61 protein-coding genes (2 of these 61 only partly in view) are annotated in these 56,653 nt (G+C 39.9%); 17 read left to right on the forward strand and 44 right to left on the reverse strand.

Annotated features, from left to right (window positions below):
- From G6W41_RS02785 to G6W41_RS02795, 3 genes are all read right to left on the reverse strand, one after another.
- Nucleotides 1-1,006: the 5' portion of a type II asparaginase gene (locus tag G6W41_RS02785; RefSeq protein WP_035142308.1), read on the reverse strand. It extends 41 nt beyond the left edge of the window; only the first 1,006 of its 1,047 coding nucleotides appear in the window; it begins with the start codon at nt 1,004-1,006; its stop codon lies off the left edge, out of view.
- An 85-nt stretch (nt 1,007-1,091) separates the two neighbouring features.
- Complete coding sequence (locus G6W41_RS02790) at nt 1,092-1,427, reverse strand: branched-chain amino acid transporter permease (protein WP_103558556.1); 336 nt, start codon at nt 1,425-1,427, stop codon at nt 1,092-1,094.
- Entirely contained in the window at nt 1,424-2,086 is a 663-nt protein-coding gene (locus G6W41_RS02795) for an AzlC family ABC transporter permease (protein WP_194170552.1), read from the reverse strand. Before G6W41_RS02795 ends, G6W41_RS02790 begins: the two co-directional genes overlap by 4 nt.
- A gap of 149 nt (nt 2,087-2,235) precedes the next feature.
- Between G6W41_RS02795 and G6W41_RS02800 the strand changes: the two genes are divergently transcribed.
- From G6W41_RS02800 to G6W41_RS02810, 3 genes are all read left to right on the forward strand, one after another.
- Nucleotides 2,236-3,195: a tetratricopeptide repeat protein gene (locus tag G6W41_RS02800; RefSeq protein WP_194170553.1), complete on the forward strand. Its 960-nt coding sequence runs from the start codon at nt 2,236-2,238 to the stop codon at nt 3,193-3,195.
- 9 nt (nt 3,196-3,204) lie between these two features.
- A complete protein-coding gene (locus G6W41_RS02805; protein ID WP_194170554.1) occupies nt 3,205-3,645 on the forward strand; it encodes a sel1 repeat family protein in 441 nt (146 codons plus the stop codon).
- A 67-nt stretch (nt 3,646-3,712) separates the two neighbouring features.
- A complete protein-coding gene (locus G6W41_RS02810) occupies nt 3,713-4,510 on the forward strand; it encodes a tetratricopeptide repeat protein (RefSeq protein WP_194170555.1) in 798 nt (265 codons plus the stop codon).
- Between the two features lie 71 nt (nt 4,511-4,581).
- Here G6W41_RS02810 and flgG read toward each other — a convergent pair whose 3' ends face one another.
- Complete coding sequence (gene flgG, locus G6W41_RS02815; protein WP_103587128.1) at nt 4,582-5,370, reverse strand: flagellar basal-body rod protein FlgG; 789 nt, start codon at nt 5,368-5,370, stop codon at nt 4,582-4,584.
- Between the two features lie 15 nt (nt 5,371-5,385).
- A complete protein-coding gene (locus tag G6W41_RS02820) occupies nt 5,386-6,195 on the reverse strand; it encodes a flagellar hook-basal body protein (protein ID WP_194170556.1) in 810 nt (269 codons plus the stop codon).
- A gap of 149 nt (nt 6,196-6,344) precedes the next feature.
- Between G6W41_RS02820 and rpoD the strand changes: the two genes are divergently transcribed.
- Nucleotides 6,345-8,198, forward strand: coding sequence for an RNA polymerase sigma factor RpoD (gene rpoD / locus G6W41_RS02825; RefSeq protein WP_103620488.1), 1,854 nt, complete (start codon nt 6,345-6,347; stop codon nt 8,196-8,198).
- A gap of 498 nt (nt 8,199-8,696) precedes the next feature.
- Here rpoD and G6W41_RS02830 read toward each other — a convergent pair whose 3' ends face one another.
- The 7 genes from G6W41_RS02830 to G6W41_RS02860 form a co-directional block, all read right to left on the reverse strand.
- Nucleotides 8,697-9,452 carry a flagellin gene (locus tag G6W41_RS02830; protein ID WP_194170557.1) on the reverse strand — a complete coding sequence of 252 codons (756 nt, stop codon included), beginning with the start codon at nt 9,450-9,452 and terminating at the stop codon, nt 8,697-8,699.
- A 138-nt stretch (nt 9,453-9,590) separates the two neighbouring features.
- Nucleotides 9,591-10,883, reverse strand: coding sequence for a histidinol dehydrogenase (gene hisD, locus G6W41_RS02835; protein WP_194170558.1), 1,293 nt, complete (start codon nt 10,881-10,883; stop codon nt 9,591-9,593).
- On the reverse strand, nt 10,880-11,731 hold the full coding sequence (locus G6W41_RS02840) for a pyridoxal-phosphate dependent enzyme (RefSeq protein ID WP_194170559.1): 852 nt from the start codon (nt 11,729-11,731) through the stop codon (nt 10,880-10,882). Before G6W41_RS02840 ends, hisD begins: the two co-directional genes overlap by 4 nt.
- Entirely contained in the window at nt 11,724-12,815 is a 1,092-nt protein-coding gene (locus tag G6W41_RS02845; RefSeq protein ID WP_194168892.1) for an OmpA family protein, read from the reverse strand. The genes G6W41_RS02840 and G6W41_RS02845 overlap by 8 nt, the downstream gene beginning before the upstream one ends.
- Nucleotides 12,812-14,125, reverse strand: coding sequence for a MotA/TolQ/ExbB proton channel family protein (locus G6W41_RS02850; protein WP_194170560.1), 1,314 nt, complete (start codon nt 14,123-14,125; stop codon nt 12,812-12,814). The genes G6W41_RS02845 and G6W41_RS02850 overlap by 4 nt, the downstream gene beginning before the upstream one ends.
- 4 nt (nt 14,126-14,129) lie before the next feature.
- Nucleotides 14,130-15,194: a class II fructose-bisphosphate aldolase gene (gene fbaA / locus G6W41_RS02855; protein ID WP_009294115.1), complete on the reverse strand. Its 1,065-nt coding sequence runs from the start codon at nt 15,192-15,194 to the stop codon at nt 14,130-14,132.
- 15 nt (nt 15,195-15,209) lie between these two features.
- Nucleotides 15,210-16,028, reverse strand: a complete 819-nt coding sequence (locus G6W41_RS02860) for a peptidylprolyl isomerase (protein ID WP_009294116.1) — start codon at nt 16,026-16,028, stop codon at nt 15,210-15,212.
- A 93-nt stretch (nt 16,029-16,121) separates the two neighbouring features.
- On the opposite strand from G6W41_RS02860, the gene nth reads away from it, so the two are divergent.
- On the forward strand, nt 16,122-16,754 hold the full coding sequence (gene nth / locus G6W41_RS02865; RefSeq protein ID WP_196779795.1) for an endonuclease III: 633 nt from the start codon (nt 16,122-16,124) through the stop codon (nt 16,752-16,754).
- A gap of 37 nt (nt 16,755-16,791) precedes the next feature.
- Here nth and G6W41_RS02870 read toward each other — a convergent pair whose 3' ends face one another.
- From G6W41_RS02870 to G6W41_RS02885, 4 genes are read right to left on the reverse strand one after another with little or no spacing between them, the layout of a single operon-like run.
- The gene (locus G6W41_RS02870) at nt 16,792-18,081 is read right to left on the reverse strand and encodes a M28 family peptidase (protein ID WP_194170561.1); all 1,290 of its coding nucleotides are present in this window, start codon (nt 18,079-18,081) and stop codon (nt 16,792-16,794) included.
- A 17-nt stretch (nt 18,082-18,098) separates the two neighbouring features.
- Complete coding sequence (locus G6W41_RS02875) at nt 18,099-18,356, reverse strand: heavy-metal-associated domain-containing protein (protein WP_194170562.1); 258 nt, start codon at nt 18,354-18,356, stop codon at nt 18,099-18,101.
- Nucleotides 18,349-18,672, reverse strand: a complete 324-nt coding sequence (locus G6W41_RS02880; protein ID WP_021090140.1) for a hypothetical protein — start codon at nt 18,670-18,672, stop codon at nt 18,349-18,351. The genes G6W41_RS02875 and G6W41_RS02880 overlap by 8 nt, the downstream gene beginning before the upstream one ends.
- Nucleotides 18,669-19,748: a transglutaminase-like domain-containing protein gene (locus tag G6W41_RS02885; RefSeq protein ID WP_103638221.1), complete on the reverse strand. Its 1,080-nt coding sequence runs from the start codon at nt 19,746-19,748 to the stop codon at nt 18,669-18,671. Before G6W41_RS02885 ends, G6W41_RS02880 begins: the two co-directional genes overlap by 4 nt.
- A gap of 92 nt (nt 19,749-19,840) precedes the next feature.
- Here G6W41_RS02885 and G6W41_RS10100 point away from each other — a divergent pair, with 92 nt between their 5' ends.
- The 5 genes from G6W41_RS10100 (at nt 19,841) to G6W41_RS02905 (ending at nt 23,458) form a co-directional block, all read left to right on the forward strand.
- Nucleotides 19,841-20,008, forward strand: a complete 168-nt coding sequence (locus G6W41_RS10100; protein WP_002942642.1) for a hypothetical protein — start codon at nt 19,841-19,843, stop codon at nt 20,006-20,008.
- A gap of 1 nt (nt 20,009) precedes the next feature.
- Complete coding sequence (gene cmoB, locus G6W41_RS02890) at nt 20,010-20,879, forward strand: tRNA 5-methoxyuridine(34)/uridine 5-oxyacetic acid(34) synthase CmoB (protein ID WP_194170600.1); 870 nt, start codon at nt 20,010-20,012, stop codon at nt 20,877-20,879.
- An 8-nt stretch (nt 20,880-20,887) separates the two neighbouring features.
- Nucleotides 20,888-21,427 carry a thioesterase gene (locus G6W41_RS02895; RefSeq protein WP_087580924.1) on the forward strand — a complete coding sequence of 180 codons (540 nt, stop codon included), beginning with the start codon at nt 20,888-20,890 and terminating at the stop codon, nt 21,425-21,427.
- Nucleotides 21,428-21,623: 196 nt separating this feature from the next.
- Nucleotides 21,624-22,913, forward strand: a complete 1,290-nt coding sequence (locus tag G6W41_RS02900; RefSeq protein ID WP_194170563.1) for a major outer membrane protein — start codon at nt 21,624-21,626, stop codon at nt 22,911-22,913.
- 113 nt (nt 22,914-23,026) lie between these two features.
- Nucleotides 23,027-23,458: a trehalose-6-phosphate synthase gene (locus G6W41_RS02905; RefSeq protein ID WP_194170564.1), complete on the forward strand. Its 432-nt coding sequence runs from the start codon at nt 23,027-23,029 to the stop codon at nt 23,456-23,458.
- A gap of 53 nt (nt 23,459-23,511) precedes the next feature.
- On the opposite strand, the gene ppk2 is transcribed toward G6W41_RS02905, so the two are convergent.
- A complete protein-coding gene (gene ppk2, locus G6W41_RS02910) occupies nt 23,512-24,321 on the reverse strand; it encodes a polyphosphate kinase 2 (RefSeq protein WP_103557913.1) in 810 nt (269 codons plus the stop codon).
- A 107-nt stretch (nt 24,322-24,428) separates the two neighbouring features.
- Between ppk2 and dsbD the strand changes: the two genes are divergently transcribed.
- Nucleotides 24,429-26,156 (forward strand): protein-disulfide reductase DsbD, encoded by a 1,728-nt coding sequence (gene dsbD, locus G6W41_RS02915; RefSeq protein ID WP_194170565.1) that lies wholly within the window; start codon nt 24,429-24,431, stop codon nt 26,154-26,156.
- A gap of 527 nt (nt 26,157-26,683) precedes the next feature.
- Here dsbD and kdsB read toward each other — a convergent pair.
- Genes kdsB through G6W41_RS02945 form a run of 6 tightly spaced genes read right to left on the reverse strand, consistent with a single transcriptional unit; the run spans nt 26,684 to nt 32,007 of the window.
- Complete coding sequence (gene kdsB, locus G6W41_RS02920; RefSeq protein WP_194170566.1) at nt 26,684-27,394, reverse strand: 3-deoxy-manno-octulosonate cytidylyltransferase; 711 nt, start codon at nt 27,392-27,394, stop codon at nt 26,684-26,686.
- Nucleotides 27,391-28,854, reverse strand: coding sequence for a threonine synthase (gene thrC / locus G6W41_RS02925; protein ID WP_194170567.1), 1,464 nt, complete (start codon nt 28,852-28,854; stop codon nt 27,391-27,393). The genes kdsB and thrC overlap by 4 nt, the downstream gene beginning before the upstream one ends.
- A complete protein-coding gene (gene cutA, locus G6W41_RS10435) occupies nt 28,851-29,165 on the reverse strand; it encodes a divalent cation tolerance protein CutA (protein WP_194170568.1) in 315 nt (104 codons plus the stop codon). The genes thrC and cutA overlap by 4 nt, the downstream gene beginning before the upstream one ends.
- Nucleotides 29,166-29,215: 50 nt before the next feature.
- On the reverse strand, nt 29,216-30,136 hold the full coding sequence (locus G6W41_RS02935) for a tetraacyldisaccharide 4'-kinase (RefSeq protein WP_194170569.1): 921 nt from the start codon (nt 30,134-30,136) through the stop codon (nt 29,216-29,218).
- On the reverse strand, nt 30,129-31,259 hold the full coding sequence (locus G6W41_RS02940) for a DegT/DnrJ/EryC1/StrS family aminotransferase (protein WP_009294131.1): 1,131 nt from the start codon (nt 31,257-31,259) through the stop codon (nt 30,129-30,131). The genes G6W41_RS02935 and G6W41_RS02940 overlap by 8 nt, the downstream gene beginning before the upstream one ends.
- Nucleotides 31,260-31,269: 10 nt before the next feature.
- Nucleotides 31,270-32,007 carry an NAD+ synthase gene (locus tag G6W41_RS02945; protein ID WP_009294132.1) on the reverse strand — a complete coding sequence of 246 codons (738 nt, stop codon included), beginning with the start codon at nt 32,005-32,007 and terminating at the stop codon, nt 31,270-31,272.
- A 120-nt stretch (nt 32,008-32,127) separates the two neighbouring features.
- On the opposite strand from G6W41_RS02945, the gene G6W41_RS02950 reads away from it, so the two are divergent.
- A complete protein-coding gene (locus G6W41_RS02950) occupies nt 32,128-32,730 on the forward strand; it encodes an MBL fold metallo-hydrolase (RefSeq protein WP_194170570.1) in 603 nt (200 codons plus the stop codon).
- A gap of 150 nt (nt 32,731-32,880) precedes the next feature.
- Here G6W41_RS02950 and dnaK read toward each other — a convergent pair whose 3' ends face one another.
- The 3 genes from dnaK to G6W41_RS02965 are packed head-to-tail and all read right to left on the reverse strand — an operon-like array spanning nt 32,881 to nt 36,120.
- Entirely contained in the window at nt 32,881-34,755 is a 1,875-nt protein-coding gene (dnaK, locus tag G6W41_RS02955; RefSeq protein WP_002942660.1) for a molecular chaperone DnaK, read from the reverse strand.
- Between the two features lie 31 nt (nt 34,756-34,786).
- Complete coding sequence (gene grpE / locus G6W41_RS02960; RefSeq protein WP_194170571.1) at nt 34,787-35,329, reverse strand: nucleotide exchange factor GrpE; 543 nt, start codon at nt 35,327-35,329, stop codon at nt 34,787-34,789.
- Nucleotides 35,326-36,120 (reverse strand): HrcA family transcriptional regulator, encoded by a 795-nt coding sequence (locus tag G6W41_RS02965; protein WP_087581009.1) that lies wholly within the window; start codon nt 36,118-36,120, stop codon nt 35,326-35,328. Before G6W41_RS02965 ends, grpE begins: the two co-directional genes overlap by 4 nt.
- Before the next feature lie 367 nt (nt 36,121-36,487).
- On the opposite strand from G6W41_RS02965, the gene G6W41_RS02970 reads away from it, so the two are divergent.
- The 3 genes from G6W41_RS02970 to G6W41_RS02980 all read left to right on the forward strand — a co-directional run bounded on the left by G6W41_RS02970 (nt 36,488) and on the right by G6W41_RS02980 (nt 37,523).
- A complete protein-coding gene (locus tag G6W41_RS02970) occupies nt 36,488-36,733 on the forward strand; it encodes a DNA-binding protein (RefSeq protein ID WP_009294123.1) in 246 nt (81 codons plus the stop codon).
- Nucleotides 36,734-36,913 (forward strand): hypothetical protein, encoded by a 180-nt coding sequence (locus G6W41_RS02975; protein ID WP_194170572.1) that lies wholly within the window; start codon nt 36,734-36,736, stop codon nt 36,911-36,913. It abuts the gene before it with no gap.
- Between the two features lie 130 nt (nt 36,914-37,043).
- Nucleotides 37,044-37,523 (forward strand): hypothetical protein, encoded by a 480-nt coding sequence (locus tag G6W41_RS02980; protein ID WP_242039890.1) that lies wholly within the window; start codon nt 37,044-37,046, stop codon nt 37,521-37,523.
- Between the two features lie 88 nt (nt 37,524-37,611).
- On the opposite strand, the gene G6W41_RS02985 is transcribed toward G6W41_RS02980, so the two are convergent.
- From G6W41_RS02985 to G6W41_RS03015, 7 genes are read right to left on the reverse strand one after another with little or no spacing between them, the layout of a single operon-like run.
- Nucleotides 37,612-38,889 (reverse strand): dihydroorotase, encoded by a 1,278-nt coding sequence (locus tag G6W41_RS02985; protein ID WP_194170573.1) that lies wholly within the window; start codon nt 38,887-38,889, stop codon nt 37,612-37,614.
- A gap of 2 nt (nt 38,890-38,891) precedes the next feature.
- Entirely contained in the window at nt 38,892-39,821 is a 930-nt protein-coding gene (locus tag G6W41_RS02990) for an aspartate carbamoyltransferase catalytic subunit (protein ID WP_002942659.1), read from the reverse strand.
- Between the two features lie 17 nt (nt 39,822-39,838).
- On the reverse strand, nt 39,839-40,249 hold the full coding sequence (locus G6W41_RS02995) for a tetratricopeptide repeat protein (RefSeq protein ID WP_021085857.1): 411 nt from the start codon (nt 40,247-40,249) through the stop codon (nt 39,839-39,841).
- Nucleotides 40,250-40,258: 9 nt separating this feature from the next.
- A complete protein-coding gene (locus G6W41_RS03000) occupies nt 40,259-40,486 on the reverse strand; it encodes a hypothetical protein (RefSeq protein WP_002942640.1) in 228 nt (75 codons plus the stop codon).
- A complete protein-coding gene (locus G6W41_RS03005) occupies nt 40,483-41,508 on the reverse strand; it encodes a DHH family phosphoesterase (RefSeq protein WP_194170574.1) in 1,026 nt (341 codons plus the stop codon). Before G6W41_RS03005 ends, G6W41_RS03000 begins: the two co-directional genes overlap by 4 nt.
- A gap of 9 nt (nt 41,509-41,517) precedes the next feature.
- A complete protein-coding gene (gene flhA / locus G6W41_RS03010) occupies nt 41,518-43,713 on the reverse strand; it encodes a flagellar biosynthesis protein FlhA (protein WP_194170575.1) in 2,196 nt (731 codons plus the stop codon).
- A gap of 2 nt (nt 43,714-43,715) precedes the next feature.
- Entirely contained in the window at nt 43,716-44,120 is a 405-nt protein-coding gene (locus tag G6W41_RS03015; protein ID WP_004317794.1) for an Rrf2 family transcriptional regulator, read from the reverse strand.
- 146 nt (nt 44,121-44,266) lie between these two features.
- Here G6W41_RS03015 and rpsO point away from each other — a divergent pair, with 146 nt between their 5' ends.
- On the forward strand, nt 44,267-44,539 hold the full coding sequence (gene rpsO, locus G6W41_RS03020) for a 30S ribosomal protein S15 (protein WP_004317763.1): 273 nt from the start codon (nt 44,267-44,269) through the stop codon (nt 44,537-44,539).
- A gap of 360 nt (nt 44,540-44,899) precedes the next feature.
- Entirely contained in the window at nt 44,900-47,176 is a 2,277-nt protein-coding gene (fdhF, locus tag G6W41_RS10350) for a formate dehydrogenase subunit alpha (RefSeq protein WP_346010875.1), read from the forward strand.
- 30 nt (nt 47,177-47,206) lie between these two features.
- Here fdhF and G6W41_RS03035 read toward each other — a convergent pair whose 3' ends face one another.
- The 11 genes from G6W41_RS03035 to G6W41_RS03085 form a co-directional block, all read right to left on the reverse strand.
- Complete coding sequence (locus G6W41_RS03035) at nt 47,207-47,770, reverse strand: hypothetical protein (RefSeq protein WP_194170577.1); 564 nt, start codon at nt 47,768-47,770, stop codon at nt 47,207-47,209.
- Nucleotides 47,770-48,417: a hypothetical protein gene (locus G6W41_RS03040; RefSeq protein ID WP_194170578.1), complete on the reverse strand. Its 648-nt coding sequence runs from the start codon at nt 48,415-48,417 to the stop codon at nt 47,770-47,772. Before G6W41_RS03040 ends, G6W41_RS03035 begins: the two co-directional genes overlap by 1 nt.
- A 55-nt stretch (nt 48,418-48,472) precedes the next feature.
- The gene (locus tag G6W41_RS03045; RefSeq protein ID WP_194170579.1) at nt 48,473-49,117 is read right to left on the reverse strand and encodes a hypothetical protein; all 645 of its coding nucleotides are present in this window, start codon (nt 49,115-49,117) and stop codon (nt 48,473-48,475) included.
- Nucleotides 49,118-49,294: 177 nt separating this feature from the next.
- Nucleotides 49,295-49,768, reverse strand: a complete 474-nt coding sequence (locus tag G6W41_RS03050) for a hypothetical protein (protein ID WP_194170580.1) — start codon at nt 49,766-49,768, stop codon at nt 49,295-49,297.
- Between the two features lie 90 nt (nt 49,769-49,858).
- On the reverse strand, nt 49,859-50,563 hold the full coding sequence (gene cmoA / locus G6W41_RS03055) for a carboxy-S-adenosyl-L-methionine synthase CmoA (protein ID WP_103633694.1): 705 nt from the start codon (nt 50,561-50,563) through the stop codon (nt 49,859-49,861).
- Nucleotides 50,560-51,453 (reverse strand): bifunctional riboflavin kinase/FAD synthetase, encoded by an 894-nt coding sequence (locus G6W41_RS03060; RefSeq protein ID WP_021084382.1) that lies wholly within the window; start codon nt 51,451-51,453, stop codon nt 50,560-50,562. The genes cmoA and G6W41_RS03060 overlap by 4 nt, the downstream gene beginning before the upstream one ends.
- Nucleotides 51,419-52,132: a 23S rRNA (cytidine-2'-O)-methyltransferase TlyA gene (gene tlyA / locus G6W41_RS03065; RefSeq protein WP_194170581.1), complete on the reverse strand. Its 714-nt coding sequence runs from the start codon at nt 52,130-52,132 to the stop codon at nt 51,419-51,421. Before tlyA ends, G6W41_RS03060 begins: the two co-directional genes overlap by 35 nt.
- Entirely contained in the window at nt 52,122-54,065 is a 1,944-nt protein-coding gene (ligA, locus tag G6W41_RS03070) for an NAD-dependent DNA ligase LigA (protein WP_194170582.1), read from the reverse strand. Before ligA ends, tlyA begins: the two co-directional genes overlap by 11 nt.
- Nucleotides 54,066-54,106: 41 nt before the next feature.
- On the reverse strand, nt 54,107-54,967 hold the full coding sequence (locus tag G6W41_RS03075) for an NADAR family protein (RefSeq protein ID WP_194170583.1): 861 nt from the start codon (nt 54,965-54,967) through the stop codon (nt 54,107-54,109).
- Nucleotides 54,968-54,991: 24 nt separating this feature from the next.
- Entirely contained in the window at nt 54,992-56,131 is a 1,140-nt protein-coding gene (gene folP, locus G6W41_RS03080) for a dihydropteroate synthase (RefSeq protein ID WP_194170584.1), read from the reverse strand.
- Nucleotides 56,128-56,653, reverse strand: the 3' portion of a protein-coding gene (locus G6W41_RS03085) for a DNA polymerase III subunit delta' (RefSeq protein WP_194170585.1). It continues 95 nt past the right edge of the window; only the last 526 of its 621 coding nucleotides appear in the window; its start codon lies beyond the right edge, outside the window; it ends in the stop codon at nt 56,128-56,130. Before G6W41_RS03085 ends, folP begins: the two co-directional genes overlap by 4 nt.

The following is a 56,653-nucleotide window of genomic DNA, read 5'->3' on the forward strand; positions in this document are numbered from 1 at the left end:
TTGTTTTTGTAAGAGCAAGCATCAAAAGCACTCTAGCTTTTTGAGCGTTTAGGTTGTCGCTTGTTAAAAAGCCGTATTTTGCGTCATCAACTTCGCCGTTCATAGTTGTCTCGCCGCTTCCCACACGTGAGTCGCGAACTACCACTACGCCAGCTTTTGAAGCCTCACCAAGTGCCTCTAGCACGCTAAAGTAAGGGTTGCCGTTGCCAAGACCAGCACTAACGATACCTTTTGCGCCGTTTTTTACAGCTACATTTACAAAGTCAGGGTTGTCATTTGCGTGAGAGTAGATGATATCGACTCTTGGAAGCTCTTTTACGCCAGTTAGGTCAAAAGCTGAACTTGCTGTGTGTTTTCTGATCGGATTCATATAGTATTTTACGTTGCCGTAAAAAACTGTGCCGATTTTGCCGCTATTTGGTGATTTAAATGTATCAACGCCTGTAGTGTTAGTCTTTGTCACCTCACGAGCCGCGTGAATTTCATCATTCATAACAACTACAACGCCCTTGCCTACGCTATCTTTGCTGATAGCTACATTTACAGCGTTAAATAAATTTAGTGGGCCATCTGCACTTAGTGAGCCACTATTTCTCATCGCACCTACAAGTACAACTGGCTTGTCGCTTTTAACGACTAAATTTAAGAAGTAAGCAGTCTCTTCCATAGTGTCTGTGCCGTGAGTAACGACGATACCATCAGCTTTGCCGCTGTTTAAAAGTTCGTTTATTCTATTTGCAAGCTTAAGCCAAACTTCGTTGTTCATATCTTGTGAGCCGATATTTGAAATTTGCTCGCCTTTTATGGTAGCGATCTTGTTGATATCTGGTACGGCTGCGATTAGTTTATCGACCGTAACAGTTCCAGAAGTATAGCTTGAATCAAGCGAGCCTGAGCCGCTTCCAGCTATCGTTCCACCAGTAGCTAGGATGTAGATGGTTGGCTTAGCAACCGCTAAAGTAGCACCTAAAATCATGAGTAACACCGCCTTAAAGATTAAACGCATTTTAGCTCCTTTGCATTAAAATTTGCTAGAGCATTATAACGTCATATATTTAAAAAATTTATTAATTTTCAAAATTTATATTTATTTAAAAAATTCTTATCAAAAGCATATAAATTCCAGTTGAAACGACTATGCTAAGAAGGGCATTTTTGAATTTCAAATGCACCAAAACAGCCGTAAAAACCGCCACTATCTCGCTTAAGCCGTATGGAAATTCGCTAAATTTCGTATCTTTTAGCCCGTAGCAGACCAAAACGACCATTATCATCATACCCATGTGCTTCTCGATAGCGTCCAAATAAGGGTTTGACTTATAGTTTCTTAACGCATAAAACGGCGTCGCCCTCGTTATAAAAGTAGCCAAGGCGCTTAAAAGCACCGCCACAAAAAGCACCATCTCGCTTGAACTTACACTTATCAAATTTTATCCTTAAACAAAAGCAAAAATACAAAACAAAGCGCCATCGAGCCAACAAGCACAAATTTAGCTGGAAAGAGGCTCACTCCAAGCACGCCAAAAAAGACCGCCGCAAAGAGCACGCGGTAGTTTTTATCATTTTTAAACATCTCGATGACGACCACTGTAAAAAGCGCTGTTAAGCTAAACTCAAGTCCCCTTGTATCGGCCTTTATAAAGTCACCAAGTATCGCTCCAAGCAGCGTTCCAGCCGCCCAGTATGACCAAGATAAAAGATTTAGCCAGGTAAAGACAAAACTTCGATCACTTGCATCTTTTAGCCCTAAATTTTTAAATATCGCAAAGGTCTCATCTGTTAGCAAAGCGATGTTTAAGAGCTTAAATTTGATCCCGCTATACTCTTTTAAAAGTGAAATTCCATAAAAAGTGTGACGCAAATTTACAAGATAGCTCACGATAAAGACCTCAACGTAGCTCGTGCCCACACTAAAGAGCGAGAGCATCATAAACTGCGCTGCTCCGCCGTATCCAAGCATGCTAAGCGCCATGGCGATAAATGCGCTCACTCCCATACTCTTTGCCAGCACGCCAAAGGCGACACCAAGCGGAAAAAAGCCCATAAAGATAGGAATGGATAGTTTAAAAACGTAGTTAAATGTCAAATTTTACCTTCATAAAAAGCCGAAATATTAGCAAAAATTTAAAAATTTAAATTTAAAGAGGCATTTTTGCTTTTACAAATTTAACTGCTTGCTCGCATTTTAAAACTAAATTTTATAAAATAGCAACAAAATTTATAAAGAAAATTTCTATGAAAAAGATAGTTTTACTAATATTTTTAACACTAAATTTAATAGCCTTAACAACAAATCCAAAGATCAAAATCCCTCAAGCAAATAGCTGCAATATCGAGGATAACTGCATTGATTTTAGCCGCAGATACAGCGATGATGAGTATAAAAGGCTATTTGGAATTTATAAAAGTGAGTGCGAGCTTAAAAATTTAGACGCATGCATCTATCTGGCTGAGTTTTACAAAAGCGGACTTGGCGTAAAAAAAGACGCGATGAAATCACTAGAAATTCTTAACAAAACTTGCGATGAGGGCAATAAATTTGCCTGCCACAACCTTGGTGTCGAGTATCAAGAGATGAAAGATCACAAAAAGGCTTTAGATGCTTTTAAAAAAGGTTGCGATCTAGCTTTTATACAAAGCTGTTTTAACATCGCAGTTTTATATAATAACGGCGGCGGCGTAAAAAGAGACTACAAAAAGGCTGCTAAAATTTACAAAGAAGTTTGCGAGCAAAATTTCTATGAAGGATGCTACAACCTAGCCGTTTTATACCACAACACCCCTGGCGTAAAGCGCAACTACAAAGAAGCGATAAAGCTTTACAAAAAGGCTTGTGATAGCGACTTTAGCATATCTTGCTACAACCTAGCGAGCTTATATCAAGAGAAAAAAGAGTATGAAAAGGCTAACAAGCTATATTTTAAAGCTTGCAAGCTTGACTTTGCCGATGCTTGTAATAACCTAGCCAGCCTTTACGACGACGCACTTGGTGTAGAAAAAGATGATGAAGTGGCGTTTAGATACTACAACAAAGCGTGCAGGCTAGATAGCGCAAGTGGGTGCAAACATCTTGCATACTTTTACTATCATGGCATAGGCACAAAAAAGGATAAAAAGCTGGCAGAAAAAGAGCTTAAAAAAGCTTGCAAGCTAGGCCTTAAAGAGGCTTGCGAGATAGTTAGAGTTTTTCACTAAAGAGCATTTATGAAAAATTTGATTTTGTTTTTATCTCTCATTATGCTTTTAAATGCAGAAAATTTAGACGAGATGTGCCAAAGTGAGGGCGATATAAGAGCAAATTTAACGAGCTGTTACAAGGCTGCTACAAAAATTTATAACTCATCAAGTGATGATAAAGAGTTTAAAAAGCTAAAAGAGATATTTTTACTAGCTTGCGAAAATGATATAAAAGAGGGTTGTTACAGCACTGCGCTCATCTATCTAAATGGCTACAACGACGTGGGTAGCGAGCTTAATCAAACTATCATATTAAATAGATATGCAAGATTTTTAAACTACGCACTTTTGGATAACGGCAAAAAAGAGGACAAAACGACTGCCAAAAGCTACTTTCAAAGATCATGCGAGCTAGGCTTTAAAAAGGGCTGCGATATGAGAAATTTACTAGATAAGCTTGGGTATTAAATTTGATATTTACTATAAATTTAAAGCTTTTTATCTAAACTTATTTAAATTTTTTAAAAGGCAAGCAATGAAAAAGGTTGTTTTATTTTTAGCCTCTGCGGTGCTTTTGTGGGGCGCAAATTTAGAGCCAAAAACGCTTGAGTCTAGGTGCCAAAACAACGACGCTAAAAGCTGCTTTGAGCTTGGTAATAAATTTGAGGAGAGCAAAAACTACCAAAAAGCGGGCGAATTTTATAAAAAAGCTTGCGAGCTAAAACACGCAGGCGCTTGCAGCAGCGTGGGCGTGCTATACGACATGGACTACATAAAGGATGTGAATAACAAAAATGCAGCCAAATTTTACCAAAAGGGCTGCGAGCTAAACGACGGCTTTGGCTGCGCAAGGCTTGGCTTTGTCTATACGTTAGATAAAAACTATCAAAAGTCAAAAGAGCTATTTTTAAGAGCTTGCGAGCTAAAAGATGGCGACGGATACTACGGACTTGGGCTTTTATACTATGACGGAAATGGCGTAGAGCAAGATGCCAAAAAGGCAAAAGAGCTCTTTGAAAAAAGCTGCGATCTGGGTCATGCTGCTGGCTGCAATAGCCTTGGCATGATGCTTCATAGCGGAAAATACGTAGAAAAAGATCAAAAAAGAGCTAGCAAACTCTTCACAAAAGCTTGCGAAATGGACTTTGGGGATGGTTGCCACAACCTTGGGGTTATTTATTTTGAAGCAAAAGGCGATAAAAATTTAGCCAAAAAGTACTTTGGCAAGTCCTGCGAGCTGGGCAACGACGAAGACTGCCAAATTAATTTACAATGGCCTATAAATTTAATGCACCTGCCCTTTTGGACCCTTGCCCTTTGGGGTCCTATCTGAAAAGTAAAAAACATCAAGCGTAAAAGCAACGAGTATAAGTCCAACAATAGCCAAAGTCGCGTCCATATTACCTACCTTTTAAGTCCATTTACTATCTCTAACATCGAATCGCTCGTAGTTATCGCCTTTGAGTTTGCCTCGTATGCACGCTGACCAGTGATAAGATCAGTCATCTCTTCAACTAGCTGCACGTTACTCATCTCGACAAAGCCCTGTCTAATGGTGCCAAGTCCGTCAAGGCCTGCTACACCTACCACTACGTCGCCACTAGCGCTTGTTTGAAGGTAGTTGTTATCACCCATCGAGTGAAGACCAGCTGGGTTTATGAAATTTGCTAGCTCGATCTGACCTATCTGAGCCATGTTGGTTTCGCCAGCTTGAAGCACTGAGACGGTGCCATCTGTGCCTATTGAAATTTGCGTCGCATTTGCAGGGACTGTGATCTGCGGTATGAGCTGGTAGCCGTCACTATTTACGATCGTGCCGTTTGCATCAAGCTTAAATGCGCCGTTTCTGGTGTAGGCCGTCGTGCCATCAGGGAGTTGAATTTGAAAAAAGCCGTTGCCAGCTATGACCATATCTAGGTTGTTGCTAGTCTCTTTAAAATAGCCCTGAGAGAAAATTTTATTTATCGCTGTTGGGCGCACGCCAAGACCTACTTCGATGCCTGTTGGGCTTGTGGTAGTCTGGCTTGTCGCCGTGCCTGCGTACTCCATGACTTGATACATAAGATCGGCAAATTCAGCCCTATTTTTCTTATATCCATAGGTATTTACGTTTGCAATGTTGTGTGAGGTTACGTCTATCTGCGTCTGCTCGGCGATCATGCCAGTGGCCGCAGTGTAAAGTGATCTCATCATAGTTTTATCCTTTTATTAAGCTTTTAGGGCTAGTTTTTGAACAGCATCTTGGTTAAGGTCAGTCATGTGGCTTGTCATAACCTTTTGATACATATCAACTAAGCGTTGGGTTTCTATTAGACCCACCATTTCTAAGACTGGATTTACATTTGACATCTGAGCGTAGCCTTGCATCACGCTATCAGCCTCGTCAAGCTCGGTTATGTCATCAAAATTTCTCGTTTCAAAGAGATTGTCGCCGACCTTTTTTAGATCTCTTATCTCTCTTGGCTGAGCGATGTAAAATTTAGAAAATTGATTGTTATTTGAGTATAAATTTCCATTTTTATCAGAGGTTAAGACTTCGCCTTGTGGCACTTGGATGCCTCTTTGACCAGGATTTTGCGCCTCATAGCCACTTGGTAACACCCTATAACCCTCTTTTGTGACGATATATCCGTCGCCGTCAAGGCTAAAAGAGCCATTTTTGCTTAGTTTTACGCCATTTGGAGTATCAACTAAGAAAAAAGCATCGTCTCTTTTTATTGCAAAGTCAAGCGTGTTTGAGCTGTATTTAAAGCCACCAGCGCTAAAGTCGGTGTATTCTTCGCTCACTTGTGGCACACGATCAAGCGTTCTGTTTAGAAATTTAGCTCCATCTTTTGTGTGATTTTTAAGTGGGAGCTCATCTTGCGTCTCTTTAAAAATTCTCGCAAAGTCGCCGATGACTACGTCGTTTCGCTTGTAGCCGATCGTATTTACATTTGCAAGGTTGTTTGAAATGACATTTAGTCTGTTAAACTGCGTTACCATGCCAGCAGTGGCTTGATAATAACCATTTTGCATAAATTTTCCTAATCAAAATTTGATTTTTATAGCTACTAAGCAATCATCGTTCCAACTTTCTTTTTATAGACATTTAAAAAATTTTGGGTATAATCCACTTTCTTTTAACCAATACTTAAATCACGATGATACGATTTGAAAGGAATTTTATGAGCGCCGCAAAAGACTCTTTTTCTCAGATAGAAGAGCTTTTTGTTGAAAATGCAAAAGGCTTTTTGACATACGAAAAATTAGTAAAATTATTAGACAAAGCTCCGACGGCTACGATAGTAAAGAAGATAGAACAACTAGCAAAAACAAACAAAGTTCAGCTCATCACATCTGCTGAAGCTGCAAAGCTTAGAAATTTAGCTGACGCCAAAAAACGTCAAGAAAATGCTCAAAAAAGTGATCAAGATATCGACGAGGACCTCGATCTTTCAAGTGAGAGCGACCTTTTAGAGTGGTCAAGATCAGATAGTCCAGTAAGGATGTATCTAAGAGAGATGGGTCAGATCGCACTTCTTACAAAAGAAGAGGAGGTGGAAATCAGCAAGAGGATCGAGCTTGGCGAAGATATCATCATCGACGCATTTTGTTCGGTGCCGTTTTTGATCGATTTCATACTTGATTACAAAGAGCCGCTCATCAATAGAGAACGCCGTGTAAAAGAGCTTTTTAAAAGCTTTGAAGATGAGAGCGAAAATGAAAACGAAGATGGCGAAGAGGATATAGATGAAGAGGATGAGGATAACGAAGAGAACGAAGCTCCTAAAAAATCAGCCAAAAACGACAAGCGCGCAGAAAAAGTTATAGAGAGCTTTAAAGCCCTTGAAAAGGCTAAAAAAGAGTGGCTAAAGACCGCGAACAAGCAAGATAAAGTAGAAAGCGACGACACAGCTTCAAAGATGACGCTTGCGTTTAAAAAGAAAATTTTAAAAGAGAAGCTGATGGACCTTGGCCCAACAAGTAAGCTAATTAGCGAGATCGTAAAATCAATGGAGACAGCACTAAAAAGCGACGATGAATTTGACAGAGAGCTAAAACGCTTGGAGTATCGCTTACCGATGTTTAGTGACGAGCTTAAGAAAAATCACAAAAGCATATTAAAAGATATCATCAAGCTTAGCAAAGAAGAGATCGCAGCTCGCGTGCCAGAGGCTACGATGGTCTCAACATACGTCGAGATCAAAAAACTTTTTACGACAAAAGAGGCGAGCAAACAAGGCTTTGACCTTGAGCCAGCAAGACTAAAAGAAATTTTAGAGCAGATCAAACGTGGAAAGAAAATTTCAGACGAAGCAAAAGCTAGAATGGCCAAGTCAAACCTCCGTCTAGTCGTAAGTATCGCGAAACGCTATACAAACAGGGGCTTGCCGTTTTTAGATCTCATCCAAGAGGGCAACATCGGCCTTATGAAGGCGGTTGATAAATTTGAATATAGAAAAGGCTATAAATTTTCAACCTACGCCACATGGTGGATCCGCCAGGCTATCTCGCGTGCGATCGCCGATCAGGCAAGGACGATTAGGATACCTATCCACATGATAGAGACGATCAATCGTATCAACAAAATCAACCGAAAATACCTCCAAGAAGAGGGAAAAGAGCCTGACGTAAGCGTCATCGCAAAAGAGGTCGGACTAAGCGTTGATAAGGTAAAACAGGTGATTAAGATAACAAAAGAGCCTATCAGCCTTGAAGCTCCTATCGCAAACGAAGAGGACGGTAAATTTGGAGATTTTGTTGAAGACAAAACTTCTCTATCACCGATAGATCAAATTTTAAAAAGTGACCTTAGAGAGCAGATCGACGATGTGCTCTCGCAGCTAAATGAGCGCGAAAAGGCGGTTATTTCCATGAGATTTGGCTTGCTTGAAGATGAGAGCGACCGCACACTTGAAGAGATCGGTAAGGCATTAAACGTCACTCGTGAGCGCGTCCGCCAGATAGAAAGCTCGGCTATTAAAAAACTAAAACACCCAAAAGTTGGTAGAAAACTCAAAAACTACATCGAGGGCTAACAAGCCCTGCCCTTTTGGGCGTCCGCATCTAAATTCTTTAAATTTCTAAAATCAAATTTATATACTAGTCTATAATTATGTTATTTTTACATTCAAAGCACCAAAAAAGATTAGTAAGAAATTTAATGTTTTTGTATGGCATTTTTGTCCTATTTTTGTGTATATACTATTGTTTAGACAGCTTTTCTTTTGGTAAATTATTAGCGTCTATACCCTTTAAAGGACTTTCTCTTTGAAGAATTTATAGCATCTATACACAAAAATTGTTTTAAACATTGCATATGGCTATCATCTTAAAGCATAATTAATTTAACCTTCGTTTTGAGGGTACACTTGCTATAAAAATAGATAAAAAATGGTGCACTTGCTACAAAATTTCAATCAAATTCTAAAAACAATAACTAAAAAGTATAAAATTTTAATTTATAAATATGTTTTATAAGTTAAAAAAATAGAAATAAAAAAAGAGAGTTTTACCGGCACAAGACCGGTAAAAATTTATTCGCCTAGAAGTTTATCTAGTTTTGCAGCCAAGCTCGTAGTATCGTGAGCTTTAGCTAAAGATGCAGCATGTAGCTTTAAATTTGCTTGTAAATTTTCTTCCAAGCTCTTTGCGATGTCGCTACTATCAAGGTTTTCTACGCTATTAGCGTTTGCTACGCTTCTAGCAGCTAGAGCGTTCATACCTCTAAATACAGCGTTTTGTGTCGAGCCGATCTCAGAGCGAAGTGAATTTATATTTTTCAAAATATCGCCCGAATTTGAACCATCCTCTCTTACATCCAAAAGAGCATTTGTGCTTAAATTTATATTTTTTGTACCCTCGCCTGTGAAAAATCCAAGCTCAGCGTCAAAAACGTTTTTACCGTTAAATTTAGCCTCTTTTACGCTGTCGCTCATCGCATTTTTTAGCGCATTTATCTCGCCTCTTATGCCCTTTTGCTCGTTAGCTGAAAGAGCTGGGTTTGAAAGCTTGCTTGATAACTCACCGATCTTATCCGCACTCTCGCTTAAATTTAAAAGCGTTGAGTCAGCGATCTGGAGCATGCCGATCATATCGTTTGCATTTGCCATGCCCTCGTTTAGGACATTTGTTTGCGAAAGTAAGCTCTCTGCGATTTGCAAATTTGCACCTGATGCTTTGATCTCGCTATTTGCAGAGATGGCGTTTAGCGCCTTTTTCTCGCTATTTTTAGCTTGATCTAAATAATAGTTTCCTGAAGCCTGGTTTGCAGTATAAGTTCCTAACTTCATATCAACTCCTTTTTTAGTAGTTTCGTGATGGATTTTACTATAAATTTCATAAAAAGTTGCAAAAATATTTCTTAAAGCAAAAAATATTATAAAAAGAATTTAGAAAAAAAGCCATTTTTCCTAAATTCTTCGCCTTTTTTAGTCTTCTAGTCTCACAGCAATTGATCTTTTATGGGCCGTTAGTCCTTCGGCTTCGGCTAGCTGCATGCATGGTTTGCCAAGGTGCATGATGCCTTTTCTGCTAACTGAGATGATAGAGCTTCGCTTCATGAAATTTTCAACTCCAAGCGGTGAGTAAAATCTCGCACTTCCGCCAGTTGGCAAGGTATGGTTTGGTCCAGCTAAATAGTCGCCCATCGCTTCAGGCGTGAAGTGTCCAAAAAATATCGCTCCAGCGTGTTTTACCTCGTCCATATAGCTCAAAGCATCGTTTGTAGCGATCTCTAGATGCTCCACAGCAAGCTCGTTCATCAGTTTAAAGCACTCCTGCAAGTCTTTTGCGACGATGATAGCAGCTTTGTTTCTCATGCTAGCACTCGCGATTGGCTCTCGTTTTAGAGTTTTTAGCTCGTCCTCTATATGCCTTTGCACTGCCCTTGCAAAGGCCTCCACTGGCGTTATCAAAAAGGCACTTGCGATCTCGTCGTGCTCGGCTTGTGAGAGTAGATCGATCGCTATGTGGCGAGGGTCCGCACTATCATCAGCTATCACGCCTATCTCGCTTGGACCTGCGATCATATCGATATTTACGTCGCCATAAACTAGCTTTTTAGCTGTCGCTACGTAGATGTTGCCAGGTCCTGTGATGACATCGACCTTTGGCACGGTTGCTGTGCCGTACGCCATCGCTGCGATCGCGCTTGCGCCGCCTATTTTAAAGGCTGTTTTAATGCCACATAGATGCATCGCAGCAAGAAGTAGAGGATTTACCTTGCCATTTGGCGCTGGAGTGCAAACTACGATCTCTTTTACGCCTGCTACGATTGCTGGGATAGCGTTCATAAGAAGTGAGCTAGGATATGCCGCCTTGCCGCCTGGGATATAAAGGCCAGCGCGATCAACTGGGGTGTATTTTGCGCCAAGCAAGATGTCGTGCTCGTCCTTATATGTCCAGTCGCTTGGCTTTGTGCGCTCGTGATAGCTTTTTATCCTGTCGTGGGCTAAATTTAGAGCCACTCTTAGGGCGTTATCTAGCGAGTTATAGGCTGCTTCCATCTCTTTTACGTCGATTATTATGTCGTTTTTGCTTGTGACATTAAATTTATCAAATTTGCTTATTTGTGCAAAAAGCGCGCTATCGCCATCTTTTCTTATCTCATCTATGATGCCTGCAACCACTGGCATCACGGCACTCATATCGTTGTCGCTTCGCCTAACAAGCTGCGAAAATCTACTCTCAAAGTCAGCGTCGCTGCTGTGTAAAAATTTCATTTATGATCCTTTATTTTTAGTTTTCTCTCATATCTTTGTTTTTGTGTAATGTTACCCAAAATTCCGCCCTGGTGGATATATAAAATTTCGCTCCCAAGCTTGTCTAAATTTGCAAAAAGCGTCATAAAGCCCACTGGGTCGTAGATAAGCTCAAATTCCACGCCACTTTTACAAACCTCAAGCCAAATTTCATAAAGCTCTTTGTATAAATTTCCAAAATGATACTTCTTTGGGGGATTTAAAATTTGCACTTTGCTGTTTTTATCTAGCTCGTAAATTTGCTTTTTTAGATAGTCGCTATCCCCTACGCAAGGGGTTGTAAAGACATTAAGATCAGTGTGCTTTGCTAGATAACATGCGCTTGTACCTGTGCCTGAGGGTAAGAAGATATCAGGCCTTATGCCACTTTTTTTACTCCACTCATTTATCTCATTTGCTTGCGTGGTAAAGCCAAGCTCAGCCTCACTCTGCGCCATGCCCTCGTTTATAAAGAGCGCATTTTTGCTATTTGCTAGCTCTTTAGCAAATTTCTCGCGCTCCTCTTTCACAAAAATTTCCATGCCATTTTCAAGTGCAAATTTGAAATTTCCAACTGGATCTTGCTCTAAATTTGAGCTTAGATGAGAGACAACGTAGTAAAATTTAAGCCCTTTTAGCTTGGCAAAAAGACTTAGGCTATACATGGCATTTGACTGGCTTGAGCCGTGAGATACGATGGCTTTGATGCCGCCAAGATCAGCCTTTAGAAAATACTCTAGTTTTCTTGCTTTGTTACCGTTAAACTCGCCTAGCAGATCGTCCCTTAAAAGCCAAAATTCTCGCCCTCTTAAGCGAATTTTATCAATCACCCTTAAACTCCAAAAATTTCTCTATCTCGTTGATAGCCTCTTTGTTTGAGAGTGAAAATTTGATCTCGATGCGTCTTGAAGCGTCCTTGTCCTCGGCTCCATCTTTAAAAACTAGCTCGTTGTAGCTTCTGCCACTTGCGACAAGCAGCTTTCTAAGGCGTGCATCGTCACTAAATGAATTTATAAACTCCATCACCGCGTAGGCTCTTTTTTGCGAAAGCTCTAGGTTATAAATGTAGCTTCCGTCGCTATCTGTAAAGCCCTCTATGACGATCTGATCGATGTTTGAGGCGATCTCTTTATCATTTAAAAGCACGTCAAAATACTTACTAAGCGTGGCTTTTAGCTCCTCTTTGACCTCTTCTTTTAAGACCGCACTGCCCTTGTCAAAAAGTACTGATGAGCTAAGCTTTAGCGCGCCTGAGTTTGGGTCGATCTCGATGCTAGATCCTAGCCTGTCTTTTAAAGCCGAGATCACTTTTACTCTTATGCCAGTTAGGTTTTTGACCCTGTCACGAGTGACGTTTAGATCCCTTAAAAGCTCGTCATATCTAGCCTCTTTTTTGCTTACTTGCTCGAGCAAAAAGGCGATCTTGGCTAAATTTTTCTCGCTGCTTACATTTGCGTCGCTTAGCGCTCTATCTTTTGATGAAATTTCATCATTTAGCACGATCATTTTTTGGTTTAGATCAAAAATGCTAGCATTTAGCTCTTTTATGCTCGCATTTGCGTCCTTGTTTTCCTCTATGAGCTGGGCTAGCTTTTCTTTTAGGGCGTCTATTTGGATGACAAAAATTTCATTTGATTTTTTTAAATTTATGTTTTCGTCGCTTATCTTTGAAAGCTCGCTTTTTAGGGCATCATTTAGCTCTTCGAGGGTAAAATTCTTGCCCTGAGCGTCTTTTAAATTTGCTAGTGCTGCGATGATAGCTTGCTCTTTATTTTCAAGGGTGTTTTGAGTTAGGACGTATTTTACAACGACAGCGCCGATTAGCAGCATAAAAACAAAGAGCAGACCCGCCATCAAGTCTGCGTACGAAACCCAAAAGCTCGATTGATCTTCGTTATTTTTGTCTATTTTCATTGCACTAGATTTTCGATTTTTTCTATTACAGAATTTGCTTCTTTATCGATCTCGTCTATGTTCTTCTTAAGCTCAGCAATGAGGCTCTCGCGCTCTTTTTCACGCTCCAAGCTCCTGCCCTCTTGCTCATAAGCCGCCTTAAATATCGTAGCACTCTCCACGAGCGAGGTTCTAAACGCCTTTAATGCCTCGTTTTGCTCTTTCATCAAAGAGAGAGAAAATTCTTTTAAAATGGCATCAAAACTCTTGATAGTCTGCTCAAATTTAAGCTGGCTCTCTTTCGTGGCGTTTAAATTTCTACTAAAAATTTCGCCAAGTTTTGCATGCTCGGTTAAAATTTTAACCTCCATATCTTTAAAAGCATTAGAAAACGCGCCAACTGCCTTTAATATATCGGAGTGGATCTTTGCAAACTCATCTTGTTTTAGGCTAGCTTCATTTAGCATTTTTAAACTTGCGCTAAGCTCTGCCTTGCTTTGATTGATAATATTTTTTTCAACCTCGCAAATCTCTTTTAGGCTGTTAAATTTCTCATTTACTTGCTCGTTTAAATTTCTTACAAATTTATCGTCAAGTACCATTTTAAAGGCGTCGTGACTATCTTTAAAGTAGCCTATACTTGCTTTCATGAAATTTGCATTTAGCTCATTTTCCTGCCAGAAAAACTCACGGCTTAACTCTTTTTGCTCGCTGTAAAATCTCTCAAATTTACTAATGCCGATCTTTTCAAAAAACATCCACCAAAGCGCTAAAAATATGCCGTATATCGATACATAAAATGCCGTAGCCACGCCATTTAGCAGTATAGCGATCTCTTTTTCAAGTCCATTTGCTGTGCTTGAGCTAAAGCTTGGCATAGAGATAGCGATACTGATAAATGTGCCCAAAATTCCAAGCATAGGAAAGACTGCTTGGCCGATGTTTGCTAGGTTGTCATTTCTAAAATTTCTTGTATAGCTCTCAAAAAAATCTTCAAATTTAGCGTTTGCCTTTTTGACGCTTGAAATTTCAAAGAGATGAGCGATGATAAATTCTTTTAGCCTTATCTTGTAGTCTTTGGCATTTGCTAAGAAATTTGAGTAAGCGACCAAGGCGCTGTGGCGTGAAAATATAAAAGCAACAAAGAGTATAATGCCCATCATCACGATGGTGTGAAGCTTCATCTGAAAATTTATAACGCCAAGATAGGCTAGTATCGCCAAGATATAGATAGCTAAAGGGATAAAGATAACTTTAAAAAAGACAAAGAAAGAGTGAGCTTGGCGCTCTTTTGGCACGCTTAGCTCACTAAAATCATTTTGATTTTGCATAGGATTAGTTCCTATTTAGGCAGTTTAAGTCACTAAAAGCAGTCTGAAGACGCTTAACCATGCTCTCCTCGCCACTTCTTAGCCATTTCCTTGGATCGTAGTATTTTTTATTTGGCTTATCATCGCCCTCTGGGTTGCCGATCTGACCTTGCAAGTATGCTCTATTTTTGGCCTCATACTCACGCACGCCGTCCCAGAAAGCCCACTGCGTATCGGTGTCAATGTTCATCTTGATAACGCCATAACTTACAGCATTTTTGATATCTTTTAGCTCGCTGCCACTTCCGCCGTGAAATACAAAATTTACTGGCTTGTCGCTTTTTGTGTTAAATTTCTTAGCGACATAGGCTTGTGAGTTTTTAAGAATTTCTGGTCTTAGCACGACATTGCCTGGTTTATAAACGCCGTGAACGTTACCAAAACTAGCTGCGATGCTAAATTTATCGCTTATTTTGCTTAGTCTTTCATAAGCAAGCGCGACATCTTCTGGCTGAGTGTAAAGAAGTGCGTTATCAACGCTTGTGTTATCTACGCCATCTTCTTCGCCACCAGTGACGCCTAGCTCGATCTCTAGGCTGATGCCAAGCTCGCTAAGCTCTTTTAGATACTTCTCGCATGTGCTTAAATTTTCGTTGATATTCTCTTCGCTAAGATCAAGCATGTGAGAGCTAAAAAGTGGCACACCGTGAGTTTTTTTATACTCATGGCTTGCTTTTACTAGCTCATCTATCCAAGGCAAAAGCTTTCTAGCGGCATGGTCAGTGTGTAAAATGACTGGCACGCCATAAGCCTTGGCAAGTAGATGAACGTGCTTTGCTCCAGCGATCGCACCAAGAACGGCTGCATTTTCGCAGGCTTTACCAGCGTAAAAACCTGCACCGCCATTACTAAACTGAACGATAACAGGCGAGTTAGCAACCTTTGCCGCTTCTAAAACAGCATTTACCGAGTCGCTGCCTACGACATTTACAGCAGGTATTGCAAAACCTTGCTCTTTGGCATAAGCATAAAGTTTTGTTACATCATCTCCGCTTAAAACACCAGGTTTTACGATATCTAAAACGCCCATTTTATCCTCCAAATTTTATTTGTATTCTATCTTTGCTTTTTGGCGTAGAGCTTCACTTTTTTGTCTAACAGCAGCTTGGAATTTCTCCATTTTTACAGCTTGCTCGATCTCTGGTTTTGCTTGCTCAAAGCTTACAGTGCCAGCTGCTTTGCCATCTTCTTTTAAGATAACATGGTAGCCAAACTGAGTTTTAACTGGCTTAGTTGAAACTGTGCCATTAGCCATTGAAAATGCTGCGTCTGCAAAAGGTTTTACCATTTGGCTTTGACCAAACCAGCCAAGCTCGCCACCGTGTGCTGCTGAGCCTTTGTCGATTGATTTTTGGCTTGCTAGCTCTGCAAATTTCTTAGTTAGAGCCTCACCTTTTAAATTTTTAAGTTGAGCGATGATGTCGTTTGCTGTTTTTTCATCTTCAACTAAGATATGTCTTGCTCTTGCTTGAGCTGGTTGGTTCATGCTAGCTTTGTTTTTGTTATAAAAATCTCTTAAATCGCTATCGCTTACTTTTATACCGTCAAATAGTTTTCTCATATAAAGCTCAACTGCGATGCCCTCTTGTGCAGCTTTTACAGCCTTGATGTAATCAACATCTTTTTCAATGCCTGTCGCTTTTGCATCTTTTAAAAGAAGTTTTCTGTTGATTAGATCGTCGATTATACGTTTTTTCTCATTTGGTTGAAGCTTGCTAGCGTCAAATCCTGGCATAGCTGCTGATAAAAGTGCTGAGATATCGCTATCGTTTATAGCATCGCCATCAACTGTTGCAACTACTGCTGCGTTTAGAGTGACAGCTGCAGCTAAACTTAAAACTGCTGGAAACAAAAATTTTTTCATATAAATCCTTTAAAAAATTGATTTTCAGGCACGATTATATCAAATAATGCGGTAACTTTTCGTTTAACTTGTAATTTTAGGTAAAATAACCAAATGAGAACAAAAAAAGATATTTTAGAGATAAAAAGAAGACTTTTGGACGAATTTAAAGATGCTAAAAGCGAGCTAAAATTTAGAAATTTATATGAACTTCTTGTTTGTGTCATGCTCTCAGCTCAGTGCACCGACAAAAGGGTAAATTTGATCACTCCTGCCCTATTTGAGGCATATAAAGATGTTTTTGAGCTAGCAAGTGCAAATTTGGCCAGTCTAAAACTCATGATAAACTCATGCAGCTTTTTTAACAACAAAGCCGTAAATTTAATCAAGATGGCAAACAGCGTGGTTGAGCTTTATGACGGAGAAATTCCACTTGATGAAGAGAAGCTAAAAGCGCTTGCTGGAGTTGGACAAAAGACCGCTCACGTCGTGCTTTTAGAGGCTATAAACGCAAATGTAATGGCCGTTGATACGCATGTTTTTAGAGTATCACATAGACTTGGCTTAAGCAGCGCAAAGACGCCAGAAGCGACTGAAGAGGATCTAAGTCTTGCCTTTAAAACCGACCTTGGTAAGCTTCATCAAGGCATGGTTCTTTTTGGGCGCTACACCTGCAAGGCTAAAAAACCGCTTTGTTTTGAGTGTATATTAAGTGATCTTTGTAAAAGCAAAGATAAGGTGATATAGAAAAATTTGCTAGAAATTTCTAGCAAATTTTAGTTTTTTAAGAGTTGTACTTTTTAACGATACCGCGAACGACTTTTTCGATAAAAAGTGCAGAGGCAACTTCGCAGTGCTCTCTAGTAGAGTGAGGTGAGTAGATGTTTGGTCCTATTGAACATGCACTAAGACCTACTTTTTTCTCCAAAAGCACTCCACACTCAAGGCCTGCATGCACGGCTGTTATCCTAGCTTCTGGCTTATAAATTTTTAGCTCTTCTAAAATATCGTTTGCAAATTTATCATTAACTGGCTTCCAAGCAGGGTTTCTATCTTTTGAAATAACATGAAAGCCAACTGCTTTTGCAAGCTCAGAAATTTCAAACTCCATTCTATTTAGCCCGTCTTTACTCATTGACCTTGCAAAAAACTCCACTTCAAGCGTGCCGTCGTCTTTGATCTTTGCCAAAGAGAGATTGACACTATCTTGCGGTATGCCTAGCTCGCAGTTGTAGGCTCTTACACCTTGTGAAAATGAGTTGATTAAAGCTAAAATTTTCTCACCATTTTCTAAAATTTCATCTCCCACGCCAAGCTTTTTCACGCTTAAATTCTCACACTCGCTCTTTAGCTCTTTATAGCTTAAAACCAGTGCAGTTGCACCACTTGGGATAGAGTTGCTTCGCTCGCCACCTTCAAATTTAACAAGCCTGCAGCCATTTTTAGTGACAAATGCCGCCAAAACCTTGATCGCATTTGGGATATTTTTATGTATCTCATTGCCAGAGTGTCCGCCAGGTAGGCCGCTTACTTTTACTTCATAAAGCGTGCTCTCTTTTGTTTTTTTGCTTTCTAGCGCGATAGTAGCAAATAAATTTATACCACCAGCGCAGCCGATAGTGACGCGGTCGTCCTCTTCGCTGTCTAAATTTAAAAGCTTATCGGCTAAAAGATTGCCACTAAAACCAGCAGCACCGACCATGCCAACTTCTTCGTTGTTTGTAAAAAGGCACTCAATGTCATCAAATTCGCTTATCATCTGCATCATGATAGCCACGCCTATGCCGTTATCAGCGCCCAAAGATGAGTTTTTAGCTCTCATATAGCCATCATCGCCATAAACTATCTCGATCTTTGGCGCATCGCCCATGCAGACCATATCGTAGTGGCTTTGCAAGCAAATTTTTGGCTTGCCTTTGAATGCATGAACGTTGCCAAAGCTATCGACCACAACTTCACAGCCCTTATCTCTTGCAAAATCAGCTAAAAAATCACGCATCTTATCAGTCTCGTAACTGCAGTGCGGTATCGACGCAAGTGTCTCAAATTTCGTTAAAACTTCGCTCTTTGACATATTTGCCTCCTTTAAATTTATTTTATCTCACCCTTATAGCCAGTCGCATCGACCGCCTTTAAAAGCTCTTTTTCATCGACCTTATCATCTGCTACAACGACAGCTTTTCGCTCCTTTAGCGACACGTCTGCCTTTTTTACGCCCTCAACGCTAAGTGCGGCCTTTCTTACTATCGCCGTGCAAAGCGGACAGTGCATACTAGGCACTGAAATTTCTATCGTTTTCTCAGCGTAGCAACTAAGTGCAACAAGGGCTAAAACTAAAATTTTACGCATAAATTTCTCCTAAAAGCTCCGGATATGTAAGGAGTAAAAGCAAAATCACTCCAAAAAGTATATATATAAGTATCCATTTTTTCTTTTTATAGCTTAGGTTGCAGCTTTTTGGCTTGTAAAACAGAGCGATACCTGAGATCACAAAGCAAATGACTGCCACGACGCTTAAAGGGACGCGGTACTCGTATAAATTTTGTGTCCAAGATAGAAATGAAAAAGAAGTGCCAAAAAGCAGAAAAAGAAGTGCCGGCAAGCAGCACAAGGTAGCGCCGATAGCACTACCTATGGATGTTAGTATCAGCCAAAAGGCTCTCATTTTAGCTCTGTTGAGACGTAGTCGTAGCTAAATTCTTTTGGCGAATAGTAGTTTTGTGTGTTGCCATCAACCTCAGCATATGGATAGCCAAAGTTATTTAGCGGAGTTTGTTCTGGAGTTGGCTTTAAGATAAAGTCGCGTCCGTAGTTAAAGCCTATCCAGCACATCTCCCAGTTACCAAAGCAATAATCCCTAACAGCTACGATCTTAGCGTCATCGTTTGTTAATTTCTCGCCCAGTCTTACCTTTGTGACATCCGCTGGATCAACCGGTATCCAACCATAGCCTTTTAAGTAAAACTCAGCCCTGCAGTGCTGTCCGCCTGAAATTTTAGCCACGCCATCTTTTGCGCTACCCATCTGATCTGAAAATCTAGACTGACCAACCCTGATACCAAAAATTTCTCTTGCAGGGATGCCAACTGATCTGCAAAGTCCCACGAAAACTGAGTTTATGTCGGTGCATTTGCCAACTAGTTTGCCACTTTCAAGTATGGCTTTAACATCGCCTGTGCCACATCCAAGGATGCTGTTATCGCGCTGCATAGTGTTTGCAACCCACGTATAGATCGCTTTTGCGCGCTCCAAATCGCCTTTAGTATTGCCGATAATCTCTAGCGCTTTTGCTCTTACGACACCGTCAGTTGGGATGTGTGAAGTTGGTTTTAAAAACTCCAAAATCGCAGGATCGACCTTCTCGTTTGGATCGAAATTTACCTTGCTAAAGTCGGTATTGCGCTCTGTTGTTTGAATTTTAAACTGGATATTTAAAATAGGTCTTTGCTCATTTTCTTCAAATTCGCCATACATTGTTGGTATTAGCGTGTCTGAGATATAGACGTTTTTAGCGGTTGTGTTTATGACGTAGTCTTGGGTTAGTTGCTGATAAGTGGTGCTTAGTGGAAGGGGCAACCAAATTCTTGAGCTTTTGCCCTTTTCAAGAAGCTGGTGTTTGAAATTTACGTCGAAATTTCTAACCACTGGGTTTGCTGGCTCGTCGCTAGCTAGAGTGACACTTGGAAGCAGACTTGCTGCACCTAAAAAACTACTGAATTTAAAAAAATCTCTTCTTTGCATAAAATGCCTTTTTGCTTAATCTTAGCCAAACTTGGCTCTAAAACTGCCTGCTATTCTAGCATAAAATTTTTATTTATGATAAAATCCGCCACATGAAAAAGATTATATTTTTAGGCTTTATAGCGCTATTTTGCAACGGTTGTCTTTATATGAATGAGCGTGGAGTTTCGACTCAATATTATAATGATTGTAAAGAGTATTATGACGCGACTGGCACCTACCAAAAAGAGTGTCCGCATAACATCGTCGACTGGAAATAGCGTGGATCTTAGCAAATTTAACGAGCAGCAAAAGCAAATTTTAAATAAAATAGAAAATTTATCAAATTTTGACTGCGAATTTAGCCTCTCTGATAGCGTAAATGTCAAATTTAAAAATTTAGACCAAGCTAAAAAAGATGAAATTTACAACCTCGCCATTAGTCTAAAGCCTTGGCGAAAAGGGCCATTTTTGCTTGATGATATATATATAGATAGCGAGTGGCAAAGTTTTATTAAATTTAACATCCTAGCGCCCCACCTAAATTTAGCTAACAAAAGTGTGGCTGACGTGGGTTGTAACAATGGATATTATATGTTTAAGATGCTTGGGTACGGCCCAAAAAGCATAACTGGCTTTGACCCTAGCGTGCATACATTTTTACAGTTTAAGTTTTTAAATAAATTTATCCGCTCAAATATCACCTACGAGCTTCTTGGAGTAGAGAGCTTGCCAGAATACGCAGCGAAATTTGACACCATTTTTTGCCTTGGTGTCATCTATCACAGAAGTGATCCTATAAAGATGCTAAAAGAGCTAAAAACCGCGCTAAATCCTGGTGGCGAGCTATTTTTAGATACGATGTATATAGATATGGATGGCGACTTTGCACTAAGTCCAAAAGATAGGTACTCAAAAATTCCAAATATCTACTTTGTGCCAACGCTTAGCGCGCTTTGTAACTGGTGCGAGAGGGCTAAATTTAAGGACTTTACCCTGCTTGATACAAAGGCGACTGATCTAAACGAACAGCGAAAAACGCAGTGGATAGACGGAGAGAGTCTTGGAAATTTCCTAGACCCAGACGACAACACAAAGACCATCGAGGGCTATCCAGCACCAAAAAGAGCCTATGTAAGAGTTAAAATTTAAGGATAAATATGGCAGATGAAAATATTTTTGAAGCAAAAGACGAGTCGCAAATAATCCTCCCAGAGGACGAAAACCCGCTAAGAAACGAGATAAAAACAGCTCCTTTAACAAAGCTAAATTTTAGCGGAACGGCATTTTTACTTGAGAAAAATCACGCAAAAACTAGATTTTTTACCACGGCTGACATGGTAAGTGACGCTGAGGGGCTCATACATAGCGGTTTTGTCTTCATGGGGGCAAACTACGCAGCACTTTTAGCTATAAATGAAGAGTTTTGCGTTAGCATCGGTGCTAGGATAAATTTCTTTGGACCGCTTAAACTTGGCGATGTGGTCGAATTTGATGCACAAGCAAGGTTTGAAGAGAGCAGAAAAAGAGAGGTAAAAGTGATAGGTTATGTAAAAGAGATCAAGATCTTTGAGGGCGTCTTTCAGCTAGTCACACTTGAAGAGCATATTTTTGTCACTCAGCAAAAAAATATCCAAAAAGAAGCCGCCATAAGACAAAAGAAAGAGCGCGAAGAGGCGCAGGCCAAAAACAACGGCTAAATTTAACTGATGAGATATAAATTCTCATCTTTTAACTTCAAATAAACTCAAAATTTTAAAGACAAATCTTATCTCATTATCTTATTTTGGTAAACAATCGGTAATAATTTTTGAAATTTTTAACGAAATTTAAGCTATAAAATTAATTTTCTATGATAATATCCTTTCAAAACATTTTTATCAAAAGGAGATTTAGATGAAACTTACAAAAGTTAGCTTAGCTGCTTTGGTTGCTTTAGGTGCATTTTCAAGCGTTGCAAGTGCAACTCCACTTGAAGAAGCTATAAAAAACGTAGATCTTTCAGGATATGCAAGATATCGCTATACAAACGATCACTTTAAAGATAGCGCTGCCTCTGATACTAAAAAATCAAGCATAGCTGGTCATGTTTTCAGAATGCAAACAGCATTTAAAGCTGCTATAGACGATAACTTCTTTGGTGTTTTAAATTTAAGATATGAAGCAAAAGATGGCTCAGGTGATAATCAAGGTCTAGGAAAATTTGCTGATAGATACAATTATGTTAGTGGCAATGGCACAGACAAAACAGATACAACTGGTTCGTTTGGCGTTTATGAGATGTATCTAGGCTACAAAGTAGGCAACACTACTATTACAGCTGGTAAACAACTACTAGGCACTTTCTATGATGCAAAAGACCTAGTAGGCACAGGTCTTAAAGTAGTAAATACTGATGTTACAGGCCTTACTCTAGCAGCAGCTGCATTTGATGCTATAGAGTCAGAGAGTGCAGATACAAGTGGTCCATTAGTAAGCACTTTAGTAGATAAAAATACATTTAGCGATTCATCTGCAAATATCTATTATTTAGCAGCTCTTGGAAACTATGATCCACTTTCTTTTAAAATAGCTATTGCAAATGTTTCTGAAGTTGCTGCGCTCTATGGTGCAGATGCTGGCCTAGACTTTAATGTAAATGATGATGTAAGCATCAATGGTAAAGCTCAATATGTTCATAATGAATCAGATAATAAAAATGTGGCTGATGCAAATTTCTGGGCAGTTCAAGCTGGTCTAAAAGCATATGGTGCTAAATTTAACGCTGGTTACCTAGACTTTGATGCTAAAAACAAAGATAGTGATGCAAAAAATAAAGGCAAGGCATCATTTGTAACACTTGATGGAAATGGCGATCTAATCAATCCGGCAAAAATCCTAAATGGTGGAATGGCTGGAAGCCAACAATTTTACAACAACATCAAAGGCAACAACGACTACTGGTTTGTTAATGGTGGATACAGCATAGATAAATTTGGCTTTGGCGCTGGATATACTAAAGGTAAAGGTCACAGCTGGGCTCTTGGTAAAGATAGAGCAAAAAGAGACGAGTGGTATCTTGACGCTAGCTACAAATACAGCAAAAAACTTACATTCCTTTCTTGGTATGCAGTTGCTAAAGACAAAAAAGATGGCGAAAGCTTCAAGCAAGATCGTATCAGATTTGAAGCAAAATATAGCTTCTAAAAACCTTTATCCGAGCGAGCCTTCGCTCGGATCTTCTAAACTTCTCAATACTTAATCAAAATCAGCAAATATAACTAATAAAATTTATATAATGCCAAATAAAAAGGCAAAAAATGTATCTTTTCTCTCTCATTACGCATTTAGTTTGTGCCATTATCTTTATAGGATATGTATTTTTTGATGTTTGCATATATCCATTTGCCAAAAAAACGATAAATCCACAAACTCTTGAAGCTGTCAAAAAAGCCTATACAAAAGGTAGTGCAAAGGTTTTTGGCACAGCGTTTTTGCTGCTTTTGATAAGTGGAGCTTTTATGGCAAAGGACTATCTTGGAGGCGAGCATGGTTGGTGGCAAAGCGACTTTCAAAAGCTCTTGCTAGCAAAGATCGCAGTTTTGCTTCTTATGTGTCTTATCACTTTTATCTCAGTTCTTAATGTCACTTTCTTAAAAAAGCCAGATCCATTTGGTAAATTTTCACACCTCATAGCTCTTGTGCTTTGTCTGATAATGGTCATTCTGGCTAAACTTATGTGGTGGCTTTAGCAAAACTTGGCTGTAAATTTAAAGCACAAATTTACAACCAAGCCCAAATAAATTTAGTCAATACTCTTTAGCTTATCTTTATTTAGCCCCTCTTCTATGCGCTTGATCTCCTCACTCCCGTCTCTTACGACGCTTTTGTCGTATTTTAGATACTCATCTATCTTTTTTGGATACTCGACGTGAGTTAGGATAAATTTAAAGACATTTAGCCTCGCCTCTTTTTTATTGTCACTTGAGACGATCACCCACGGCGAGATGCTATTGTGAGAGGCTAGCAGCATCGAGTATTTGGCGATGGAGTACTGATCCCAAAGTTCTTGCGCTTTTTGATCTACTGGAGAGATCTTAAATTGCTTTAACGGGTCGTTTAGACGCTCTTTAAAGCGCTTTTTTTGCTCCTCTTTCGTGATCGAGAGGTAAATTTTAAAAAAAATGATGCCTGAGTTTATGATCATCTCTTCAAATTTTGGCACCTCACGTAAAAATTCTTTATGCTCAGCCTGCGTGCAAAAGCCCATCACAGGCTCAACCCCAGCCCTGTTGTACCAGCTCCTATCAAAGATCACGATCTCGCCAGCGCTTGGCAGGTGCGTCACATATCTTTGAAAGTACCACTGCGTCTTCTCGACGTCGCTTGGTTTTGTAAGCGCCACGATACGGCAACCACGTGGATTTAAATGCTCTGTTAGGCGCTTTATCGTGCCGCCCTTGCCGGCTGCGTCTCGCCCCTCCATTAGCATAAGCACTCTAAGTCCCTTGTCTTTGACATGATTTTGGAATTTTAAAAGTTCTATTTGAAGCAGCCTAAGCTCATCTTCGTAGCCAAGTTTATCGCTTTTTTGGTGTTTTTTATCTTTTGACATCATCGCTCCTTTTAAAAATTTCACGCTTTTTCACGATTTTACTATAAAATAGAATAAATTTAAGAATTTAGACTAAAATCATCTCTTTTGATTTAGCAAGGATTAGCATGTTTTTTAAATTTATTTTTTCTCTTATTTTGTTTGCAAGCTCACTTTTTGCCGAGGTTTTAGACGTCAGTAAGGCATTTGTTTTAAGCTCAAGTATTGATGAGCAAGGTGTTGAGATCAAGTTTAAATTTGGCGAAAATATCTACCTTTATAAAGATAGCTTTGAGGTTAAGCTTGGTGAAGAGAAGATAAATTCTTTGCTAAATATGCCAAAGAGTGAAAACACTGGCGAATACGAAATTTACCCAAAAGATTTTTCGCTGTTTATCCCACTAAATTTAGTAAAAGAGCATCTTAAAAACGGCAATGCTAGGCTAAATTTAAGCTATCAAGGCTGCGCTAAAAATGGCATTTGCTACCGCCCGCAAACTAAAATTTATGACATCTTTGAGAAATTTGGCAAATTTAGCATCATAGCCTTTGAAAAAGAGCAAAAAGATGAAACTAATCCTGAATTTACCGAGCTTTCAGAAGATCAAAGCATCGCAAACGAGCTAAGTAGCAAAAACTTTTTTATCTCGCTTGCGACATTTTTTGGCTACGGCCTCCTACTCTCGCTCACACCTTGCGTATTTCCGATGATACCGATCTTATCAAGCATCATCGTCTCAAAGGGCGGCAGTCTAAATGCTAAAAAAGGCTTCTTGCTCTCGCTGGTCTATGTCGTTGCGATGAGCCTTGCCTACGCGCTTGCTGGCGTTGGGGCAAGCCTACTTGGCTTTGGCATCGCAGGGGCTTTGCAAAACATCTACGTGCTTGGCGCATTTGCGGCCATTTTTGTCATCTTAAGCTTTAGCATGTTTGGCTTTTACGACATCAAGCTGCCCTCTAAATTTGAAAACTTGATCAGCAAAAAGTCACAAAACAGCTCGGGTTTCATCGGCGTTTTCATCATGGGCTTTGCCTCAGCACTCATCGTCTCGCCATGCGTGGCAGCACCGCTAGCAGGCGCACTTCTATACATCGCACAAAGCGGCGACGCCCTTTATGGCGGCATCATGCTCTTTGTCATGGGGCTTGGCATGGGCGCACCGCTTCTTGTGATAGGGCTAAGCTCTGGCAAGCTCCTGCCAAGACCTGGCGGCTGGATGGACGAGATTAAGAAACTCTTTGGCTTTTTGATGCTCATCATGGCAGTTTGGATACTAGCACGCGTGCTTGGAGCGTTTTTTGAGCTACTTGGTTATGGCATCATAGGCGTCTTTGCAGCCATTTATCTTGGGGCGTTTGAGGCAGCAAATAGCGGCTGGGCTAAATTTAAAAAAGCACTTTGCATACTGGTCTTTATCTACTCGCTCATGCTAATAATTGGCGCATTTTTGGGCTCAAAAGACGCATTTTCGCCGCTTTCTGGACTAAATTTAGCCAAAAACGAGAGCGAGCTAAATTTCAAACAAGCTAAAAATTTAAACGAGCTAAACGAGATGATAAAAAGCTCAAGCAAGCCAGTGCTGGTGGATTTTTACGCCGAGTGGTGCGCAAGCTGCAAAGAGATAGAGCATATCACTTTTAAGGACGCTGGCGTGAAAAATACTTTGGCAAATTTTACGCTTATTCGTATCGACGTAACAAGTGGCGGGTCGCAAAATGATGAGATGTTAAGAAATTTTGGGCTCATCGATCCGCCTGCACTTCTACTTTTTAAAAACGGCGAAGAGCAAAAATCACTTAGAACGATCGGCTTTATAAATGCTAAAAATTTCATAGCAAAGCTTGAGAAAATTTAGATATTAATAGCAAATTTGGCTGGAATTTTAAATTTATCAGCCAAATTTCTCTAGGCTTTGCAGACCTTGCAACTAACTAGAAATCTAGCAAAAAATAAATTTGGGCTATCAAATTTATATCGTGCAGTGATGCGAGTAAAAATCGCAAAGTTAAAATTGCAGTCATCTTAAATTTATTAAATTTTAGAATATGTCAACAAATAAAAAAATAAACCAAATTTAGCTTAGCACCAAGGCAGCACCGCAACTAAAATTTAATCATTTTTTTGCCAAACCACGCGAGGACAAGGCCGCGAAGTCAAAAAACTTCAGTCAAGTTTGCATTTTAGAACATCTCAGCAAATGGGTAAAGTTATTCAAATAAATTTAAAATATGAAGTTCGCGGTAAATTTAACCAATAACAGGGCTAGAGTGAGCAAGAGCACAAAATCAAAAACAAAAAATCAGCCAAACCATTACCCAAATTTATAAAAATTCAGTTTTTATTATACCGCAGCAAAGACGCCAAAGCAGAGCAAATTTAGGCTCATTTGCCAAATTTAGCTAGCGCTCTTTGGTAGTCCTCTTCGCTATCGATGCCGATACTTTGACTTTCAACCTCTAGCATCGCTATCTTTTTGCCATTTTCTAGGGCACGCAGCTGCTCGAGTTTCTCGGTATTTTCAAGGCTTGAAGGCAAGAGTCCGCAAAACTCATTTAGGCTTTTTACGCTGTATCCGTAGATGCCAAGGTGTGCCTTGTAGCTTTTGCACTCGCTTCTGTTAAATGGTATCCTTGATCTTGAAAAATAAAGCGCATAGCCCTCAAAATCAGTCACCACTTTGACTAAATTTTTATCATCCGCAAACTCTTCGTCCATCTTTTTATAGCAAGAAAACATAAAGGCATTTTGCCTATTTTGCTCGCAAAAAGCCCTAAATTTAGCGATATTTTCAGGCTCGATAAATGGTTCATCAGCCTGAACATTTATGATGATCTCGCTCTCGCTTAGCCCCAAAATTTGCGCCGTTTCGTTTATCCTATCAGTGCCACTTTGATGATCTTTGCTAGTTAGCACAGCTTTTATACCGTGAGCCTTGGCGATATCAAGCACGCTTGGCTCATCCACCGCAACCACCACGTCATCCACGTCGCTTACTCTAAGAGCCGTCGCCACAAACATCGGCACGCCATTTATCTCTTTTAAAATTTTATTACTAAACCTTGTTGAGGCAAGGCGGGCTGGGATGATTATCATCGCTCGATCCATTCTAGGACGCACTTTTCGATCTCGTCCTCTTTTATGATATTTTTATGCAAAATTTTCGCGCTAAATAGCGAGTTTATCGAGCTTGGCACGCTGTCATTTAAGATTTTAGCAGTCTTTGCCAAAGCATCTTTTTCATCTTTTGTATCTTTGATCTGGCACGCTTTAATCATGCTTGGCGTAAATTTCACCCAGTGCGCGGTCGATGTGATGACATTTATGCGGCCAGCATCCACCATCTTAAAACAAGTAGCCGTATGCGGGTCGATCGCGTAGCCGCCCTTTGCGAGCTTTGCGATATATGCCTCGCACTCTTTGTCGTCGCACCAGCTAGCCTCAAAGTCCTCTTTTAGCGCTTCAAGCTCTTGTTTGCTAAGCTTATAAAATTTATTTTTGGCTAAGCTTTGCATAAGCTCATTTGTTCGCTCGCTACCAAATTTATCAAACAGCAAGCGCTCAACGTTTGAGCTTATCAAAATGTCCATAGCTGGGCTTATCGTCTTAACCAGCTTTTTGTCTCTTAGGTCGTAAATGCCAGTGGTGAAAAACTGCGTCAAGATATTGTTTGCGTTTGAGGCGATCTTGATCTTGCCAATCTTTGCGCCCATTTTTTTAGCATAGTATGCCCCAAGCGCGTTGCCAAAATTTCCGCTTGGAACGATGATGTCAAAGCTCTCGTTTGCCTTAAGTGCCTTTTGTTTTAGCAAATTTGCGTAAGCGTAGGCGTGGTAGATGATCTGAAAGAGAATTCTGCCAAAATTTACCGAGTTTGCCGCGCTTAGTTTAAGGCGCTTTTTTTTAAGCTCAGATTTAAATTTATCATTTGCAAGCAGCGTTTTTAGCGCTCTTTGAGCATCGTCAAAGTCGCCTTTTATGCCAAAAACCTTTAAATTTTCACCCTGCATGGTCTGCATTTGTAGCTTTTGCACCTCGCTCGTGCCGCCATCTGGATAGAGGCAGACGACCTTTATATTTTCATCGTTTGCAAAAGTTTGAAGTGTCGCAGGGCCCGTGTCGCCACTAGTTGCGCACATGATAAGATATCTTTCGCCCCTCTCTTTTGCTAGCTGGCTAAGCAACGAGCCAAAAGGCTGAAGCGCCATATCCTTAAACGCCCTTGTAGGGCCGTGATAGAGCTCATTTACGTATAAATTTTTATCTATTTTTTTAAAAATGACTGGGTGCTTTGGATCATCAAAGCTTGCATATCTTTTGAGAGCCTTTTTGAAAAACGCCTCAGATACATCAAATTTAAATAGCGAGATGATGTGAAGTGCGAGCTTTTCGTAGCTTAGGCTTGAGAGCTCTTGCCACTTTGCCTTTGTGATCTTTGGTAGCTTTTTTGGCGCGTAAAGTCCGCCGTGAGCGGAGCTTGGGCTAAGCATAGCTGTGCTTAAATTTACATTTTTTACCTTTTCATCTTTCACGCTTCTAGTTGGTGTTAGTCTCATTTTTTGCCTTTTTTGGTTAATTTTTTTATCCAATTTTTATATTTTTTAAATATCTCTTTTGGCTTAAGTGCCAAAATTTCTGGAGTTTCGTAGCTGTGGTGCTTTCTTATAAATTTAGCTACTTTTTTAAATTTCACGTCCGTTTTTATGAGTAAAATTTGCTCTTTTTCATCACAAAGCTTCTCTTGCCAAAGATAAATGCTCTTTGCACTAAAGCTACTCACGCAAGCTGCAAGTCCCTTTTTCACGAGCTTTTTGCTTAGCTTTTTTGCCTCTTTTTTCTTTGCGACTGAGGTGATTAAAATTCTCATTTTGATCTAAATTTTCCTTTTAAAAAGTGGCTCATTATAACAAAATGGGCTTAAATTTGCTGCGCCAAAACCTTTTTAAACTCCTCGCTTAGCGTAACTTCAAGCGTTATAAGCGATACTCTCAGCCCAAAATCCTTTACCTTTACATAGTCTTTTTGCGTCATCAAAAGCGAGGTGGCGCCGTAGCTTTGCAAAATTTCACTTAGCTCTTCTTTTGAAAAGTCGTAGTGATCAGGGAAAAAGACCTGCCCCACACACTCGCTAAAAAATGCCTCAAGGCGGGCTGGATTTGCTATGGCGGTGACTAGCACCATTTTTTCGCTTTTATTTAAAATTTCACTCTTTCTAAAGTGAGTTTGCCCCTCGCACGCTATAAAATTGCCAAATTTATAAAAGCTAAATGGATATCTATAAGCCCCGCTTGGCAGGCAAAGCCTTAGCTTTGGCTCTGGGTTTGGACGCACTAATATGTCAAATTTAGCTATATCAAATTTAGAAAATCCGTCGTCTAGCAAGATATACTTTGCGCCATGCTCTTTGGCGTAGTCTATGGCTACTTTTCTATCTTCGCTTACGATCACATTTGCGTTTTTAATGCTTGTAGCGTATATCATCGCCTCATCGCCACTTGCCGCCACGTCAAGTAAAATTTCGCCATCTCTTGCGACAACTTGCATGCCTTTACTCTTTCTTTTATAGCCTCTAAGAATGATAAAAGCGCCTTCGAAATTCTTAGCGATAGCGACGCAAAGTGGGGTCTTGCCGCTTCCTCCAAGGGTTAAATTTCCAACGCTTATTATCTTTATACCAAAGTCCTTTTTTTGAGCGCTAAATTTCTTGCAAATAACGACTAGAGCGTAGATAAGACTTAGTGGCAAAAGTAAAAATGCTAGTAAAATTTGAAAGAAATTTGGGCGAAAGAAGTAGTCATTCGCCCAAGAGTGTAAAAGGATGTTAAATTTCTTAAACACGAGATTTAGAAATTTCTTTTACTGTGTTGCAGATGTATTGCACCTCTTCGTCGCTCAAACTATGATAGATAGGTAGCGACAAGACTTGTTGATACGCTTTTAGAGCATTTGGGAAGTCATTTACTTTAAGCGAATATTTATTTTTATAATAGCTTAGCAAATGTATCGGTATGTAGTGCAGCGAGGTGTGAATCCCACGCTCCAAAAGCTCTCTAGCAAAGCTATCGCGGTTTTTGTTTATCTTGATGATGTACTGAGTGTAGATGTGCTCGCGTTTTTTGACTGGAGTTGTGATGTTGTGACACTCTTTAAGCTCTTTATCGTAAATTTCAGCGATCTTTTTTCTACGTTTTATAAGCTCGTCTGTCTTTTCAAGCTGAGCGATAGAAAATGCCGCATTTATCGAGTTTATGTCGTATTTTAAACCGATATCAACGACGTCGTAGATGTAGCTTAAACTACCAAATTTATCTATACCATTTACAAGGGCGTAGTTACGAAGTAGCTTTGCTTTTTTATAGACCTCTTCGTCATTTGTAGTAAAAAATCCAACTGTTGAGATAGGATTTTGCACGCGTGAGTTTGTCTGAAAGCATGATAAAAACGAGTCTGAACCAACCTTTTTGCCATTGTATGTTAGTCCTATGCCTCGGTTTGCATCATCTAAAACGACGATGCCATATTTTTCGCAGATAGCCTTTATCTCATCAAGCCTAGCGCTTTGTCCAGCGATGTGCGAGATAAAAGCACATTTTAGTTTTTTGTGATTTTGCTCTTTTAGCACCTTTTCAAGGGCTTCTGGACTGATGTTAAAGTCCTCTTCATCGATATCAACAAAGATAGGCTCGGCATCAAAATGTCTAACAGCCTGAGCCACGCTAGGGAAGGCATTTACTGAGCAGATGACCTTGTCACCGCGCTTTGTATCCATCGCACTTAGAGCCAGATGATGCGCTGCTGCGATGTTGTTTGTAGTGACAACAAATTTAGCACCAAAGTATTCTTTTAGCTTTTCTTCAAATTTAGCAACCGTATCGGTGGTATTTTCAGAATGCAAAGCCTCTTCGATAAGCTCACTCTCACGCTCAGTGATAGTCGGTTTGTAAAACGGAATTTCTCTCATCTTTAATCCTTTAAATTTTCACTATCAACGGCATTTGTCGTTTAAACCTGTTTGACACAACTCTATTTTCTATATCCAAGACCGCTTTTAATCCAAACTTTTTGATGGCTTGCTCCTTGTTATTTTCTAAATTTTGTAAAATTTCATCAATGACAGCATAGCTGTAACCTATGTCGCCCTCGTCACTTTGCCCATCCCAAAGATCGGCTGAAGGTGCTTTTTTGATAAAATTTTCATCAACACCAAGATGTTTTGCAAATTCAAAAATTTCACTCTTATAAAGCTCTCCGATAGGATTTATCGCGCATGCCAAATCCCCAAATATCGTGCCATAACCAAGCATAAGCTCACTTTTGTTGCTTGTGCCGATGACTAGAGCGTTTATACTAGATGAATAATCATAAAGCAAGCTCATTCTAACTCTAGCTGCTAAATTCCCTTTTCTTAAATTGCTTAAATTTACATCTATCGTTTCGTAAAAGGCATTTAAAATACCCTCTATGGATAAAACCTTATATTTTATGTTTAGTTTTTCACATAAATTTAAGGCATCGTCCATATTTTCTTTGTTTGATGATGCTGTTGGCATGATGAGTGCGTGAGTTTCATCTGGCTTTGCTCTCGCACAAAGCGTCGCAACCACAGCAGAATCAATACCGCCGCTTACGCCTAATAGTAGTTTTTTACCTTTAGTTTTATCTTTTAAGCTAAAAACTAAGGTTTCTTCTATTTTTTGATACCCCTTCATTGTCCCTTTGCCTAAAATTGCTTCCTTTTGCAAAAATTATACTAATTAAATTTAAAATTTTTCTTTAAGTTTAAGTAAAAAGATGTAAATATTTAAGAAATGATAAATTTAAGGTAAGAAATGAGAGTAATGCATAAAAGTTTTGGCGATTTTGGGACAAATTGCTACATCGTTACCAAAAATGGCTCAAGTTTAGTGATAGATCCAGGCGATGGGGCAAAAGAGTGGGTTTTGCAAAATGCACAAAATTTAAAGGCGATACTTTGCACTCATGGGCATTTTGACCATATTTACGACGTGAGCGAGCTAAAAAATGAGCTAAAAATCCCAGTTTATATCAATAAATTTGACGCTTTTATGTGTGAGAGTGACATTTTTGGCTATATGAAAAACACCTTTGTGCCAGATGTTTTGGCTCAAGGCGATGAGAGCTTTGTAGTGGGTGACTTTTCTTTTAAATTTCACCATTTTCCAGGGCACACACCGGGCTGCTCTATGATAGAGATAGATGATGCGATGTTTAGTGGGGATTTTTTATTTAAAGGTAGCATCGGACGCTGGGACTTTCCATATTCGGATAAAAATGAGATGCTAAAAAGCTTAGAAAAATGCAAAAATCTAAATGGTGACTTCGCACTTTACCCAGGACACGGCGAAAGTAGCACGCTAAAAGCCGAGCAACAAGAGCTTGATAGATGGATAAAGATCGTAAAAAGGTCTTGATTTTTGAGTGCGGCTAAATTTTTGCATTTTAGAAATTTATACTTTTTATCTTACAAGATGATGTCGTGAAAGTGCGCTAAGAAGTGTTTAGAAATTTAAATTTATGAGTTAAATTTAAAGAGCAAGGCTGGTTGCCCTGCTCTAGGAGTTTTACTCGACTTCAGCGTCTATAACGTCGTCGTCTTTTTTGTTATTTCCGCCGTTTGCACCAGCGTTTTCATCTTTTTTATACATAGCTTCTGCTAGTTTGTGGCTAGCTTTGCTTAGAGCTTCTACCTTTGCGTCGATTTGCTCTTTTGAAGAGTTTTCATCTTTTAGAACCTCTTTTAGATCATTTAGCGCAGCTTCGATGTTACTTCTATCTTCAGCTGGGACTTTTTCGCCAAGCTCGCTCATGCTCTTTTCAGTTTGATGAACTAGTGCATCTGCTTGGTTTCTAGCTTCAACTGCGTCTTTGCGCTTTTTATCCTCTTCTTTGTGAAGCTCAGCATCTTTTACCATGCTATTTATCTCATCTTCGCTTAGGCCGCTTGATCCTGAGATAGTGATATTTTGGGCTTTGCCAGTCGCTTTATCTTTTGCTGAAACGGTTAAAATTCCGTTTGCGTCGATGTCAAATTCAACTTCGATTTGAGGCACGCCTCTTGGAGCTGCTGGGATGCCCTCTAAGTTGAAGTTACCAAGTGATTTATTATCCCTTGCAAACTCACGCTCACCTTGTAAAACCATGATAGTAACGGCACTTTGGTTATCTTCAGCGGTTGAGAAGACTTGACTTTTTTTAGTTGGTATAGTTGTGCCTTTTTCGATGATCTTAGTCATCACGCCGCCAAGTGTCTCGATACCAAGGCTAAGTGGAGTAACGTCAAGAAGTAGCACGTCTTTAACATCGCCTTTTATAACCGCACCTTGGATCGCAGCACCGATAGCCACGACTTCATCTGGATTTACGCTCTTATTTAGCTCTTTGCCAAATGCCTTTTTAACCTCTTCTTGAACAAGTGGCACACGAGTTGAACCACCGACCATTACGACCTCTTTGATGTCGCTCTTGCTTAGACCTGCATCTTTGATGACTTCATTTATCTTAGTGATAGTCTCGCCCACAAGTGAGTCGATCATGCCTTCAAATTTAGCACGAGTTAGCTTTTTGACAAGGTGTTTTGGACCAGTCGCATCAGCTGTGATAAATGGTAAATTTATCTCAGTCTCTTGAGCTGAGCTTAGCTCTTTTTTAGCATTTTCAGCTGCTTCTTTTAAGCGTTGAAGTGCCATGATATCGCCTTTTAGATCGATACCAGTTTCGTTTTTAAACTCACTTACTAGCCAGTCGATGATCTTGTTATCAAAGTCATCACCACCTAAGAATGCATTACCGCCAGTTGCCAAAACTTCAACGATATTATCGCCAGTTTCAAGCACTGTAACGTCAAATGTACCACCACCTAGGTCATAAACTAAAATTTTCTCAGCCTCTTTTTTATCAAGACCATAAGCAAGCGCCGCAGCTGTTGGCTCGTTGATGATACGAAGCACGTTTAGTCCTGCGATCGTTCCAGCCTCTTTTGTAGCCTTTCTTTGGCTATCGTTAAAGTATGCAGGCACAGTGATAACCGCATCCGTTACCTTTTCACCAAGGTATGCTTCAGCATCTTCTTTTAGTTTAATAAGAATTTTTGCTGAAATTTCTTGCGGAGTATAGACCTTGCCAGCGATCTCAACCGCGCAAGCGCCATTTCTATCTACGACGTGATATGGCAAGCGAGCCTTTGCCTCTTCAGCATTTTTTTCATTGCTCATCAAACCCATGATACGTTTGATAGAATATATCGTTTTTTCAGGATTTGTAACTGCTTGACGTTTTGCAACGTCACCTACTAGAATTTCACCTTTGTCTGTAAAAGCAACAACAGATGGAGTTGTGTTTTTGCCCTCTTTATTTGGGATAACCTTGCTCTCGCCGCGCTCAAAAACGCTCACACAAGAGTTTGTTGTACCTAAGTCTATACCTATAACTTTTGACATATTTTTCCTTTATTAGATTTATTTTTTAAATTTAGTTTGCCACACTGACCATGGCTGGGCGCAAAACCCTACCATTTATCATATAGCCTTTTTGTAAAGCTTGCACGATCTGACCGCTCTGCTTCTCCTCGCTATTGACCCTTAAAACGGCATTATGCACATTTGGATCAAACTCGGCATCAGTTGCGATCTCACTCACGCCATGCTTTTCAAAACATTTCTTGAACTGATTTATCGTTATCAAAATGCCCTCTTTGATCTTTTTAGCAAATTCATCATCCTCTGGGTCAAAATTTGCAGCGATCTCGAGCGCATCGATGACTGGTAGCAAGTCCCTTGCAAATTTCTCATTTGCATAGCTTGCAACGTCTGCTTTCTCTTTTTCATAACGCTTTTTGATATTTTCAAACTCAGCATTTGCTCTGTAATATTTATCAGTGATCTCGCCAAGCTCTTTTTCGAGCTTCTCCACTTTTGAGATATCGCCAAGTGCATCTAAATTTACGCTATCGCTAGCTGCCTCTTGCACAGGCTCAACCTCAGGTAGATTTTGCTCTTTTACCTCTTCGCTCACGCGGCCTCCTTTATTAGATTTATAAATTTCACATAATCAGTATAAACACTGCCAGCACAGATCATCTGCGCCTCGCTACCAAGGTAGTTTGCTTTAAATTTAAGCCCCATGTAATTTTCGTCAAACATAGGAGAAAATGTAAGCTTTTCGTCCATCTGCAAGCTAAAACTTGGGTCAAAAACCATCTTAAAGCGTCTATCCTTAAACATATCAAAGGCTAAAATTTCGTTTTCTTGGAAGTAAATTTTAGTCCTTTTAAGCTCTCTTATCTTGTTTTTTAGTTCGCTTAAGCCAACTTGAGAACAGATAAGCTCAAGCTTGTCTAAACTAACTCCGATGAGATTGTTTAAAAATTTATACATCCTAGCGTCAAATTTGATGACGATCTCATCGCCACTAAAATTTAAAATCAAATATCTATCATTTAAATTTAAAATTTCTAGCAACTCCTTATCGATCGTGCCAAAAATCATACAATAAAGCTCAAACTCATCACAGAGCATCTTTAGGCTTCTTGGATCATTTATCTCTAAATTTATGTCGCTCTCAGTAAAAATTTCACTCCAATATCTCCTCATCGCAGCGATAGTTGGGATCCTACCGCCACTGATGTGAAGCTTTGTGATCTCGCCCTCATCTGAAAGCTTTTTAAAATAAACACGTATCGTCGATGCCGGTATCGCCACGCTCATACGAGAGCCAAGCTCGTTTGAGCCAATAGGCGCATTGTCCTGCAAATAGGCTTCAATGATAGAATTTAGTATCAAATCGCGTTTATTTGTTTTACTCACTTTTAGCACTCTTTCTTTTTAATTGCTAAGCGGATTATACAACTTTAGTTTATCAATGTCAAGTATATAAGTTAAAAAAATTTATTTATATATATTTAGCCTATATAACTAAACTTTTCTAATGCCTATATTATAAGCTTTGCGCAAAAACAAATAAAATTTAAAGCAAAATAAAAAATTTAACTTCAACATAAAACACAAAATTTCTAATTTTATTCAAAAATTTAAAAGATTTTTATACGTTTTAACGTATATTATAAATAATTTTTAGTATAATTAATACTTTTTATCGATATTTATATACTATTTTACATTATTTATATAATATTTTAGGTATATTTAATAATAAATAACGTATAATTCTTCAATGATTGAAACAAGTGATATATTTAATTTGCTTCACAATGCAGTTGAGGCAAAAAATATCGGTAAGAAAATTTCACAAGCAAAAATGGCAGAAGATCTTGGCGTGCCTATGAGGACATATCAGGACTGGAGACTTGGAAACTCGAAGCCGCAAGCTGCTGCTGCAGTTTGCAAACTGCTATGTGAGCTTGACGATGATGAAATATTATTTGTTGTCAATAAGATGAGAAAATTGCTAGGAAAATAGATGGAAAATTTAACACAAAAAGAGAGAATCGACCTTGAGAGCGTTTTTGCAGTCATTTGCACTAAAAAAGAGTCAAAAATTTTGGTTACCTACAAGGATCTATGCTCGGCTGCAGCTTCAAAATTTCATGTAGTTAAAAATAAGATCAAAAAAGCAAAAGAAAGAAGAGTCAAAATTTAGTATTTTTGGCTTGAAATTTAGTTATTTCATAAATTTAGTAGCCAAAAAGACCGTCAAATAAATTTCATCCTACCTATTTATATAGGGTTTTGCTCCGCTTATCTTAACGAGCATTTATCTTAGCTACTAAATGATAGCTCTAGTAGCTAAGCCTAAATTTATCAAATTTAATGTCATCATGCTTTTTCTATCCACTACTTTACTGCATATTCTTTTTACATTTCTTATCTATAAAATTGGGGAGTTTTTTGCAAGATATATGAGTAAAGACGGCCTAAATAGAATGGAATTTGAAATTTCAGAGCTTGCAAAGGCGGTTGGTTTTAGCGTCATTAGTAAAGACAGAAACCCAGCTTGGAAACCTATAAATGATAAATTTGCAAACGACATCTTAGAAGAGCTTAAAATTTATAAGCCAAATGCTAGGATAACAGCCGTGCATGCTGGACTTGAATGTGGAGTGCTTTTAGAGAAAAAGGCAGGTCTTAGTGCATGTTCTATTGGACCAAATATCTACTCACCTCACTCTACAAGAGAACACTGTGAAGTTACTTCTGCACTTTTTATAGAAAAAGTAGTTCGCGGTATCGTTAAAAAATATAACTCATAAAAAAGTAAAATTTGCTAGAAATTTCTAGCAAATTTTATATCTCAAAGCATCTAAAGCAAATTTGCCCGCAAATGCGAGTAAAATTAGATTATTTACCAAACTCATAAACGATCTTGCCACTTTTTATCGTGGTAGTTGCTGCGCCTTTTAGCTTTTTGCCAAAGAGTGGAGAATTTACCGATTTTGAGCGGTTTATCTTCTCGTCGTAAATATACTCGATCTCAGGGTCTATCACAGCGACGTCAGCTAGCATGCCCTCAGCAAGTCTGCCCTTATCTTTTAAATTTAGCATCTTAGCCGCATTTGTAGATGTTAGCTCCACCATGCGCTCTAAGCTTATAACGCCCTCATTTACGAGCTTAAGAGTGAGTGGCACAAGGGTTTGAAGTCCGATGATACCAAATGGCGCCTTGTCAAATTCCACTATCTTTTCGTCCGTGTGGTGTGGGGCATGATCGGTGGCGATAACGTCTATAAGGCCGCTTTTTAGCGCATCTCTTACCGCTTTTACGTCGCTTATCTCACGAAGTGGCGGCGACATTTTGAAATTTGTATCGTAGGCATTTTTCAAAATTTCATCGTCACTAAAGCTAAAGTGGTGAGGTGTAGCTTCGCAAGTGATGTTTATGCCCTCTTTTTTGCCCATTTCGATGATCTTTAGCGAGTATTCCGAGCTTACGTGAGCGATGTGGATGTGCGCTTTAGTGAGCTTTGCAAGCAGCATGTCACGGCTCACTGCGATCTCCTCTTTCTCCCTCGCCATGCCGCGAAGTCCAAGTATGGCTGAAACCTTGCCCTCGTGCATTACGCCCTGCCTGCAAAGCGAGCAGTCCTCTGAGTGGCTTATACAAAAGCTACCAAACATGCTTGAATACTCAAGTGCCGCTCTCATCACGCTTGAGCTAGTCACTGGCAAGCCATCATCGCTAAATGCAACTGCGCCAGCCTCTATAAGATCGCCCATTTCAACGATCTCGTTGCCGCCAAGCCCTTTGCTAATGGCTGCGATTGGCAAAAGGTCGATCAGTCCGCAGTTTTTAGCCTTTTCTATCATCGCTCTTGTGATCGAGGCGTTGTCATTTACTGGGTTTGTGTTAGCCATGCAAAGGCAGGTAGTCACTCCTCCAGCCACAGCCGCCTGCGAGCCTGAGATGATGTCATCTTTATACTCTTGACCAGGATCGCGAAAATGCACGTGCATGTCGATAAGTCCTGGCATTACGAGCTTATTTGTAGCGTCTATGACCTTATCAGCCTTAAATTTCTCACTTCCGATTTTGGCTATTTTGCCGTTTTCTATTAGGATATTTGCCTTAAATTTCTCGTCGCTATTTACGATAGTGCCGTTAATTATTGCTATTTTCATCGTTAGCCCCTATTTTTTGCAAGCGTATTTAGTATCGCCATTCTTATAGCAACGCCGTTTTCTACTTGATTTAGTATGACTGAGTGTGTGCCGTCAGCCACGTCTGAATTTAACTCCACGCCCCTATTTATCGGTCCTGGGTGCAGCACGATCGCGTCAGGCTTTGCTAGCTTTATCCTATTTTTATTTAGTCCAAAGAATTTCGAGTACTCCCTCGAGCTTGGAAACGCCACGTCCGCACCGCCACGCTCTAGTTGGATGCGAAGCATGATGATGACGTCGCTGCCCTCGCAAGCCTCCTCCATATTTTTGCAAATTTGAGACTCAAATACCTCAGCATCTTTTGGCATCATCATCCTTGGTGCAAATAGCTTTAAATTTATGCCAAATTTCTTCATCGCCCAGATGTCAGACCTTGCCACGCGGCTTCTAGCGATGTCGCCGATGATCGCCACGTTTAAATTTTTATCCAAAATTTTGCCGTGCTCTCTTAGTGTGAAAAGATCAAGCAGAGCTTGGCTTGGGTGCTCATTTGTGCCGTCCCCTGCATTTACGACGCTAGCCTCTGTTCTATCAGCTGCAAATTTCGCCGCTCCAGAGCTTGGGTGACGAAGCACGATGATATCAGTTCTCATAGCAGCCATGTTATTCATCGTGTCATTTAGGCTCTCGCCCTTTGTCACACTAGAGCTTGACGAGCTGAAATTTATCGTATCAGCTCCAAGCCTCTTTGCTGCGATCTCAAAGGATGTTCTAGTTCTTGTCGAGTTTTCATAAAATGCATTGATCGTGGTCTTTCCACGAAGGTAGTCATTTTTTTTCACTTGGCTTAAATTTAGCTCCTTAAACTCTTTCGCCGCCTCTAAAAAATATAAAATTTCTTCCTTGCTAAGCTCTCTAGTTCCTATCAAATCTTTATGTTTGTAGCCCATTTTAAGCCCTTTTTGATCTATTTTGTTACAAAGTCACAAGCTGGTTTGTAACCGTTGTCGCAAGCTTTTTTAAACAAAGCTTTTGCCTTCTCTTCGCTTTTTGCTTCATTATCATCTTTGTCTTTTATAAGGCCATAAGCTGTCATTTCGCCTAGTTTTTCGCAAGCCATGCCCTCATTTTCGTCGCACATTTTTGTAAAAATTTTCTCAGCCTGAGCTCTATCTTTTGCTACGCCGTCGCCGTTAAATAGCATGATCGCATTCATCGTGCAAGCCTTTTTTTCACCCTCGCCGCAAGCTTTGTTAAAAGCAAGATAGGCTTCATTAAAATTTTTCTTTGCATAAAGCTCGTTTGCCTTGTCTAAATTTTCATTTGCCATAGCATTTAACGCAAAAAGTGCCGCCGCTAAAACTAAAATTTTCTTCATATTTTCTCCTTATTTAAATAACTTTGGATGGTGTTTTTTCATATATTCAACTATCTCTATGACCTCGTCGCTACCGCTAGCATCAGAGTTTTCTAGCGCATCGTCGATGCACTCTACATAGAGATTTGCCGCCTCTTCAAGCTTGTCTTTTTTCACGCCAGCATAGTAAAACATCGCTTCAAGCACCATGCTAAGCTCGTAGCTAAGCTCCTCTACGCTTACCTCTTCTTCTTTCATATCTCCTCCTGTGTTTTTTTAGTTATTAGATCAACTATCTGCGCCTTGATCGGCTCATAGCTAAAGCCATCTTTGAAATTTGCAAATAGCCCGCCGCTAGCGTTCACGTGTCCGCCGCCGCCAACTAGGTGCTTAGCCATGGCGCTAACATCAAGCTTGCCATTTGCACGAAAGCTTAGCGTTTTTTTATTTGTCACATCGATAAAGAAATCAAATTCAGGATTTGCCACCAAAAAGTCGTTGCCGATAACCGAAACATTGCCGATATTGTAGGTTAAAATTCCTTTATGATCTTTATAGCTTATGCTAAATTTCTCTTTATTTTCACTAAGTTTTTTTACGACGTAGTTTGAGATCAGATTGCTTAGCGTATCGTCTTTATCCTCTTTGAAAAATGACTTCTTGATAGCATGCACCTGCATATCAAGGCCGATATAGTCGTTTTTCTCGTTAAAAAATTTGCTCGCTTCTTTTAAGATATGATCCATATAGAGGTTATTTTCAGCTTCAAACATCACCTTATTTATCTCTTTAGCGTTTGCCACAAGTCCCAAACAGACCTTGCCCATCTCGAAATTTTTATCATCTTTTAGCCAGATATCCACGGCATTTACGACGTCACTAAAAATTTCAAGCTCTTTATTTTTGCCAAAAATACCCGCAAAAAAGTCGTAAGTGATCTTTGTAGCGCACCTTGAACTATCCAAAAAGTACCACGAGTAAGCGCTCGCGCACTCGGCACCACTTTGGTGATGATCTAGCAAAAATAGCTTGATATTTTTACCATCTATCATCTCCTCAAAGCTCTCGCACTGAGCTAGACTTAAATTTAGATCGGTGATCAAGATGACGTTTTTATCATCGTTTGAGGCGTCTATCTCAGATAGAATTTGAGCAAATTTATCATCTATCTCTCTGCCGTAGTTTGAGTTTAGAAATTTCACATCTTTGAAGTAAAAATTTGTTATGTATTGTGCGCCGTATCCGTCAAGATCGGTGTGTGAGAGGTGATAAATTTTCATCTTTTTCCTTTATAAATTTTCTATTTCTATGACGCCAACCGTTTCAAATGGCGTATTTGCCGAGATCTCAGCAAAGCTTAGCACCACTATGTCGATGGCGAAATTTGCGCAGATATTTGCTATAAATTTGCGCAAGCTTGGCTCAACGCAAAGCACCATCTCTCCGTGCTGGCTCATCGGTCGCTTCTCTTTTTCACGCCTAAGTGCTTGCACGATCGATGATGTCTGCGCCACGTTTATCATCAGGTGATAGGCGCCGTCTTTATACTGCACCGCATCCATCAGCTTTTGCTGCGCGGCGGTGTCTAGGATGTAGAAATTTAGCTGTCCCTTTTCATCTACGTAAAGCGAGGTGATGACACGCGAAAGCGCTGCACGCACGTGCTCGATGATCATGTCTAAATTTTTACTAACCTCGGCGATGTCGCTGATGGCTTCAAGTATGCTAAGTAGGTCTTTGATCGGGATATTGTCTTTAAGCAGCGTTTTTAAGACCTTTTGGATCAAATTTATAGGTGCGATCCTTAGCGTATCCTCGACCACGACTGGGTAGTCGATCTTTAGTTTGTCTAGTAAATTTTGCGTCTCTTGGCGAGTTAAAAGCTCGGCTGCATTTTGCTTGATAAGCTCGCTCATATGCGTTGAGATGACGCTTGCAGGATCAACTATCGTATATCCGCTAAGTATGGCGTCCTCTTTGACGCTAGCATCGATCCAAAGAGCGTCTAGCCCAAAAGCTGGCTCTTTTGTCGGAATCCCCTCGATATCCTCGCTAACTAAGCCACTATCCATCGCTAGAAATTTATCCGCGTAAATTTCGCCCTGACCGATCACGATGCCTTTTAGCTTAAAGCGGTACTCGTTTGGTGGGAGCTGTAAGTTGTCGCGGATCCTTATCTTTGGCATCAAAAAGCCAAGACTTGAAGCGATATTTCGCCTCATAGCACGAATTCTCTCAATGAGATCCACGTCAGCTAGCTTTAGTAGGCCATATCCTAGGTCAAGCTCTAAAATTTCAAGCTTTAAGATGTCATTTATCTTTGTCTCTTCTTCTCTTGCGATCTCTTCGTCGCTCTTCTTTGGTGCCTTAGCAGCCCCGCCACTTGCAGCTGCTGCCCCTGCCCCACTTGGCGCAGCGGCTCCAGCTTTTTTAGAAGCAGTTTTCTCTTTTGGCGCAAGGTTTAAATTTAGCCCGCCATCTTTTGTCTGCTTAATGATGTAGCCAAGTCCCAAAAATAGTAGTGCTATAAAGCCAAGAGATAGGGTTGGCAGACCTGGCACAATGGCAAACATAAATAGTATGAAGCCTACTATTAGCAAGGTTTTATAGTCGCCTAATAGCTGATTTAACGTGCCTTCTGCAAAGTCCTCGTCGTCTTTGCTAGCTCTTGTGATGATGATGGCAGTCGCTGTTGAAGTGATAAGTCCTGGGATCTGGCTCACAAGGCCATCACCGATAGTTAGGATCGTATAGTACTGAGCCGATGTCGCCATATCAAGGCCGTGCTGAAATGAGCCGATAGCAAAGCCGCCGATAATGTTGATGATAGTGATGATGATGCCAGCGACAGCGTCACCTTTTATAAATTTAGACGAACCATCCATCGCGCCATAAAAATTTGCCTCGCCGATGATGGCTTGACGTCTTTCGCGCGCCGTTTTTTCGTCTATTAAACCTGCGTTTAGATCCGCATCTATCGCCATTTGCTTACCAGGCATCGCATCAAGTGTAAAACGCGCTTGCACCTCACTCACGCGGGTTGAACCCTTTGTTACGACCATGAAATTTATGAGCACCAAGATACAAAAGACGATAGTGCCGATGACGAAGTTGCCACCAACGACGAAATTTCCAAAGCTAGAGATGATCTCACTGACCGCTTCTGGGCCGTTGTGACCCTCGCTTAAGATCATACGCGTCGTTGCGATGTTTAGCGAGAGGCGAAAAAGTGTGATGATGAGAATGAGCGTTGGAAACGTGCTAAGGTCAGTCGGCTTTGGTACGTAAATAGAGATCAAAATAATAAGCACTGAAATCGAGATCGAAAGTGCCAAGAAAAAGTCAAGCACCGCGCTTGGAAGCGGCACGATGATGATAGCAAGGATGGCAACGATGATGCCAACGATGCTAAGACTTTTAAATTTGACAATTGGCGCAAGAAACGGTGCGACAAGAGTCAAGATATTATTTTTTTGCTTTGCCAACTTTACTTCTTAACGATGTCACTTAGTTTTATCGCGTCAAGCATCTCGTCGATCTTGCCTTGAAGGCCGCTAAACATCGACCAAATTTGACAGCTTGAAGCCTTATTTGACGGGCAACCAAGCGCAGAAGATGAGCACTCAAAGACGCTTAGTTCACGCTTTTCGGCGCATTCGATTATCTTTTTTATACTTAAATTTTCAGGTTCGCCGTTTAGTGCAAAACCGCCATTTGCTCCTTTAAATGACTTTAAAACTCCATCTTTTGCTAAATTTTGTAAAATTTTTGCCAGAAAACTTTTTGAAATTTTAAGCTCATTTGAGATCGTATCAACATCAACTGGAGATGATTTTTGAGATATTAAAATAAGCGAAAGTAGAGCGTATTCGCTTGCCTTTGTAAAAAGCATTTATCTTCCTTAACTCTTTAAATAGCCCTAATTTTATTAAATTTTTACTGCATTTTTCATTAATTTTTAAAAAGCGTAATTTTATCTAACTTTATGTTTTAAATGCTATAATCGCTCTTCCAAAATTCACCAATCAGGAGGTCATCATGGCTTTGGATTCGGCTAAAAAAGCTCAAATAGTTGCGAAATTCGCTAGAAAAGAGGGAGATACAGGCTCTCCAGAAGTTCAAATAGCTCTTTTAACAGCTAGAATAACTGAACTTACAGAACACCTTAAAATTTTCAAAAAAGACTTTTCATCACGTTTAGGTCTTTTGAAACTAGTTGGTCAAAGAAAAAGACTTTTAAAGTATCTTAAAAACAAAGACTACACTACATATTCAAAACTAATCTCTGAGCTTGGCTTAAGAGATAAATAATCCCGCGGAGAGCGACCTGCTCTCCTTTTAAATTTCACTTTTTATATTTAAATTTTCTCTTTATTTTTTCATAGTTTTAATAGCTTGTGTTAAACTAAATTTAAATTTAATTTTTATCTTTCAGCTTCTGTGTCAAATTTACACATTTTATTTTTCATTTATAAAATTCTACAAATTTATGCATTTTTAGCATATTTTTTAAATTCCTATATATTCGGCTTTTTAAATTTTATATAAAATATAACTTAAAATTAAAATTTATTTTTTAAATAAAGAATTTTTCATAAAAGATTAAGTTTCGCGCTAGTAATATTACTCAAAATAAATATGCAGAAAATGCATAATTAGAAGGAGAAAGTAATGAAAGAAGGCAAAGTCATCTGTCCTTATTGCGGGACAGGCTGTCAAGTAACCTTGCACGTGGAAAACAACGTCGTTCGTGCCGCTACTGGCGTCGAAGACAATCCAGTCAATCAAGGAAATTTATGTTTAAAGGGCTTTTATGGCTGGGATTACGTTGCAAGTCCAGACAGACTTACAAAGCCGCTTATTAGAAAGAAAAATGGAGTCTTTTCAAAGGACGGCGAATTTGAAGAGGCCAGCTGGGACGAGGCGCTTGATCTTGTCGTAGAAAAGATGAAAGAGGCAAAAGAGAAATACGGCCCTGACTCACTAGCAGGAAACTTCTCAGCACGCTGTACGCTTGAAGACAACTACGTCGCTCAAAAGCTAATGCGCGCTGTAATTGGCACAAATAACGTCGACCACTGCGCTAGAATTTGACACGCTCCGACAGTAGCAGGACTTGCTAAAACAATCGGAAACGGAGCTGCCACAAATAGCTTTACAGAGATTGGCACTTATAGTAACTGTATATTAATGATAGGCTCAAACCCAGAAAATGGTCACCCAATCGCAGCTATGCACATCCAAAGAGCGCTAAACCGCGGTGCAAAACTGATCGTTATCGACCCTATCAAGACTGAGTTTGCAAGTAGAGCAGACATCCACTTGCAGCTAGAGCCTGAGCACAACATCCCTGTTATTAACGCACTTCTTTACACTATCATCGAAGAAGGCCTTGTAAATGAGGAGTTTGTAAGAGATCACACAATAGGCATCGAGTATGTCAAAGAAGCTGTAAAAGACTATGCCCCAGAGGTTGTAGCTAAATACACAAGGCTAAATCCAGAGGATATCAGAGCAGCTGCTAGAATGTATGCCACAACAAAACCAGCCGTCATCACTCACGGCATGGGCGTAACTCACTTCAACCACGGCGTTGGCGGAGTTTGCGACGTATCAAATTTATTCTTGATCACTGGTAATATCTGCGAGCTTGGCACAGGCGACTTGCCACTTAGAGGTCAAGAGAACGTTCAAGGCTGCTGCGACATGGGCGTTTTACCAAACATCTTCCCAAATCTTGGCTCAGTCACCGATCCAGAGCAAAGAGCTTGGTTTGAGAAAATTTGGCACCTAGAACCTGGATTTTTAAACTCAAAGATAGGCATCCACAAGACTGAAGTACCTGATGCGATACTTGATGGCAGAGTGCATTTCTTCTGGACTATCGGCGAAAACCCAGTTATATCTGAGCCAAATACAAACCACTTCTTAAAAGGCATCGCAAATGTCGATTTCTACGTGGTTCAAGATCTATTTTTAACTGAGACTTCACTAAAAGCTGACGTCGTTCTCCCTGGCGTTGCAAGTAGTGAAAAAGAGGGTCTTTACACAAACGCAGAGCGCCGTGTCCAACACAACGAAGCAGTCATCACACCTCCAGGTGATGCTAGACAAGACTGGTGGATCGTTTGCGAGATCGCACGTCGTTTGGGCGCAACAGAGGGCTTTAACTTCAGCTCACCAGAAGAAATTTGGGAAGAAGTTAGAAAATGCGACCCTAGACGCTACGGCGGTATGAGCTACTATAGGCTTAAAAAATATCACGGACTTCACTGGCCATGCCCAACTGAAGATGATATGGGCGGTCAGAGCTTATATCTTGATAAGAAATTCTTTACACCTGATGGCAAAGGTCGCTTCGTACCATGCCTATTTGTGGATAAGGCTGATGAGATCGAGAGCGCAAAACTTGAGTTTGCTAAGAAGATGAATATGTCGCCTGAGTATCCTATCATGGCTGGTTCAGTCGATGAGAAGACTGACGCTGAGTATCCGATACAGCTTTTAACTACAAGAAAAGTTTATCAATACACAGTTGGCACCATGACAAGACGCTCACGTGCTATTGAAGAAGGTGGAGATAGCATCGGACCTATCGCTGAGATGAGCCCAGCGCTTGCAGAGAGATACGGACTAAAACAAGGCGACTTTATCAAAGCTTGGAGTAGATACGGCTACATCGTCGTAAAAGCTGAAGTGACTGACATCGTGCCTGATGGCATTATCCAGATGACTTTCCACTACTGGGAGAGCTCTTGCAACGAGCTAACAAGCAGCGGTTGGGACTACATCAGTAAGACTCCGACATTTAAAGCAGCTATCCAGATCAAAAAGATTGATGAAGAGGAATTTTTACGAGTTCGCGAGCTAAAACGCGAGAAATTCCAAACTTCAAAGATCATCTACGATGACTTCCACCACCACGGAAACGCAGCGATAAATGAGTAAATTTAGCGGGTAACTCCCGCTAAATTTAAACTAGAATAAGAAGTCATTCTCACACATTGTAGATAATTGTTCCAATGAGTATTCAACAAAATCATTAGTGTTTGCTGGGATTTTTATATTATCTCTTTCGCAAAGACCGCCTAAAAATTTACCATCTTTATAATTCATAGTAACGCTTAATTTACCATCTTTCTTGTAGTATTTTTCTTCAGTTTTATAATTATCTTTGAACCAAGTTTCGCTTTTTAATTTTCCATTATCATAAAATATTTTATAGTGACCATCCAATACTTTACCATTGTTATAATTAATGGCTTCCATAAGCTGTCCATTTTCATACCAAACTTTCAATTCTCCATTTAAGACATCATCTGTCACATGCTTTTCTATATTCAATCTACCACTTGACAAAAAGTATTCTCTTACAACTCCATTTATTTTATTGTTTTTGTATGGGATATCAGCCTTTAAACGCTCATTTTCATACTCTTTTAATAAGCAGCCCTCAATCATGTCGAGCTTAGTCTCACAAATTTTATCTGTAGCCATCAGTGAAAGTATTGTAATAGATATTAGTAAAACGGTCTTTTTCACTAATATCTCCTAATTGGTGTGTATTTAAAATCACCACCATTTGTTTTTAAAACAACCTCCAAGATATCACCTATATCACAATTGATTGTTAGCTCATATTTTCCAGCAAAATCTAATTTTAAGGGAAATACATCAATATATAAGCTTCTTGACTCATCATTTAAATTTTGCAAATAAGCTATATTCTCTTTATCAGCCTTGTAAATATTACTCCTTGCTATGATTTTTTCATTATTTTTTGTATCTACAAGAAGTATTCCTTTATTGTTATCAACCATTACAATATCATTGAATAAACTACCCTCATTCTGCTGTTTTTCGGATGCAATTTTCACATTTTGTGGATATTTATTAGCATACTCTTGTGCTTTTTTTGAGTTAATGCCACGATATTTATCTACTATACAATTTCCACGATTAACTACAACATCGTTTATAACTGTATTATCTTCTTTTGCAGTTATAGCTATTTTATATATAGGAGTTTTAAAAATCCAATGTTCGCCTTGAATAAATTTAATCTCAGGCACTTCTATCTTATTTAAAACTTGCTCTATTTTTTCTTTTACTTTATTTGAGCCCTCTTGTATTTTATCTTTTATTTGAGAATTTTTATTTGAATTTTCACCATCTGTACAACCTGCCAAAACTATGCTTAATATGCATACTAGTAATAAAATTATTCTATTTTTTTTCATGGCTTTATCTTATTTTGCTTAAATCATAATCAAAGTCGCCATTACTTGTCTTGACCACCATTTTTTTCAGCTCATCTTTGTAGCATTTAACAACAATTTGCACGCTATTGGATGGGAAAACATCGACATATAAAGCTCTTGAATCATCGCTTAATAAATCAAAAAATTCATCAGCTTCCTTTGTTTTATATTTTATGTCAAAAAAAGGAACCTTTTCCCCATTTTTAGCATTAAGTACGACTAAATACTTACTATTGCTTCCAGTAGCTGTATCTGATATCTGCGCTCCTCCGTTAAATAGATCATACTTGCCATTTAGCTTATCAAAAACATACCCGTTCATCTTCTCTATAAAATTGCTATGTTGCTCGCTATTCACAACAAGGTCAGGATATTTCTCTGCATAAGCTCTCAATTTACGTTGGTCTGCTTTTTTAAACCTTTCTATTGGGCAATTACCATCATTTACAATAACATCATCTACTGTGCCTTTTTCAGATGGCATTTCTATCTGAAAAACAGTATACCCCTCAACTATACTGCTGCCATAACGTATAGTAGGCTGGTTTAAACCAAACATATACACAACAGTAACAAGTACAACCATACCAAGAACATATAAGACTAAAATTTTTCCTATAGTCTTCACAATAACTCCTTTAAATAAAATTTAATATTGTATTTATCACATCACTAATTTTTATATTAGATCTTTTTATCATTTCTATAAATCTTTGGCTATTATTAAGTGCATCAAAAAACTGTTTTTCATTTAGTTTTTTGTCTTTGAGATAAATCTGAACAGTGTCTTTAAATTTTTCTTTATCTAGAAACTTTTCAAATAGAGAAAATAAAGTATTTGTCCTGATTTTAGAATTTCATTATTTAAGCCATAATCAGCAAATGAACCAAGCTTATTTATCGCATTTATCATTTCGCGCTTTTGAACACTACTTTGTATATGAATTTTAACTTCACCATTTTGCTCATCATAGATAGCACTAAATTTTTTAGCAATATCCACAAGAGTTTCTCTAACTATTTCATCTCCACTTTGTCTTGGATACCTCAAATGCGCATTTAAAGTTAAATTCTTTACCTTTGTTTCGCTTATTTTTAATAAATTTGATATTTCGTAGTTTGATGAAATTTCAAAATGTTTTGAAAGTAGATGAAATATAAGAATTTCCGTTTCGCTTTTGCTCATAGAGCCAAAGCTACCAGACAGATAGTGTTCTAAAAATTCTTTACTAAAACTTTGATCAGCTTTATTTATAATGTTTTGTAGTGTTAGCTCCATAAAAAATATCCTTATTTTTTATGTGTAACTATATATATATATATGATTTAGCTTAAATTTACAAAAATAACCACTTTTTAAATGAAAATTTTACTTAAATGCAATGAAGCTCATAAAATTTCCCCATTTAAATGTGCTCTCGACACGCTTAAAGCCAGCATTTAGGGCTAAGTTTCTATTTTCTTCTTCAGTGTATGGCACCAGCACATTTTCAAGCGCCTCTCTTTTTTGGGCGATCTCGTAGCGTGAGTAGCCTTGCGCTTGCTTGTAGTCCTCGTAAATTTCTATGACGCTTTTAGTAAGCTTTTTATCCTCAAAGATGATCTTTTCGCTAAACAAAAAGACGCCATTTTCATTTAGTCCGTTATAAATTTTTTGCACAAGATCAGCCCTTTTTGGCGGTCTGATAAACTGCAAAGTGTAGTTTGCCAAAACTGCGTCAAATCCCTCTAGCTCGCACTCTAAAATGTCATCTAAAATAAATTCAATATCAGCCCCATAAGCTTTTGCCTTGTTTTTAGCGTTTGCTAGCATCGCCTCAGAGTTATCCACGCCGCTTAGCACGAGGTCGTTTCTAAGGTTGTTTAGCAAAAGTAGGCTATTTGCCGTAGAGCAGCCAAGGTCGCACACTTTTGCTGATTTTGGCAAAATTTTAGCCAGCAACTTTGCGTTTAAATTTGAACTAACATCATAAAATGGCACCGAACGCGAGATCATATCATCAAAAACGCTCGCCACAAAGTCATCAAATTCAAACTGCTTGCTTATAGGTTCTTTAAAAATTTCATCTCTCATATACCAGCTCCATATCCGTCAAAGTATCTCATCGTCTCTCCAAAAAAGAGATCGCACACGCCCACACACTGCCTAGCCTCGTTTATATCGCGTTTTATCTGCTCTTTTAGCTCGCTTAGAGAGTTAAATTTCTTATTATCTCGCAAACGTTTTATGAAGCAAACGGCAACGTGCTTTGTCACTTTTGGCGCGACCTCGTCTAAGATGTGCGTCTCGACGCTAAAATTTCCATCCGTGCTAAGCCTGTTGCCTATAAAAGTGACCGAGCCATAGGTGTATGAGCCCATTCTCGTTCTTGTCGCATAGACGCCCTCGCGCGGCAAAAGATAGCTTTTTATATCTAAATTTAGCGTGGCAACCAGCTCTTTTGCGCCGATGCCCTGCCCTTTTATCACATTTCCCTCGATCGAGTACTCCCTGCCTATTAGCCTGTTTGCCTCATCGATGTTGCCTTGGCGTATCAGCTCTCTGATGGATGAGCTATGCACGCCCATGCCGTCATAACAAACCTCATCAACGACGACCACCTCACCATCAAAAATCCTCTTCAAATCGTGCTTGTCCCACGCTCTGTTTCTACCAAATCTAAAATCAAACCCAACAACGATCTTTTTTAAATTTTTAAAATCCCTCTTTAAAAGTGCGATAAATTCCTCGCCGCTAAGCCCTTTTATACTCTCAAAATCATACAAGAAGCAAGGATAGTTTGAGTACTCGGCTCGCTTTAGCTTTGGCGTGATGTTTGCCTTGTTTTTGTCGATGACGACAAGTCCGCCAAACTCACCAAGCTGCTTTAAAAGCTGCTTGTGCCCCCTATGCACGCCGTCAAAGTGCCCGATCGCAACGGCAGTGATGTTATCTTTTGTTAAAAGCGTAGAAAAATTCGGCATTTCCTTCCTTTCCCTTGACCTCGCACTCTTTGCAAGCTATCAGTTCAAATTTCAAGCTACTTGCTAGCACTTCAAAGCGCTTCATAGCTAAATTTACAGCCTTAGTGTCGGTGACAACGCCTTTTTTATTGCGTTTTACGCCAACGCCCACTTCAAACTGCGGTTTAAAAAGCGTTATGATGAGCGAATTTTCGCTTGCAAGCTCACAAATGGCTGGCAAAATTTCAGCCAAAGAGATAAAGCTCACGTCGCAGGTTATGAGGTTAAATTCATTTTTATGCGTTTTAGCAAACTCCCTGACGTCAGTTTTCTCATAAATTTTTACTCGCTCATCGCTCCTTAGGCTAGCGTCCAGCTGATCAGTGCCCACATCAACGCCAGTCACGCTCTTTACGCCACGCTCAAGTAAAATTTGCATAAAGCCGCCAGTTGAGCTGCCGATATCAAGTGCGTTTTTACCAGCTAGGTCAAATTTCATCGCTTCCAAAAAGCTCTTTAGCTTCAAAGCGCCTCGCCCAACGTAAATTTCATCAAGTAGCGAAATTTTAGCCTCGCTAACCTCGCTTGAAACCTTGGTGCAAATTTCGCCATTTGTTAGCACTTTGCCTGATTTTATTAGCTCGCTCGCCTTATTTCTACTTATGTTTAAAACGCTTGCGACGTAGTTATCAAACCTCAAGTTTTAACCTCTCATATTCGCTCTCATCGATCACCAGCACGCCTAGCTCATTTGCTTTATCAAGCTTGCTGCCAGCCTCCTCGCCAGCTAGGACGAAGTCCGTTTTTTTAGAAACTGAGCCAGAAACCTTCGCGCCAAAGCTCTCAAGCTCGGCTTTTATCTCATCTCTTGGGCGACTTAGCGTGCCAGTTATCACGACCGTCTTGCCACTTAGCGCGTTTGAGATGCTTTGTGCCTGCGTTACGCTTGGCTGCACGATCTGGCTTAGAGCTAAAATTTCGTCCCTATTTACCTCGGCAAAGTCGGTTAAACTATTTGCCATCTCCGCGCCAAAGCCCTCAAGCGAGATAAGCTCCTCAAAGCTAGCATCAAGCCAGCCTAGTCCAAAGCTACTTGCTAGCTTTTTAGCCGCCACCTCGCCGATGTGCTCGCAGCCAAGACCCGTGATAAAGCGCGATAGCTCCGCACCTTTGCTAGCTTCGATCGCATTTAAAAGGTTATTTACCTTTTTCTCTTTAAAGCCCTCAAGCGCCATGAGGTCATCAAATTTAAGGCTGTAAATGTCTTTTATGCAGGCAATTAGCCCCTTGTCAAATAGCAAATTTACGATCGCGTCGCCAAGGCCGTCTATATTTAGGCATTTTTTCGATGCGTAGTGAATTATTGAGCCCACCACTCTTGCCCTGCAGCTTAAATTTTGACACTTTACAAAGACCCCTTCATCAAGCAGGTGCGAGCCACAAACTGGGCAAAATTTAGGCCTCTCTATCGCTTGCTCACTGCCATCTCGCCTATCTTTAAAAACCTTCGTGATCTTTGGTATCACATCTCCTGAGCGGATGATGCCGATGTAGTCGTTTTTCATGACACCAAGGCGCTCTATCTCGTCAAAGTTATGAAGGGTGGCGGATTTTACATTAGCTCCGTCTATATTTACTTCATCAAGCACGCCAACAGGCGTTACTACGCCGCTTCTACCAACCTGAAGTGCTACATCTCTTAGCCTAGTCACCTTTTCAATGGCTGGAAATTTAAACGCCACCATAAATTTTGGAAATTTGACCGTGTAGCCCAGCTGCTCACAGCGCGCAAGGTCGTTTACGCGTATCACCATGCCATCCATCATCACACTTTTTGCGTCGCGATTTGCCAAGAGCTCGTTATATGCGGCCTCAAGCTCATCTTTTTTTAAAATTTTGAAAAAATCATCTCTTTCAAAGCCAAGATCACGCACAAATTTCATCACCTCGCTGTGATCTTTTAGCCCAAGGCTCTGCTCGCCCACGCCCCAAGGTATGAAAAGTAGCTTTCTTTTTGCAGTGACCGCGCTATCAAGCTGTCTAAGGCTTCCAGCAGCTGCATTTCTAGGGTTTGAAAGTGGCGCTTCGCCATTTTTTGCGCGCTCTGCGTTTAGAAGCTCAAAGTCATCTTTTCTTATGACGACTTCGCCACGAATTTCAATGAGCCCTTTGTAGTTAATGCTCTTTAAAACAGAATTTATCGTCCTTGCATTTTGTGTCACATCCTCGCCTGTAACGCCGTCGCCTCTGGTTATCGCCCTAACTAAAACGCCGTTTTCATAGAGTAAATTTAGGCTCGCTCCGTCAAATTTTGGCTCAGCGACAAAAGTCAAATTCTCTTTATCGCCACGCTTTAACCACGCATCAAGCTCGCCAAGGCTAAAGATATCCTCCATACTCCACATGCGCTTTATGTGGCTTGCCTTGCTAAAGCCCTCTTTTACGCCTCCGCCCACTCGCTTAGTTGGCGAAAATAGTGAAATTTCACTTGGATTTGCCCTCTCATATTCAAGCACCGCGTGATATAGCGCATCATACTCCTCATCGCTTGCAAGTGGCTCGTCCTCGTCGTAGTAGGCCTTTGCCCACGCATTTAGCGTATCTACCGCTTTTTCATACTCTTGTTTTGTCATTTTTGCTCCAAATTTACACCGCATTTTATCTTAAACATACTTTATAAATGATCCAAATTTAGCTCTCTAGCGTCACATAAATGGACATTTTTATAGACCTTTGCTATCTCGTCTCTAGCCATCATCAGCGCAAAGCCAAGCAAATTTTGCCCTCGCCACTTCATAGGATTTTGCGCATTTTCATCGCTTGCGGCTAAACCTATGCCCCAAATTTTATCAACCGGGCTAGCCTCAACTAAAATTTTGCTCCCAGTTTGAAGTAAAAAGTCTCGCAAAGGGGCATTTTGGCTAAATTTTAGATAGCTCGCATTTAGTACGACTCCAAATTTGACCTCGTCCCAGACCTTAGCATCAAAGCCACGCACCTGCCTGCCAAGCGCCTTCATCTGCGCTGGATCTTTGGCGGATAAAATTTGCCCCAAAGCCTCTTTGTCGCCAAAACACTGAGCCTTTTTAGCCATCATATATTGCTCGGCGCAAATGTATTTAGTTTCATCTTGCCAAAAGCTAAATGCGTACCACTGACTAAGACAGCTTGCGCTTAAATTTGCACTCTTTTGATGACCCCAAAATAGTAAAAATTTATCCGTCTTGCCAGCGTTATAGCGCTTTTTAAGCCACTTTAACTCATATCTAGGCTCGCGCTCCCAAAGGTCTATGACAAAGTCACCCTTGATAAAAAGCGTGCTCTCATCAAAGCCTAGCCTCTCATCCCAGTATCCACGCCACGTCGCAGGCTCAGCGAATAGCTGCTGATATTCGCGCCGCTCGTCTTGGCTTAGCGTTTTTAGCCAGCCATTAAATTTAAACTTATAATCCTCGCCGCAGCCCATCCTCCAGCCTATAGAAAAGGGGCTAATATCTGGAAATTTGATCCAAGGTGGCGGCAATAAATTTTTCATCTAGCCTCTTTTTAGCCAAGCGCCCTACCAAAGCGTGGCTTGGCTCATCGCCTCGTGCATATTAAAAAGCTGCTTGTGCTCGGCCACATCGTGCGTTCTAATGATTTGCGCGCCGTTTTCGAAGGCTTTTAAGTGCAGATAAAGCGAACCTGGCAAGCGCTCCTTGACCTCACTTGGATAATAGTGATTTATGACTGATTTGCGGCTAGCACCAACTAGTAACGGGTAGCCAAATTTCAAAAAATGCTCCAAATGTTTAATAAGCAGCAAATTTTGCTCAGCCGTCTTGCCAAAGCCGATACCAACGTCAAGTACTATCTTTTTAGCACCAAGCTCCCTTGCAAGGACGATCTTTTGCTCAAAAAAGTCTGAAATTTCGCCAATTAAGTCGTTATACTTTGGCGCAATCTGCATGGTAGCAGGGTCTCCTTGCATGTGCATCATGCAAAACTGGGCATCGTATCTTGCAGCAAGCGGGGCTAAATTTGCGTTTGCCGTGATGTCATTTATCATCTTAAAGCCGTGGTTTAGCGCAAATTCTAAGCAATAAGGATCAAAGCTATCAAGGCTAAATTTCGCCTTTTCATGTAAATTTAGCCTATAAATTTCTTCAATGATATCTTTTATGCGCCTAAACTCCTCCTCGCGTCCGCAATACTCGCTCCCTGGCCTTGAGCTAACGCCGCCAAGGTCGATGTAGTCAGCACCTGCTTCGATCATCGCTTCTATTTTTGCTATGCCATTTTGCGTATTTATGCGGCTTTGCTCGTTAAAACTATCTCTATTTATATTTGCCACGCCCATTATAAGAGGCTTTGTGGGCTTTGTAAATTTAGTTTCTAAAAAACCTGCAAGCTTTTTAAGCCCAAAGTCTTGTAGCTTCTCTTTTTTAGCTAACTGCCTAAGCTGCGCGTTTGTCGCCATTAGCAAGGCTTTGTTTAGGCTCTCGCGACCAAAGATCGTATCATTATGCGTCACCAGCTCGGCGCCGACACTTAGGGCGTCTTGCTTTAGGATATTTGCCGCTGGGGTCTTTATCTCACCAATGAAGATAAAATTTATCTCGCTCTTTTCGTGCATGAGCTTCGCACCAGCCGGACTTGGCGAGACGGCCTTGCAAATTTCATTAAAGTCGCTTTTGTTATTTATCTTATAAAATTTCAACGTCGTCCTTTCTCAAAGATAGTAAGCAGTAGCGGCGTCAAAATGGCGTGAGATTTGGCGTTTAGATCAGCAAGCTTGATGAGTGAGAAAAAATACTCCATCTCCTCGCCGCTAAATTTATACCCGCTATCAACCGCCTTTGTCACGATAGCGCCCACAAGCTCTTTTAGCTCGTTTTTGCTAAATTTTTGCGCCTGCTCCTCTGCTATCTTTTGATCGATAAAGCTTGTTAGCTCTTTTAGGCTAAGCGATTTTAAATTTAGCTCAACACTCATTTTTGGCTTTTTGGTAAGCTTATTTTCTATAAGCATCCTCGATCTTATCGTTGGTAGAAGCAAATTTTTACTCTGCGTTACTATTATAAATTTGATATTTCTTGGGGGCTCTTCGATGATCTTTAAAAGTGCGTTTTGAGCCTCGGTGCGAAAAGACTTCGCCTCTATGACTAAAATTTTTTCATCTTTTTCGGCGATGTAAGCTTCGGCGATGACCTCTTTTGCATTTTCTAACAAAAAATCATCA

The sequence above is a fragment of the Campylobacter concisus genome (assembly GCF_015230035.1).
Classification (GTDB): domain Bacteria; phylum Campylobacterota; class Campylobacteria; order Campylobacterales; family Campylobacteraceae; genus Campylobacter_A; species Campylobacter_A concisus_BK.

Coding starts and splice junctions, on each gene's coding strand:
- G6W41_RS02805 (WP_194170554.1), top strand. CDS start 3,205: ATGAAAAATTTGATTTTGTTTTTATCTCTCATTATGCTTTTAAATGCA.
- G6W41_RS02810 (WP_194170555.1), top strand. CDS start 3,713: ATGAAAAAGGTTGTTTTATTTTTAGCCTCTGCGGTGCTTTTGTGGGGC.
- G6W41_RS02875 (WP_194170562.1), bottom strand. CDS start 18,356: ATGCGTAAAATTTTAGTTTTAGCCCTTGTTGCACTTAGTTGCTACGCT.
- G6W41_RS02900 (WP_194170563.1), top strand. CDS start 21,624: ATGAAACTTACAAAAGTTAGCTTAGCTGCTTTGGTTGCTTTAGGTGCA.
- G6W41_RS03000 (WP_002942640.1), bottom strand. CDS start 40,486: ATGAAAGAAGAAGAGGTAAGCGTAGAGGAGCTTAGCTACGAGCTTAGC.
- dsbD (WP_194170565.1), top strand. CDS start 24,429: ATGTTTTTTAAATTTATTTTTTCTCTTATTTTGTTTGCAAGCTCACTT.
- cmoA (WP_103633694.1), bottom strand. CDS start 50,563: ATGAGAGATGAAATTTTTAAAGAACCTATAAGCAAGCAGTTTGAATTT.
- dnaK (WP_002942660.1), bottom strand. CDS start 34,755: ATGTCAAAAGTTATAGGTATAGACTTAGGTACAACAAACTCTTGTGTG.
- cutA (WP_194170568.1), bottom strand. CDS start 29,165: ATGAGAATTTTAATCACCTCAGTCGCAAAGAAAAAAGAGGCAAAAAAG.
- rpoD (WP_103620488.1), top strand. CDS start 6,345: ATGAGCGCCGCAAAAGACTCTTTTTCTCAGATAGAAGAGCTTTTTGTT.
- G6W41_RS02820 (WP_194170556.1), bottom strand. CDS start 6,195: ATGCAAAATGGTTATTATCAAGCCACTGCTGGCATGGTAACGCAGTTT.
- G6W41_RS03050 (WP_194170580.1), bottom strand. CDS start 49,768: ATGGAGCTAACACTACAAAACATTATAAATAAAGCTGATCAAAGTTTT.
- G6W41_RS02845 (WP_194168892.1), bottom strand. CDS start 12,815: ATGAAAATAGACAAAAATAACGAAGATCAATCGAGCTTTTGGGTTTCG.
- G6W41_RS02880 (WP_021090140.1), bottom strand. CDS start 18,672: ATGAGAGCCTTTTGGCTGATACTAACATCCATAGGTAGTGCTATCGGC.
- G6W41_RS02980 (WP_242039890.1), top strand. CDS start 37,044: ATGATAGCTCTAGTAGCTAAGCCTAAATTTATCAAATTTAATGTCATC.
- G6W41_RS02940 (WP_009294131.1), bottom strand. CDS start 31,259: ATGAGAGAAATTCCGTTTTACAAACCGACTATCACTGAGCGTGAGAGT.
- nth (WP_196779795.1), top strand. CDS start 16,122: ATGAGAACAAAAAAAGATATTTTAGAGATAAAAAGAAGACTTTTGGAC.
- G6W41_RS03075 (WP_194170583.1), bottom strand. CDS start 54,967: ATGAAAAATTTATTGCCGCCACCTTGGATCAAATTTCCAGATATTAGC.
- G6W41_RS02860 (WP_009294116.1), bottom strand. CDS start 16,028: ATGAAAAAATTTTTGTTTCCAGCAGTTTTAAGTTTAGCTGCAGCTGTC.
- ppk2 (WP_103557913.1), bottom strand. CDS start 24,321: ATGTCAAAAGATAAAAAACACCAAAAAAGCGATAAACTTGGCTACGAA.
- G6W41_RS02885 (WP_103638221.1), bottom strand. CDS start 19,748: ATGCAAAGAAGAGATTTTTTTAAATTCAGTAGTTTTTTAGGTGCAGCA.
- G6W41_RS02905 (WP_194170564.1), top strand. CDS start 23,027: ATGTATCTTTTCTCTCTCATTACGCATTTAGTTTGTGCCATTATCTTT.
- rpsO (WP_004317763.1), top strand. CDS start 44,267: ATGGCTTTGGATTCGGCTAAAAAAGCTCAAATAGTTGCGAAATTCGCT.
- G6W41_RS02895 (WP_087580924.1), top strand. CDS start 20,888: ATGGCAGATGAAAATATTTTTGAAGCAAAAGACGAGTCGCAAATAATC.
- thrC (WP_194170567.1), bottom strand. CDS start 28,854: ATGAGACTAACACCAACTAGAAGCGTGAAAGATGAAAAGGTAAAAAAT.
- G6W41_RS03005 (WP_194170574.1), bottom strand. CDS start 41,508: ATGAAAATTTATCACCTCTCACACACCGATCTTGACGGATACGGCGCA.
- G6W41_RS02945 (WP_009294132.1), bottom strand. CDS start 32,007: ATGAAGGGGTATCAAAAAATAGAAGAAACCTTAGTTTTTAGCTTAAAA.
- G6W41_RS03015 (WP_004317794.1), bottom strand. CDS start 44,120: ATGCTTTTTACAAAGGCAAGCGAATACGCTCTACTTTCGCTTATTTTA.
- fbaA (WP_009294115.1), bottom strand. CDS start 15,194: ATGGGCGTTTTAGATATCGTAAAACCTGGTGTTTTAAGCGGAGATGAT.
- G6W41_RS02975 (WP_194170572.1), top strand. CDS start 36,734: ATGGAAAATTTAACACAAAAAGAGAGAATCGACCTTGAGAGCGTTTTT.
- G6W41_RS02850 (WP_194170560.1), bottom strand. CDS start 14,125: ATGCAAAATCAAAATGATTTTAGTGAGCTAAGCGTGCCAAAAGAGCGC.
- G6W41_RS03060 (WP_021084382.1), bottom strand. CDS start 51,453: ATGCCGAATTTTTCTACGCTTTTAACAAAAGATAACATCACTGCCGTT.
- G6W41_RS02970 (WP_009294123.1), top strand. CDS start 36,488: ATGATTGAAACAAGTGATATATTTAATTTGCTTCACAATGCAGTTGAG.
- kdsB (WP_194170566.1), bottom strand. CDS start 27,394: ATGATAATCATCCCAGCCCGCCTTGCCTCAACAAGGTTTAGTAATAAA.
- ligA (WP_194170582.1), bottom strand. CDS start 54,065: ATGACAAAACAAGAGTATGAAAAAGCGGTAGATACGCTAAATGCGTGG.
- G6W41_RS02985 (WP_194170573.1), bottom strand. CDS start 38,889: ATGAAAATAGCAATAATTAACGGCACTATCGTAAATAGCGACGAGAAA.
- G6W41_RS10100 (WP_002942642.1), top strand. CDS start 19,841: ATGAAAAAGATTATATTTTTAGGCTTTATAGCGCTATTTTGCAACGGT.
- G6W41_RS02990 (WP_002942659.1), bottom strand. CDS start 39,821: ATGGGCTACAAACATAAAGATTTGATAGGAACTAGAGAGCTTAGCAAG.
- hisD (WP_194170558.1), bottom strand. CDS start 10,883: ATGAAATTTTTACACAGCAGCGACGCTGACTTTGAGAGTAGATTTTCG.
- G6W41_RS02995 (WP_021085857.1), bottom strand. CDS start 40,249: ATGAAGAAAATTTTAGTTTTAGCGGCGGCACTTTTTGCGTTAAATGCT.
- G6W41_RS02830 (WP_194170557.1), bottom strand. CDS start 9,452: ATGAAGTTAGGAACTTATACTGCAAACCAGGCTTCAGGAAACTATTAT.
- G6W41_RS02800 (WP_194170553.1), top strand. CDS start 2,236: ATGAAAAAGATAGTTTTACTAATATTTTTAACACTAAATTTAATAGCC.
- G6W41_RS02950 (WP_194170570.1), top strand. CDS start 32,128: ATGAGAGTAATGCATAAAAGTTTTGGCGATTTTGGGACAAATTGCTAC.
- flgG (WP_103587128.1), bottom strand. CDS start 5,370: ATGATGAGATCACTTTACACTGCGGCCACTGGCATGATCGCCGAGCAG.
- G6W41_RS02870 (WP_194170561.1), bottom strand. CDS start 18,081: ATGTCAAAGAGCGAAGTTTTAACGAAATTTGAGACACTTGCGTCGATA.